Origin of the sequence: Aeromonas sp. R5-4 (assembly GCF_040908215.1) — a bacterium.
Lineage (GTDB): Bacteria > Pseudomonadota > Gammaproteobacteria > Enterobacterales > Aeromonadaceae > Aeromonas > Aeromonas veronii.
On sequence record NZ_JBFODG010000015.1, the window covers coordinates 112,980 to 162,558 of the forward strand.

47 protein-coding genes (1 of these 47 running past the window's edge) are annotated in these 49,579 nt (G+C 58.4%); 20 read left to right on the forward strand and 27 right to left on the reverse strand.

From position 1 onward, the window contains the following. Positions 1–328: the 3' portion of an outer membrane beta-barrel protein gene (locus AB5Y83_RS07380; RefSeq protein WP_368174950.1), read on the forward strand. It extends 293 nt beyond the left edge of the window; the window shows 328 of its 621 coding nt (coding positions 294–621); the start codon falls outside the window, past its left edge; the stop codon is at positions 326–328. 90 nt (positions 329–418) lie between these two features. Here AB5Y83_RS07380 and AB5Y83_RS07385 read toward each other — a convergent pair whose 3' ends face one another. Beyond that, positions 419–1,342 carry a GGDEF domain-containing protein gene (locus AB5Y83_RS07385; protein WP_368174934.1) on the reverse strand — a complete coding sequence of 308 codons (924 nt, stop codon included), beginning with the start codon at positions 1,340–1,342 and terminating at the stop codon, positions 419–421. Positions 1,343–1,847: 505 nt separating this feature from the next. On the opposite strand from AB5Y83_RS07385, the gene amt reads away from it, so the two are divergent. Beyond that, a complete protein-coding gene (gene amt, locus AB5Y83_RS07390; protein WP_368174935.1) occupies positions 1,848–3,275 on the forward strand; it encodes an ammonium transporter in 1,428 nt (475 codons plus the stop codon). Between the two features lie 83 nt (positions 3,276–3,358). On the opposite strand, the gene AB5Y83_RS07395 is transcribed toward amt, so the two are convergent. From AB5Y83_RS07395 to AB5Y83_RS07435, 9 genes are all read right to left on the reverse strand, one after another. Then, positions 3,359–3,826 carry a glycine zipper 2TM domain-containing protein gene (locus AB5Y83_RS07395; protein ID WP_005340126.1) on the reverse strand — a complete coding sequence of 156 codons (468 nt, stop codon included), beginning with the start codon at positions 3,824–3,826 and terminating at the stop codon, positions 3,359–3,361. A 97-nt stretch (positions 3,827–3,923) separates the two neighbouring features. Then, a complete protein-coding gene (locus AB5Y83_RS07400) occupies positions 3,924–4,421 on the reverse strand; it encodes a GNAT family N-acetyltransferase (protein WP_005340127.1) in 498 nt (165 codons plus the stop codon). A gap of 112 nt (positions 4,422–4,533) precedes the next feature. Further along, positions 4,534–4,938, reverse strand: a complete 405-nt coding sequence (locus AB5Y83_RS07405) for a nitrous oxide-stimulated promoter family protein (RefSeq protein WP_103252261.1) — start codon at positions 4,936–4,938, stop codon at positions 4,534–4,536. 87 nt (positions 4,939–5,025) lie between these two features. Next, on the reverse strand, positions 5,026–6,828 hold the full coding sequence (locus tag AB5Y83_RS07410; RefSeq protein WP_139428947.1) for an aminopeptidase P family protein: 1,803 nt from the start codon (positions 6,826–6,828) through the stop codon (positions 5,026–5,028). Positions 6,829–6,861: 33 nt separating this feature from the next. Continuing rightward, on the reverse strand, positions 6,862–7,527 hold the full coding sequence (locus AB5Y83_RS07415; RefSeq protein ID WP_005340138.1) for a GntR family transcriptional regulator: 666 nt from the start codon (positions 7,525–7,527) through the stop codon (positions 6,862–6,864). A 193-nt stretch (positions 7,528–7,720) separates the two neighbouring features. After that, a complete protein-coding gene (gene pckA, locus AB5Y83_RS07420) occupies positions 7,721–9,346 on the reverse strand; it encodes a phosphoenolpyruvate carboxykinase (ATP) (protein WP_005340139.1) in 1,626 nt (541 codons plus the stop codon). Positions 9,347–9,495: 149 nt separating this feature from the next. Beyond that, positions 9,496–10,380, reverse strand: coding sequence for an Hsp33 family molecular chaperone HslO (gene hslO, locus AB5Y83_RS07425; RefSeq protein ID WP_019445177.1), 885 nt, complete (start codon positions 10,378–10,380; stop codon positions 9,496–9,498). Positions 10,381–10,457: 77 nt separating this feature from the next. Further along, positions 10,458–10,856, reverse strand: coding sequence for a ribosome-associated heat shock protein Hsp15 (gene hslR, locus AB5Y83_RS07430; protein WP_005340141.1), 399 nt, complete (start codon positions 10,854–10,856; stop codon positions 10,458–10,460). A gap of 255 nt (positions 10,857–11,111) precedes the next feature. Next, positions 11,112–11,492 (reverse strand): hypothetical protein, encoded by a 381-nt coding sequence (locus AB5Y83_RS07435; protein ID WP_005340143.1) that lies wholly within the window; start codon positions 11,490–11,492, stop codon positions 11,112–11,114. A gap of 185 nt (positions 11,493–11,677) precedes the next feature. Here AB5Y83_RS07435 and AB5Y83_RS07440 point away from each other — a divergent pair, with 185 nt between their 5' ends. Beyond that, on the forward strand, positions 11,678–13,066 hold the full coding sequence (locus AB5Y83_RS07440; RefSeq protein ID WP_368174936.1) for a phosphatase PAP2 family protein: 1,389 nt from the start codon (positions 11,678–11,680) through the stop codon (positions 13,064–13,066). Further along, complete coding sequence (gene ydiK / locus AB5Y83_RS07445; protein WP_058059023.1) at positions 13,063–14,148, forward strand: AI-2E family transporter YdiK; 1,086 nt, start codon at positions 13,063–13,065, stop codon at positions 14,146–14,148. Before AB5Y83_RS07440 ends, ydiK begins: the two co-directional genes overlap by 4 nt. A 311-nt stretch (positions 14,149–14,459) precedes the next feature. Here the strand turns inward: ydiK and AB5Y83_RS07450 are convergent, their stop codons facing one another. Both AB5Y83_RS07450 and AB5Y83_RS07455 read right to left on the reverse strand, forming a co-directional pair. Further along, a complete protein-coding gene (locus AB5Y83_RS07450; protein ID WP_221885917.1) occupies positions 14,460–15,680 on the reverse strand; it encodes a DUF4365 domain-containing protein in 1,221 nt (406 codons plus the stop codon). Further along, positions 15,677–15,838, reverse strand: coding sequence for a hypothetical protein (locus tag AB5Y83_RS07455; RefSeq protein ID WP_185900098.1), 162 nt, complete (start codon positions 15,836–15,838; stop codon positions 15,677–15,679). The genes AB5Y83_RS07450 and AB5Y83_RS07455 overlap by 4 nt, the downstream gene beginning before the upstream one ends. A gap of 258 nt (positions 15,839–16,096) precedes the next feature. Between AB5Y83_RS07455 and dhaR the strand changes: the two genes are divergently transcribed. Then, positions 16,097–17,998 (forward strand): dihydroxyacetone kinase operon transcriptional regulator DhaR, encoded by a 1,902-nt coding sequence (gene dhaR / locus AB5Y83_RS07460; protein ID WP_368174937.1) that lies wholly within the window; start codon positions 16,097–16,099, stop codon positions 17,996–17,998. A 95-nt stretch (positions 17,999–18,093) separates the two neighbouring features. Here dhaR and AB5Y83_RS07465 read toward each other — a convergent pair whose 3' ends face one another. From AB5Y83_RS07465 to AB5Y83_RS07500, 8 genes are all read right to left on the reverse strand, one after another. Then, positions 18,094–19,176, reverse strand: coding sequence for a glycerol dehydrogenase (locus AB5Y83_RS07465; RefSeq protein ID WP_042032199.1), 1,083 nt, complete (start codon positions 19,174–19,176; stop codon positions 18,094–18,096). Between the two features lie 131 nt (positions 19,177–19,307). After that, positions 19,308–20,024: a dihydroxyacetone kinase phosphoryl donor subunit DhaM gene (dhaM, locus tag AB5Y83_RS07470; protein WP_368174938.1), complete on the reverse strand. Its 717-nt coding sequence runs from the start codon at positions 20,022–20,024 to the stop codon at positions 19,308–19,310. Between the two features lies 1 nt (position 20,025). Continuing rightward, positions 20,026–20,655 carry a dihydroxyacetone kinase subunit DhaL gene (gene dhaL / locus AB5Y83_RS07475; RefSeq protein ID WP_100646972.1) on the reverse strand — a complete coding sequence of 210 codons (630 nt, stop codon included), beginning with the start codon at positions 20,653–20,655 and terminating at the stop codon, positions 20,026–20,028. Between the two features lie 9 nt (positions 20,656–20,664). Continuing rightward, positions 20,665–21,735 (reverse strand): dihydroxyacetone kinase subunit DhaK, encoded by a 1,071-nt coding sequence (gene dhaK / locus AB5Y83_RS07480; protein ID WP_346201766.1) that lies wholly within the window; start codon positions 21,733–21,735, stop codon positions 20,665–20,667. A 238-nt stretch (positions 21,736–21,973) separates the two neighbouring features. Continuing rightward, positions 21,974–23,332, reverse strand: coding sequence for an NCS2 family permease (locus AB5Y83_RS07485; protein WP_042032197.1), 1,359 nt, complete (start codon positions 23,330–23,332; stop codon positions 21,974–21,976). Between the two features lie 306 nt (positions 23,333–23,638). Further along, entirely contained in the window at positions 23,639–23,851 is a 213-nt protein-coding gene (gene cspA, locus AB5Y83_RS07490) for an RNA chaperone/antiterminator CspA (RefSeq protein WP_005316548.1), read from the reverse strand. Between the two features lie 595 nt (positions 23,852–24,446). Next, a complete protein-coding gene (gene yjbD / locus AB5Y83_RS07495; protein ID WP_335836928.1) occupies positions 24,447–24,731 on the reverse strand; it encodes a DUF3811 domain-containing protein in 285 nt (94 codons plus the stop codon). Positions 24,732–24,877: 146 nt separating this feature from the next. Then, a complete protein-coding gene (locus AB5Y83_RS07500; protein WP_368174939.1) occupies positions 24,878–25,780 on the reverse strand; it encodes a cation diffusion facilitator family transporter in 903 nt (300 codons plus the stop codon). Between the two features lie 461 nt (positions 25,781–26,241). Here AB5Y83_RS07500 and AB5Y83_RS07505 point away from each other — a divergent pair, with 461 nt between their 5' ends. Next, positions 26,242–26,367 carry a hypothetical protein gene (locus AB5Y83_RS07505; RefSeq protein ID WP_019445191.1) on the forward strand — a complete coding sequence of 42 codons (126 nt, stop codon included), beginning with the start codon at positions 26,242–26,244 and terminating at the stop codon, positions 26,365–26,367. Positions 26,368–26,439: 72 nt separating this feature from the next. Here AB5Y83_RS07505 and AB5Y83_RS07510 read toward each other — a convergent pair whose 3' ends face one another. Together AB5Y83_RS07510 and AB5Y83_RS07515 are read right to left on the reverse strand one after the other, a co-directional pair. Beyond that, positions 26,440–27,183: a substrate-binding periplasmic protein gene (locus tag AB5Y83_RS07510; RefSeq protein ID WP_368174951.1), complete on the reverse strand. Its 744-nt coding sequence runs from the start codon at positions 27,181–27,183 to the stop codon at positions 26,440–26,442. A 148-nt stretch (positions 27,184–27,331) separates the two neighbouring features. After that, positions 27,332–27,919: a single-stranded DNA-binding protein gene (locus AB5Y83_RS07515; protein WP_005340181.1), complete on the reverse strand. Its 588-nt coding sequence runs from the start codon at positions 27,917–27,919 to the stop codon at positions 27,332–27,334. Positions 27,920–28,345: 426 nt separating this feature from the next. Here AB5Y83_RS07515 and AB5Y83_RS07520 point away from each other — a divergent pair, with 426 nt between their 5' ends. From AB5Y83_RS07520 to AB5Y83_RS07560, 9 genes are all read left to right on the forward strand, one after another. Next, positions 28,346–28,993, forward strand: coding sequence for a LuxR C-terminal-related transcriptional regulator (locus AB5Y83_RS07520; RefSeq protein ID WP_042080923.1), 648 nt, complete (start codon positions 28,346–28,348; stop codon positions 28,991–28,993). Further along, positions 28,993–29,436: a curli production assembly/transport protein CsgE gene (locus tag AB5Y83_RS07525; RefSeq protein WP_368174940.1), complete on the forward strand. Its 444-nt coding sequence runs from the start codon at positions 28,993–28,995 to the stop codon at positions 29,434–29,436. The genes AB5Y83_RS07520 and AB5Y83_RS07525 overlap by 1 nt, the downstream gene beginning before the upstream one ends. Positions 29,437–29,447: 11 nt before the next feature. After that, positions 29,448–29,849, forward strand: a complete 402-nt coding sequence (locus tag AB5Y83_RS07530; protein WP_042063493.1) for a curli assembly protein CsgF — start codon at positions 29,448–29,450, stop codon at positions 29,847–29,849. Between the two features lie 7 nt (positions 29,850–29,856). Next, positions 29,857–30,696, forward strand: coding sequence for a CsgG/HfaB family protein (locus tag AB5Y83_RS07535; RefSeq protein WP_005355003.1), 840 nt, complete (start codon positions 29,857–29,859; stop codon positions 30,694–30,696). A gap of 187 nt (positions 30,697–30,883) precedes the next feature. Continuing rightward, positions 30,884–31,405 (forward strand): curlin, encoded by a 522-nt coding sequence (locus tag AB5Y83_RS07540; RefSeq protein WP_201913422.1) that lies wholly within the window; start codon positions 30,884–30,886, stop codon positions 31,403–31,405. Positions 31,406–31,439: 34 nt separating this feature from the next. After that, the gene (locus AB5Y83_RS07545) at positions 31,440–32,891 is read left to right on the forward strand and encodes a curlin (protein ID WP_368174941.1); all 1,452 of its coding nucleotides are present in this window, start codon (positions 31,440–31,442) and stop codon (positions 32,889–32,891) included. Further along, on the forward strand, positions 32,891–33,316 hold the full coding sequence (gene csgH, locus AB5Y83_RS07550; RefSeq protein ID WP_201913418.1) for a curli-like amyloid fiber formation chaperone CsgH: 426 nt from the start codon (positions 32,891–32,893) through the stop codon (positions 33,314–33,316). Before AB5Y83_RS07545 ends, csgH begins: the two co-directional genes overlap by 1 nt. Positions 33,317–33,405: 89 nt before the next feature. Continuing rightward, positions 33,406–36,234: an excinuclease ABC subunit UvrA gene (gene uvrA / locus AB5Y83_RS07555; protein WP_201913417.1), complete on the forward strand. Its 2,829-nt coding sequence runs from the start codon at positions 33,406–33,408 to the stop codon at positions 36,232–36,234. A gap of 120 nt (positions 36,235–36,354) precedes the next feature. Beyond that, positions 36,355–38,028 carry a diguanylate cyclase gene (locus tag AB5Y83_RS07560; RefSeq protein ID WP_368174942.1) on the forward strand — a complete coding sequence of 558 codons (1,674 nt, stop codon included), beginning with the start codon at positions 36,355–36,357 and terminating at the stop codon, positions 38,026–38,028. Here the strand turns inward: AB5Y83_RS07560 and AB5Y83_RS07565 are convergent. Then, positions 38,025–38,156: a hypothetical protein gene (locus AB5Y83_RS07565; RefSeq protein ID WP_019445201.1), complete on the reverse strand. Its 132-nt coding sequence runs from the start codon at positions 38,154–38,156 to the stop codon at positions 38,025–38,027. The genes AB5Y83_RS07560 and AB5Y83_RS07565 overlap by 4 nt on opposite strands. Before the next feature lie 330 nt (positions 38,157–38,486). Between AB5Y83_RS07565 and AB5Y83_RS07570 the strand changes: the two genes are divergently transcribed. The 3 genes from AB5Y83_RS07570 to AB5Y83_RS07580 all read left to right on the forward strand — a co-directional run bounded on the left by AB5Y83_RS07570 (position 38,487) and on the right by AB5Y83_RS07580 (position 42,763). Then, positions 38,487–39,083, forward strand: a complete 597-nt coding sequence (locus AB5Y83_RS07570; RefSeq protein ID WP_127008721.1) for an OmpW family outer membrane protein — start codon at positions 38,487–38,489, stop codon at positions 39,081–39,083. A gap of 222 nt (positions 39,084–39,305) precedes the next feature. Then, positions 39,306–41,285 (forward strand): methyl-accepting chemotaxis protein, encoded by a 1,980-nt coding sequence (locus AB5Y83_RS07575; protein WP_213390503.1) that lies wholly within the window; start codon positions 39,306–39,308, stop codon positions 41,283–41,285. 8 nt (positions 41,286–41,293) lie between these two features. Beyond that, positions 41,294–42,763 (forward strand): ABC transporter substrate-binding protein, encoded by a 1,470-nt coding sequence (locus AB5Y83_RS07580; protein ID WP_257688022.1) that lies wholly within the window; start codon positions 41,294–41,296, stop codon positions 42,761–42,763. Between the two features lie 73 nt (positions 42,764–42,836). Here AB5Y83_RS07580 and AB5Y83_RS07585 read toward each other — a convergent pair whose 3' ends face one another. Next, complete coding sequence (locus AB5Y83_RS07585; RefSeq protein ID WP_368174943.1) at positions 42,837–43,637, reverse strand: GNAT family N-acetyltransferase; 801 nt, start codon at positions 43,635–43,637, stop codon at positions 42,837–42,839. Positions 43,638–43,966: 329 nt separating this feature from the next. Between AB5Y83_RS07585 and metF the strand changes: the two genes are divergently transcribed. Further along, complete coding sequence (metF, locus tag AB5Y83_RS07590) at positions 43,967–44,857, forward strand: methylenetetrahydrofolate reductase (RefSeq protein ID WP_005340191.1); 891 nt, start codon at positions 43,967–43,969, stop codon at positions 44,855–44,857. Between the two features lie 69 nt (positions 44,858–44,926). On the opposite strand, the gene AB5Y83_RS07595 is transcribed toward metF, so the two are convergent. Next, entirely contained in the window at positions 44,927–45,991 is a 1,065-nt protein-coding gene (locus tag AB5Y83_RS07595) for a DUF3103 family protein (RefSeq protein ID WP_021231648.1), read from the reverse strand. Between the two features lie 122 nt (positions 45,992–46,113). Then, on the reverse strand, positions 46,114–47,289 hold the full coding sequence (locus AB5Y83_RS07600) for a benzoate/H(+) symporter BenE family transporter (RefSeq protein WP_368174944.1): 1,176 nt from the start codon (positions 47,287–47,289) through the stop codon (positions 46,114–46,116). 119 nt (positions 47,290–47,408) lie between these two features. Between AB5Y83_RS07600 and AB5Y83_RS07605 the strand changes: the two genes are divergently transcribed. Further along, the gene (locus AB5Y83_RS07605; protein WP_107682186.1) at positions 47,409–47,978 is read left to right on the forward strand and encodes a helix-turn-helix domain-containing protein; all 570 of its coding nucleotides are present in this window, start codon (positions 47,409–47,411) and stop codon (positions 47,976–47,978) included. Between the two features lie 16 nt (positions 47,979–47,994). On the opposite strand, the gene AB5Y83_RS07610 is transcribed toward AB5Y83_RS07605, so the two are convergent. Continuing rightward, complete coding sequence (locus AB5Y83_RS07610) at positions 47,995–49,191, reverse strand: NnrS family protein (protein ID WP_368174945.1); 1,197 nt, start codon at positions 49,189–49,191, stop codon at positions 47,995–47,997. Between the last annotated feature and the right edge of the window lie 388 nt (positions 49,192–49,579).

Genomic DNA, 49,579 nt, shown 5'->3' on the forward strand with positions numbered 1-49,579 from the left:
GCCGGATCGCCTGACGGTGGACATCCTGCACTTTGCCGGTGCGCTGACCCTCTCTGACAACCTGATGGCGCCCTACATCGGCGCCGGGATCGGGGTGACCCGCTTTGCCGCCTACGACAGCGAGGTGACCCCTTCCATGTCGCTGGCGCTCGGGGTGCAACCGCGCCTCGCCGAGCATCTGGCCTTGCGGGCCGAGGTGCGCGGCTATGGTTCGCTGGTTAACGACAACAACCAGTTTCTCTGCAACCCGGAGCAGTGCGTGTTCAAGGTGCGCGGGGAGCTGGTAACCCAGTGGCAGGCCAATATCGGTCTTACCTTCCGCTTTTAGGCGGGGGGATTTTCCCTATGAAACAGGGGCCCTTGGGCCCCTGTTTCAGCAGCAATGTTTCGCCGTGATCGGCAATCCACCGATAGCTCTTTACGCCTTTTTATTAGTCGGCGTCGCCCATACCGCGCAGTTTCTACCCGCCTCCTTGGCGCCATAAAGCGCCTGATCCACCCGTTTGAACAGCGAGACGGCTGGCTCCTTGGGCTCGCGGATCCCCACTCCCAGGCTGACCGTCATGGTATGGGCCGGGTCGGGGGCTATGGTGCGGGTCGCCGTGAGCAGGGTGTTGGCCAGTTGCTGTAGCTCGGCTTCGTGGGCGACGGGCAGCAGCAGGGCAAACTCTTCACCCCCGACACGGGCCGCCAGCGCACCGGGCGGGCAGTGCTGTTGCAACAGCTCGCCAAACTGCTGCAGCACCCGATCCCCGATATCGTGGCCGTAGTTGTCATTGATCACCTTGAAGTGATCCAGATCCAGCAGGATGAGGGCGTGGCAAATCCCCTGCTCCAGAAACAGCTGCTGATGAAAGTAGCGCCGGTTTGGCAGCCGGGTCAGATCGTCGAACAGTGCCTGTTGTCTGAGCTGGGTATTGATGTGGAAGAGGTGGTGCATGGTGCTCAGGATACCGATGCTGCTGAGCAGGATGCCGCTGGATCGCAGCAGATCCTCGGCATAGATGGCGAGCCAGAGTGGCTGAGCCACCAGCTCATCCATGATGTCGGCGGTGGCCCCCATGATCCACAACATCAGACCGCAGGAGAGCATGCGGTAGGTATGGGTGGGCAGGTGGGCGCACTGCACCACCCAGAACAGGAACAGCATGGTGAGCCAGTTGATCACCTCGAAGCCAAAGCTGACGGCGTAAAAGCGCTCGTAGGGGAAGTGGGGCAGCAGCAACAGATGAAGGGCCATGATGGCCAGCATCACTATCCCCAGCAGCGCGATGTGGGCGCGATGCTCCCGGTCGAGATGACTGTAGTGGGAGAGGCTGATGTCGAGACGATCGAACTGCATGGTGTTCCTCGGATTGGGACTGCCATCAGGTTGCAAACAAGGGGCTGTGTAATGGCATGCCGTGGTCGGATAACAGGAAACGGCTGGTCTGTCAGTGTAAACGAGCGGGCCCGCAGCGCGCGATATCGATGACGTCAGCTTGTGGGCTGGCTCAGGGTTTGCGCACTTCTGGTGCGCGACGTATCGCCTGCCCTGCGACAGGGCGACCCTGGGCAGGTTAGCGCAGCGCATGCGCCAAATTGGTGCATTGATGATGTATGATCTTTCTAATGCAATGATTTAAAAAGATTTAAATTTATGGCCCGCTTTATGCTTTTTAGATGTCAGACGGTCTCTTGCGGTCATCGGCGGCAGACGCAGTGATGAGGAAGTGGCAAGAGACATCCCCGTGCCGGGCGCGGGTGTGATTCTGGCGGGTTGCAGCAACACCTTGCGGTTCGCCACAGATTCAATCAGGGAAACGGAGCCGGTCTTGTACCGGTACGACAGGGAAGGAGAGTGCTCTATGGTCAAAAAATGGATGATGGCGGGTCTGACGATGTTGCCTGCCTTGCTGGTTACCCCAAGTTGGGCCGAAGAGGTCGCTCAGGTACAGGCTGCGGTGGCTCCGGTTGCCGCCGTGACAATCAACAAGGGTGACAACACCTGGATGCTGCTTTCTGCGGCGCTGGTGATCCTGATGTCGATCCCCGGTCTGGCCCTCTTCTACGGTGGTCTGGTGCGGGCCAAAAACATGCTGAGCGTGCTGATGCAGGTCTTTACCCTGTTCTGCCTTATCTGCGTGCTCTGGGTGATCTACGGATATTCGCTGGCCTTTACCGAGGGGGGCAATTTCTACGGCTCCTTCAGCAAGGTGCTGCTCAAGGGTGTAACCCCTGACTCCATCGCCGCTACCTTCAGCAAGGGTGTCGGGATCAGCGAGCTGATCTATGTGGTGTTCCAGGGGGCCTTTGCCGCCATCACCTGCGGCCTTATCGTGGGGGCGTTTGCCGAGCGCATCAAGTTCGCTGCCGTGCTGCTCTTCTCGGTGATCTGGTTCACCTTCGCCTATATCCCGCTGGCTCATATGGTGTGGTATTGGGCGGGTCCGGATGCCTATACCAGCGCCGAGGCTGCGGCCACAGCGACCGCCACTGCCGGTTATCTGTTCCAGCATGGTGCGCTGGACTTTGCGGGCGGCACAGTGGTGCACATCAACGCCGCCGTGGCGGGTCTGGTGGGTGCCTATCTGGTGGGCAAGCGTCTGGGCTACGGTCGTGATCCCATGACCCCCCACAGCCTGACCATGACCATGATCGGTGCCTCCCTGCTCTGGTTCGGCTGGTTCGGTTTCAACGCGGGCTCCGCGCTGGAAGCCAACGGGGTGGCTGCGCTCGCCTTTATCAACACCTGGGTGGCACCGGCTGCGGCAGCTCTCTCATGGACCTTGGCCGAGTGGGTGATGAAGGGACGTCCCTCCCTGCTGGGTGCGGCGTCCGGTGCGGTGTCCGGTCTGGTGATGATCACTCCGGCTGCCGGGTTTGTCGGTGTCGGTGGCGCGCTGGTGATGGGCCTTATCAGTGGTGTGGCGGGTCTGTGGGGTGTCCACGGTCTCAAGCGTCTGCTGGGGGCCGATGACAGCCTGGATGTCTTCGGTCTGCACGGGGTGTGCGGCATTCTCGGCGCCCTGCTGACCGGCGTCTTTGCCAGCCCGGATCTGGGCGGCACCGGGGTGTGGGACTATGTCACCAATCAGGTGGCCGAGGGTTACTCCATCCTGACTCAGGTGAAGATCCAGGCTATCGGGGTCGGTGTCACCCTGCTCTGGTCCGGTGCAGTGGCGGCGATTGCCTTCAAGGCGGTCGACATGCTGGTGGGTCTGCGGGTGAACGGTGATGCCGAGCGGGAAGGGCTGGATGTCACCTCCCACGGCGAGAAGGCTTACAGCATGTAATTCCGAATGCCAGACAACAAAAAAACCGCCGGGATCGGCGGTTTTTTTATGACTCTAAAGCTGCAAAGCCTGAGTTCACACGCTTAGTTCACGACGGCCACGTTGATGCTGCCATTGCCCTGAGTCATGCGTACACGGGCGCCAGGGGTGAAGGTGGGGCTGGCTTTCTGCACGACCACGATGGCTTCGCCGTTCTCTTTCTTGATCTCCAGCTCGACGCCGTCGACCTGATTCATCTTGTTGCCGATGGCGTTGCCTGCCGCTGCACCGGCGATGGCGCCGCCTGCGGCTGCGATGTCGCGTCCGGTGCCGCCACCGACTGTGCTGCCCAGCAGGCCGCCGACCACGGCGCCGCCAATGGTGCCAATCAGGGAGTTCTCATCGGCCTGGATCTTCACCGGGCGGGTGGAGATGATGGTGCCGTAGCTGACTGTCTGCACCTGTTTGGCGCGGTCTTTGGTGTAAACATCGCCAGAGTAAACGTCACTGTTGGCGCATCCAGTGATGGTGGTCGCTGCCAGCAGGGCAATAAGGGTCATACGCTTCAACATGGTGGGCCTCCTGGGCTGCACGTAATTTGAACAATCCGGTTGATGAGTGAACTTTACTCCAACCCCGTCACACATGAAATCGGCAAAATGTAACCAATTATGCGTTCTGTAACCGGTTTTGTCCTTGAATCGCAGCTGTACCGGAGAGGGTTTTAACCAGCAGCAGACGGTCTTCTCCGGGGCCGAAATAGTCGGCGACCTCCGCCTGCAATGTGTAACCGAGCCGGTAGTAGAGGCGCTGGGCCGGATTGGCCGGATCGACCGTGAGCCGCAGTTCGCTGATCTGCAGCGCCTGCTGGTTGGCCTCCATCTGGCGCATCATTCGCTCCGCGAGGCCGAAACCGCGCGCCTCGGGCAGCACCGCCAGCGAGAGCACCCAGCCTTGCGACCGCTCCTGACCGAATCCCCCCAGTACATACCCCACCAGCTGCCCCTCGTATTCGGCCACCAGCAACAACTCGGGCCACAAATCCATCGCCTGACGGAAGAAGAAGGCGGGATAGACATCTTCGCCAAACACCTTGGCATCGATCTGCCAGATGGCGTGCATGTCATTGTGGGTAGCGGTGCGTAGCAGGGGCGGGTTGTGGTGCATCAGGACTCCATTGGCAGCAAACGGATCGGCAACGCCGCTGACCTTGGGGTCAACGGCAGAAAAGGAGTCATAGGGTAGTGGTCATCCCCTGCCGGATGCAAGGGATTGGCGGTTATGGCGGCAGGGGGCGGCTCTGGGGCAGTTTGGGCGCTTTGCGAAAGCCGTCGAGCAGGTGGCGGAGGGTGAGCCAGGGGTGGCGCAGCAACATGCGCGGGCCGCTCCACTTCATCACCTGCTGGATCTGTTTGCGCATCGCCGGTGCGTAGCAGTGGATATTGCAGTTGGCACAGGTGGGTTTGTGGCCGTGGCCATAACGGCAGCGACGCAGGCGCTGATGGGCGAAATCCCGCAACTGGCGACAGTGGCGGCAATGGGGATCCTGATGATGGTGCTGGCAGTAGAGGCGGATCATGGCGCTGACCGTCTGCTGCTCGCGCATGAGTCTGGGGTGGTCACTCGCCTTTTTGCTGGCTGCGGCGTGTGAGCCCCAGGCTGGGCTGGCATGATGACTTTTCATGGCCGCCATTCTCCTGACCTGCTCGTTTTGGGTGTTGATACAGGTCAAAAGGGGGAATAAAAAACAGGGCCCGCAGGCCCTGTGTCATCAGATGAGGCTGGTTGCCTGCTCCAGCCAGGCGAGATCCTCGCCCTCGAGCAGCGGGCTCAGGCGGCGGAACACCTCGACATGGTATTCGTTGATCCAGCGGAATTCGGCCGGGCTCAGCAGGCTGCGGTCGATCAGGCGGGTATCGAACGGCACGTAGGTCAGACGCTCGAAGCCCAGCATCGGCAGCTCGCCAACCTGTTCCTGCTCGGTCACGACTACCAGGTTCTCGCAGCGGATGCCGAAGCCATCTTCGCGGTAGTAGCCCGGCTCGTTGGAGAGCACCATGCCCGGTTGCAGGGCAACCATGCTCCCTTTCGGCGCGATGCGCTGGGGCCCTTCGTGGACGCTCAGGAAGTGGCCTACGCCGTGGCCGGTGCCGTGGTCGTAGTTGTAACCGGCTTGCCACAGCGGCATGCGGGCCAGCACGTCGAGCTGGATACCGGCGGTGCCGCGGGGGAAGCGGGCCTGATCCAGCGCGATATGGCCTTGCAGCACCCGGGTAAACATCGCTTTCTGCTCGTCGCTCACCTCACCCACCTTGATGGTGCGGGTGATGTCGGTGGTGCCATCCATATACTGGGCGCCGGAGTCCAGCAGATAGAGGCTGTCCTGACCAAACGCACGCGGGGTGCCATTGGTATGGTGGTAGTGGCACATGGCGGCGTTGGGGCCGAGCGCGGAGATGGTATCGAAGCTCGGCTCGACGTAGTGCTCCTGCTCGCGGCGGAACGCTTCCACCTGATCGGCCAGGGTACCTTCATCCACCCCCTCGAACTCGCCGGAGGCGACCAGCCGATCCAGCCAGGCGAGGAAGCGGGTCATGGCCACGCCATCGCGCAGGTGAGCGGCACGCATACCGGTCAGCTCGATCTCGTTCTTGCACGCTTTCGGCAGCATGGTGGGGTCCTGCCCTGCCACCAGAATGGCGCCCGCCTCTTCCATGACGAGCTGGGTCCAGGCGTTGGCGCTGTCCGGATCGGCCAGCACCTTCTGCTGATCTTCACCGATGCGTTGTAGCACGTCGCCCAGCTTGTCGATGGGGTAGACGGAGACATCCTGCCCCACGTGTTGGGTGAAGGCGAAGCAGTCAATTTTGTCGGTGTCGACGAAGAAATCCATGCTGGTGTTGGCGTAGAGCACAGCAAAGCCCAGCACCACCGGCAGCCGGTCGATATCGCGGCCGCGCAGGTTGAGCAGCCAGTTGATGGGCTCGGCCTGGGTCAACAGCACCGCATCCAGCCCGCGCTTGCGCAGGTCGGCCGCCAGCTGTTCACGTTTGGACTGACTGGACTGGCCTGCCAGCTCCTCGCTGTAGAGGATGACCGGGCTCTTGGTCGGCTCCGGGCGATCGCTCCAGTTCAGGTCGATGGGGTTCTGCTCGACGCGGATCAGCTCGATACCGCGGTCCGCCAGCACGGCCTTGGCATTCTTGTACCAGGTCAGGCTGTGCAGGCGGGCATCGAAGCCAACCCGGGAGCCTGACGGCAGCTGCTCGGCCAGCCACTGCACATGAGGATTTTCAATGAGGTGGAGGAATTCGAACAATTCGGCGGGGGTTTGCATCCGCGCCTGCACCGTATAGCGACCATCGACAAAGAGGGCTGCCCGCTGGGCCATGATGATGGCGACCCCGGCAGAGCCGTTGAAACCGGTGATCCAGTCAAGCCGCTCGGCATAGGCGGGGATGTACTCGCCGAGGTGCTCATCATCGTGGGGGACGATAAAGGCGTCCAACTCCTGCATGGCCAGCTCGGCCCTGACTTGGGCGACGCGGGTTTCAATTATCTCGAAATTATTCATGTCGTTAGTGCCAGATGGTTGCTATATGAGTGTTCAGTTTTTATGGCCGCTGGCCAGGATCCGCTTGATCGACTGACCTGCCGCTTCGATATGCTGCCTGAGCAGCACCACCGCCTCGTGCTTGCGCCGGGCGCGGCACAGTTCCAGCAATTGGGCGTGTTCACGCTCCGCCTTGTCCACCCCGTCGCTGGCAAACAGCAGCTCGAAGCGGACATAGCGGTCACAGCTCAGATTGATCTGGGCGATCAGTTCAAGTGCCTGGGGGCGACCGGCTGCCTGATAGAGGGTGGCGTGAAAGCTGTGGTTCAACTCGGCCCAATGTTCGATCTGGGTGCCTGACTCCAGGGCGTGATCAAACTGGGCGAGGATCGCCTCCGCTTGTGCGAAGGTGGCTTCCGTCATCTTGTCGACGGCGTGAAACAGGGTATCGGCTTCCAGCAGCGCTCGCAAATAAAAGAGCTCTTCAATGGCCGAGGCGTCCAGCATGGTGACCACAGCGCCGCGATGGGCTTCGAACTTCACCAGCCCCTGCGCTTCCAGCTGCATCAGGGCTTCGCGCACCGGAATGCGGCTCACGGCCAGCTCTTTGGCAATGGCATCCTGACGCAAGGGGGCGCCAGCGGGGAACTCCCCACGGAGGATCCGGCCACGGAGGTTTTCCATCACCATCTGGGTTCGGGTCTTGTAGGGTGGGGTCATGGTCGGGTCACGATTGGGCGTTACAGAATTGTATATTGTATAAAGTTTGGCTGAATCTAACCTGTCACAACAGGCAAAGGCAAGGTTTTGGTCCCTTTAACGGGAGCGATGGCGGCGTTCGGCGCTCCACAAAAACAAAAATGCCGGTCAGCGTGGCTGACCGGCATGGTGTCACTGATACGAAGCGAGCCTGTTACAGCTGCGGGCCTGCCGCAACCAGACGTTTGCCTTCATCGTTATCGGTGAAGCGCTCGAAGTTCTTGATGAAACGGCCTGCCAGATCGACGGCCTTGGCATCCCACTCGGCCTTGTCGGCGTAAGTGTCGCGCGGGTCGAGGATCGCCGGGTTCACATCGTGCAGCGCGGTCGGGATCTCCAGATTGAAGATCGGCAGCACCTTGGTCTCGGCCTTCTCGATGGAGCCATCCAGGATGGCGTCGATGATGGCGCGGGTATCCTTGATGGAAATGCGCTTGCCGGTGCCGTTCCAGCCAGTGTTGACCAGATAGGCCTCTGCACCTGCCGCTTCCATCCGTTTCACCAGCTCCTGACCGTACTTGGTCGGGTGCAGGGAGAGGAAGGCTGCGCCGAAGCAGGAGGAGAAGGTCGGAGTCGGCTCTGTGATGCCGCGCTCGGTACCGGCCAGTTTGGCGGTGAAGCCAGACAGGAAGTGGTACTTGGTCTGCTCCTTGGTCAGTTTGGAGACCGGGGGCAGCACGCCGAAAGCGTCGGCAGTCAGGAAGATCACCTTGGTGGCGTGACCTGCCTTGGAGACCGGCTTGACGATGTTGTCGATGTGATAGATGGGGTAGGAGACGCGGGTGTTCTCGGTCTTGGAGCCATCATCGAAGTCGATGGTGCCATCGGCGGCAACGGTCACGTTCTCCAGCAGCGCATCGCGACGGATAGCGTGGTAGATGTCCGGCTCAGCCTCTTCGGAGAGCTTGATGGTCTTGGCGTAGCAGCCCCCTTCGAAGTTGAACACGCCGTGGTCATCCCAGCCGTGCTCGTCATCGCCGATCAGCTGACGCTTCGGATCGGTGGAGAGGGTGGTCTTGCCGGTGCCGGAGAGGCCAAAGAAGATGGCGACGTCGCCGTCCTGACCCACGTTGGCGGAGCAGTGCATGGAGGCAATGCCGCGCAGGGGCAGGAAGTAGTTCATCATGGAGAACATGCCCTTCTTCATCTCGCCACCGTACCAGGTGCCACCGATGAGCTGCATCTTCTCGGTCATGTTGAAGGCAACAAAGTTCTCGGAGTTGAGACCCTGCTCCTTCCAGTTCGGGTTGGTGCACTTGGCACCGTTCATCACCACGAAGTCAGGCTTGAAGGTTTTCAGCTCTTCATCGCTCGGGCGGATGAACATATTTTTCACGAAGTGTGCCTGCCAGGCCACCTCGGTGATGATGCGCACGGCCAGGCGGGTATCCGGGTTGGCACCGCAGAAACCGTCGACCACAAACAGGCGCTTGCCGGAGAGCTGTTTGGTGACCAGCCCTTTCAGATGTGACCACACTTCCGGGGTAATGGCTTTGTTATCGTTTTTACCCTGGTCAGACCACCACACAGTATCCTGGGTAGTGGCATCTTTGACGATATATTTATCTTTCGGGGAGCGACCGGTGAAGATACCGGTGTTTACGTTGACGGCGCCCAGCTCGGTCACCACACCGCGCTCGAACCCTTCCAGGTCAGGGCGTGTCTCTTCGGCGAAAAGCTGCTCGTAAGAGGGGTTGCGAACGATTTCTTGGCTGTTTTTGATGCCGTACTGGTCCAGTCCTAATTGTTGGGCCAGGGTGGGTTCTGCCACGATTGTCATTGTATTCTCCTGGGTTCAGAGGTTGGTAGGGTTCTATCTGACGGTCATCCTATCACTTAGGTGGTAGAGTTTAGCGATCGCCATCAAACTTTATAAAATAGGGTATTTTTTTGTTATTAAAGTTAAAGGCGGGTTTTGCCCGCCTTTAATTAGTGTAACTGGTTTGCATCATTGCCGGGAGCCCTGCTGAACAGGGTTTCGACATCGATCCCATTAAATTGGTACTGGGCGCCGCAATAATCACAGTGCATGTCGATCTTGCCGAGCTCCTGCACCATCTCCATGACCTCTTCCTTTTCTATCTGCAACAGGGCCCCTTCGCAGCGCTCGCGGGAGCAGGTGCAGCGGAACTCGACCGCCTGCGGATCGAACACCCGCACCTTGTCCTGATGGTAGAGACGGTAGAGGATCTCTTCTGCCTGCAGGCCGAACAGCTCTTCATCCTTGATGGTGCTGGTGAGCTGGGTCAGGTGATCGAAATCGTTGCTGTGATCCTCGCTCTGGGCGGGCAGCTCCTGCAGCATGATGCCGGCAGCGCGCGGTTCGCCTTCATGGTAGCCGGTACGGATCCACAGCTTGGTGGCCAGCTGTTCGGAGCGGGCAAAGTAGTGCTCCAGGCAGCCCGCCAGGGTGTCGGCGTCCAGCGCTATGATGCCCTGATAGCGCTCGCCCTGTTCCGGGGTGATGGTGATGATCAGCTGGCCATTACCAATCAGGCTCTGCAGCTTGCCATCGCTCGGCAGCTCGCCTTCATAGCGGGCCACGCCGCGCAGCTGCTGGTTGTTGTCACCGTTGATCACGGCCAGACGCACCGGGCCATCGCCCTGCAGTTGCACTGTGATGGAGCCTTCAAACTTGAGGGTGGCGGTCAGCAGGCTGGTGGCGACCAGCAGCTCGCCCAGCAGTTTTTGCACCTGCACCGGGTAGTTCTGGGCTTCCACTACGTGGCGGTAGGTGTGATCCAGCTGGACCAGCTCGCCACGCACTTCGTACTCTTCAAACAGATAGCGATACAGCAGATCTTGGTTGCTCATCATGTATTCCTGGCTTTTCGGTGAGGTAAATCGGGCGGGCTGGGGTTGATGCCAGCCCGGTATCAAATCGGGGTCGGTCAGTACTGTTTGACCTTGAGCAACTGGCGTCGCTCCTGCTTGTCGGGGCGGCGCTCGGGGCTGGGGGCAAACTGGCTGTTAAAGCGGCGCGCCTCGCTGTTCTCGGCCCGTTTTTTCAGGCTCTCGGCGGTCTCTTCATAGAGCTGCTGGGCCAGCGGGGCCGATTTGCGCTGCTCGCTCAAGGCCAGCACCCGCACTTCGCGTTCGTCCTGCCCCTGCCAGAAGCGGATCAGTGCACCCACTTCCACCTGTTTGCCCGGTTTGCTGCGCTGACCATTGTAGTGCACCTTGCCCCCGTCTATCTGATCCCGCGCAATGGAGCGGGTCTTGTAGAAACGGGCCGCCCACAACCACTTGTCGAGACGAACCTCGAGGGCACTTTCTGCATGATTGGGCATGAACAGGCTCCATAACGGGGAAAAGAGGTGGTCGATTATACCAGAGCACGGGGTCGGGATAGAAACCGGGCCGCCGCCGCGCGGGGCGCAAACCATGTCAAGGTGATGCAACATATGGGCAGTTTGCTGATTCACAAGGGAAAGCGCTGCTTTATCGGGTATCCATGGGGGATGGGAAGGGCCTCCATACCGCGCATATAAAGATGCCGCCCCGGTTGGGGGCGGCAGCGTTCACATCCATCGACCATATCAGAGTCAGAAGTGATCGTGCTGATCCGGCTTCTTCTGGTCGTGGGGGCCTTCACTGTGGGCGATGGCGGTGCGGATGAGATCAACCCCGGCGCGGATAATCAGCACCCCCATGTTGACCAGCTTGACGCAGACCCACATGAAGGTGATGAGCAGGATCAGCTTGAGCACGGTCTGGAAGGCTTCCAGGAAGTTTTGCTCCAGCTGGGCGGTCAGGCCGTTAGCGCTGGTCATCAGCCAGGTGTAAACCTCGCGCACGAACGGGATGCGGCTTGGCATCTCCAGCACATCCAGTGCGGCAGGAAGCGCCTGGAAGATGACGATGCTGCCGAACAGGATCAAAATGACACCGATGGCGATGCCGAGGAAAAAGCCGAACTGTCTCATGGAGGGCTCCAGCGTTTGCTGCATGAAATTGAAGATAGCCGCCAATAGTAGGGAGTGCCCTGCTTCATCGCAATCTTCCGTGCACCGCCAGCGCGGCGGGAACGGCGGCAATCCGGCCGCTACCGTTGCCCAACTATCTGATTTCTGGGAGGCTTGTCGCCATTGTGCATAGGGAAAGCAAATTGATGTCGAGAACCCTCTTTTTACTCTTGCTGGCGCTGTTTGCCGCTCTGCCAGCCCTGAGTGCCGAACCGGCTGGCCCCACGGCAGCGGCCTGCGCCATCCGCCATCAGGATCAACTGCTGCTGGTGCAGGATCGCATCTCCTCCCGCTACAGCCTGAGCGGTGGCTATATAGATGGCGGCGAGAGCCCGCAGCAGGCGGCGCTGCGCGAACTCTATGAAGAGACCGGCTTGCGGGGGGAAGTGGTGCAGGAGTTGGGCCGCTGGCAGCGAGCGGTTATCTTCGCCTGCCGCACGCTGGAACCCATCGTCGCCCAGCAAGATTCCGATTTTGTCTCGCTGCTGAAGGCCCCCAATCTGGGCGGGGAGATCCTCAACGCTCGGCTGATCGCCATCGACCAGCGCCCCCGCGAGCAGCGCCGCTTCCCGGATCAGCTCGACTGGCTGCAATCCCGACTGGATAAGGTGCCCGAGAGCGAGGTGCACTGGCAGGCCGATTTCGTGGCGCAGGGCAATGCGCTGCATCAGGCCGAGATCCCGCTGATGCTGCGCCTGCAGCAGTGGCTGGGGCCCGATGTCTGGTGGCTGTCGATCAGCAATCTGTTTGGTTCAGGCGGCTTTCAGCTTGCCCTGATACCTTTGCTGCTCCCGCTGCTGGGGTGGCCGCGGCTGCGCCAGCTGCTCTTTGCCATGCTCTGGCTCGGGCTGCTGGTGCAGGCAAGCAAGGAGGGGATCGGCTGGCCGCGCCCCTTCCATCTGCAACCTGAACTGGCAACCCAGAGTGCGCAAGGCTTTGGCATGCCGAGCGGCCATACCGCTTCGGCCTTGCTGTTCTGGGGAGCGCTGCTTGGCTGGCGCTGGCCTGCCCGGCGGGGGCTGGCCTATTCGCTGGCCTTGCTGCTGGCGCTGACCACAGGTCTGGCGCGGGTCTGGCTCGGGGTGCACTTTATCTCCGACGTGGCGGTTGGCCTGCTGATTGGCGCCTTGCTGCTGGCGGTTCGCCCATACTGGCGGCTGGAGCAGTGCGCTTCTGCTTGGGGCTTGCTTATCGCTGCCGCACTGGTTTGCGCTGGCCTGACCCAGTCGGCCCATCTGGCCGGGATTGGGCTGGCGGCCCTCGGGATCTGGGTTGGCGATTTGCGCTCCCTGACTCGCGGCGGTTTTTCCCCCATTGTGACCGGCGCGGTCACGCTGGCGGGGGGCGCGGTGATCGGGGCGGGACTCTGGGCGCTACCGCTGCTGACCAGCAGTTCGCTGGCCATATTGCTTGGTCAGTTTGTGCTCTTTTTCGGGCTGGGGCTCTGGTTGAGCGCTGGCCTCTGGTGGATACTCTCTTTCTTGAAATGCGACACACGACCCAAGGGCAACGGCTCTGAAAAGGGAACTCTATGAATGTGAAAAAAGTGGATTTGGCCAAGATAACCCTGGGGGTGCTGTTTCTCAGCATCCTGATTATCTCCTGTTTCTTGGTGTTGCAGCCCTTCCTGCCTGCGCTGGTGTGGGCCACCATGATCACCATCGCCACCTGGCCGCTGATGCTGATGGTGCAGCGCCTGTTGTGGGGCAAGCGCACCCTGGCGGCCCTCTTTATGACGCTGGTGCTGCTGTTGATGTTTGTCATCCCGCTCTTTATGACGCTGGCCAATGTGGCGGAGAAGGCGCCCATGCTGATCGAGCTGGGTACCCATATCAGCCAGTCACCGCCGCCGGAGCTGCTCTGGCTGCAACAGATCCCGCTGGTGGGCGACAAGCTCTATGACTTCTGGCAGCAAATTCTGGCGAGCGGTGGTCAGGTACTGTTTGCCAAGCTGGCCCCCTACTTTGGTCAGACCGCCCGCTGGCTCGCCTCTCAGGCCGGCAATCTGGGGCTGCTGTTTGTCCACTTCCTGCTGACGGTCGGTATCTGCGGTGTGCTCTATCACTCGGGTGAAGTGGTGGCGACCGGTATTCGCCGCTTTGCCCACCGGCTGGCGGGTCAGCGTGGTGACAACGCCACTGTGCTCGCTTCACAGGCGATCCGCGCCGTGGCCATGGGGGTGGTGGTGACCGCGCTGGTGCAATCCTCAGTGGCCGGTGTCGGCCTGCTGATTGCCGGTATCCCCTACGCCATGGTGCTGGTGGTGGTGATGTTCCTGCTGATCGTCGCCCAGATCGGCCCCTTCCCGGTGCTGTTGGCCTGTATCGGCTACCTCTACTGGAGCGGTGACACCACCTGGGGCACCTTCCTGCTGGTGTGGTCACTGATTGCGGGCACCATGGACAACTTCCTGCGCCCCTTCCTGATCAAGCGGGGCGCCGACCTGCCGCTGATCCTGATCCTGGTGGGTGTTATCGGCGGCTTGCTGACCATGGGGATCATCGGTCTGTTTATCGGCCCGGTCGTGTTGGCGGTGGGCTACACCCTGCTGGATGCCTGGATCAAGGAAGATGACCAACCGGCGACCGCTGCGGTTGAAGCGCCCAAGGCCGAGTGATGACAAGACGATTCAGCCATCCATCGCTGATGCAAAGAGCCGCCCATAAGGGCGGCTCTGTTATTTGTGGTGATTCTGATTATGGCGATGGCGTCAGATTGGTTGATCCTCGCCAATCTGCATTCACCACATATGACCGCTCCATGTAGGTTCGATTAGCGAAGCGTAATCGGACGATCGAGATGCCGTTGTTCCGGTATTTCCGTGGATCAGCGGCATCTGGTAGAGGGGAAATGCGTGTGGCCGTTATCGCGGGGGAATTGATTGACGCGAACGTCCGATTACGCCTTACGGCTAATCGAACCTACGGACTAGGCGATCTTGTTCAATTCGTATTCTAGGCCTGCAAATGCCTCAGCAAAATACTGGGCTTGATTCTTTATGTTAAATATCGCGTTCTGTTCGTCAGGATGCTCTGGAAGCATAAAAATATTATCTAAGTGAGCAATCATGCTTTGAAATTTTATCGAGGCATCTTTGCATTCATAAGATGATAACCCAATAGATACTCCTTTCTCGTAAATATCATGAACTATAGGTTTGTTTCTCTCGATAAACTGACATAACTCCTGAAATAGCACATCTGTGTCTGCGTGCAACTTAAATGCTTGCTCTAATTCAGCAAACAAATGTGATGCTTTAATAAGCGTGTCATTAACGAGCTGAATAAACGTCTCTTTAGATATTTCATTTTGATGATTGTATTTGGCTGTTGCTAAGTACATAGGGTTCCAGACAACATTTACCCCACCACCAATATCTTGCCCATTTTGAGAAAAAGGTTGAAAGTGTTCTTCAAGATCACGATCTATCCACTCTGATTTACACAGATAGTTATTATTGCATTCATCTTGATGAGTCGGATAAATAAACAACCAAACAACGTCTGCTGGTTTGTTTTTCCAAGCGTATCTTGTGTGTTCACTTCGGTGATACCCGCACATTTTTATCTCTTCGTTTAAAGTGCGGATTATTGTAAGTAACTCAGCCTGACTATGTTCTTTAGACAATGTGATTCGTGCAGAATATCGCTTTGCACCACCATGACTGTTATCTGATATTTTATTGATGGTGTAATCTGGGATGATTTCAACTAGCTTTGCAAGACGACGTAAGTCGTTGTTCATTCCTGCGTTTACTTCTTGCTGAAAAGGTATAACAACTTTCCAAGCTTTGCCTGTATAGCTAATAGTATGCTTAGTTATTGCTTGCCAGTATGCAATGTTGTTATCGATGTCACACAAAACTATTAAAACAGGTAGTGAATGATTAAGCCAATATTCTAAGTGTTCCATTTCGCCACGGTAGACATAACCATCTTTTGTAGTTTCCTTAAACCAAGATGCACCTGATTTAATTTGCAATGCAATCAATCTTCCCGAGGCTAAATTTTCGTCAACTAGCTCAACTTGAGCATCTATCCCACAATCAACAATTGGTTGTTCCCGAAAAATGTATCCACATCTTTCGAAGAGTAAACCTGTGGTTTGAACCCCGATACGATCTGTTTGAGAGCTGCGACTATATTTCATTGCTTAATTTTTCCACTGATATCGAAAAACCATATAACTCCGCCTCGTCCTTCTTTCCATGAAAATTTATTTTCAATCACAACATCGCCGCCAATCTCAGGGGCTGAACGCGTTCGTGCAACATTCCCTTTTGGCTCTGGTTTTTCGCTGCTGAGCAAAAATACACTTTTGGGGCGGCAATGGAAAGCGCCATCCGGCCTCCTTTTAACAAACCAATCAGTAGTGTGGTCGGGGGCTATATATCAAAAAATCAAAGGAGTGCCGCACCTTCTGCAACTGGCTCAGGCAGCAGTTTGCTGACGGTGAACCCGACCAAGAGCAAAGCGGGGTTGCCACCCTCTGAGGCAGGTCACTGAATCGGGGGCGCTGGCGTGGTTAAATGGTCGGCTCACATCTTGCCGGATATTGCTGTGACCATGCCATCTGACCTTCAGCCGCTGCTCGCTTGGCCTGACTATCTGCAGGCATCCTGGCTGCGCTGCGCCCACCAGACCAGTGCCACCCTCTGGCATCCGCCCCACAGCGCCAAGGGGCAGACCTTGCTGAGCCTGCGCCAGCGCAAGCGCGACCTGCTCACCACCGGCGAGATGGCCCTCGAGGATCTCTACGAATTTATGGAGGGGCGCCCCTGCGCCCTGCTGCTCACCGACGAGAGCGGCTGCCTGCTGGCCCAGACCGGTCACCCCGACACCCTGCGCGAGCTGGCGGCGCTGGGGTTTGGCCCCGGCGCCTTCTTCAGCGAGGGGCGCATCGGCACCAATGCCATCAATCTGGCGGCGCTGGAGGGCGTGCCGCTCTGCGTCAGCGGCCCCCAGCACTTCAACCAGACCCTCCACCCGTGGCACAGCTGCGCCAGCCCGGTCTACAACAGCAATGGCCGTCAGGTCGCCATCATTGCGTTGATTTGCAAGGTGGAGGAGGCTAGCGCCGGCGATCTGGCGCTCACCGTCAGCGCCGGGCGCGAGCTGGCCCATCTGCTGCAGATGGAGACCCTGATGCAGGAGTCCCAGCACCACCTGAGCGAGCTTTACGCCCTGCTCGATGGCATGGATGACGGCGTGCTGGTCTGGGACCCTCAGGGGCGCTTGCGCTACCTCAATGCGCTGGCGGCCCACCGGCTGCGGCTCGATCCGGCGCTCTGTCTCGGCCAACCGCTGGAGCAGCACCTGCTGTTGCCCCAGCGGTTACAGTTGGCCATCAAGGGCCAGACGCCGCTCAGCCATGTGGAGGTGACGCTGGAGCGGCTTGGCGCGCAGGAGGGAGAGTTTATCAATGCGCTGGTGAGCCTCAAGCCGTTGCCGGGGCCGGAGGGGGTCAGCTTTATCGCCCTGCTGCACCCGGTCGATCGGCTGCGGGCCATTCATCAGCTGCGCCAGACGGTGCCCGAGCTGTCGGCGCTGGTGGGGGAGTCGAGCGCCATGCGCAAGCTGCTGCGCTACGCCCGGCAGGCGGCCCAGAGTCAGGGGCCGATCCTGCTGCGCGGCGAGGAGGAGGTGGGCAAAGCCCAGCTGGCGGAGGCAATCCACTTTGGCAGCGAGCGGGCCGCCGGGCCGCTTATTACCCTCAACTGCAAGGCGCTGCCGAGCGAGCGGATGGCGCTGGAGCTGATGGGCTCCGACGAGGCGGGGCAGGAGCGGGCGGGCAAGTTCGAGCTGGCCCACGGCGGTACGTTAGTGCTGGAGCAGGTGGAGTGCCTCTCTGCCCCCATGCAGGCGGCGCTGCTGCAACTGCTCAAGACCGGCCGCATCCAGCGCTTCGATTCGGCCCGCATTCTGCCACTCAAGGTGCGGATCATCGCCACCAGCAGCGCCCCGCTGGAGCAGCTGGTGCAGGAGGGGCTGTTTGGCCGCCAGCTGCTCTATGCCTTGCAGGCGTGCGAGTTATGGCTGCCGGGGCTGCGAGAGCGCGCGGCGGATCTGCCGGGCCTTATCAGCCAGCAGCTAGGGGCGCAGGGGCGCGAGCCGGTGCGCCAGTTCAGTCCGGCGGCCCTCGATTGTCTGCTGGCCTATCCCTGGCCCGGCAATCTGGGGGAGCTGCGCAGCGCCGTCGAGCATGCGCTGCTTCACGCCGGTCAGGGGCCGATCCCGCCGGAGGCGCTGCCCGCCGCCATTCGGCACGGCTATCAGCGGGTAGCGGATGAGGTGGTGGGGCAACCGCTGCTCACGCTGGCGGAGCTGGAGCGCCAGGCGATCTTGCGCTGCGCCCATGCCTGCAAGGGGCAGGTGAGCCAGATGGCCCAGCATCTGGGCATCAGTCGCACCACCCTCTGGCGGCGGCTCAAACTGCTCGAGATCGATCCCGCCGACTATCACGGCTGACGGCGAGTCGAGCCATCGCAAACCGGCCCGCAGAAAACGAAACGGCCCCGCAGATGCGGGGCCGTTTTTATATGGCAAGGTCAGTGGTGGCGCTGCTACAGCCCCAGCTGGTGGGCGGTGACGATGGCCGCCAGCACATCCTCGGCGGTGACCTTGAACGGCATATTGTGGATGGTTTCGCCCTCGGCGGTGGAGGCTTTGGCCACCTCCATCAGGCGCGCCATATCCAGCTCCTTGACCCCCATCATATGCAGGTTGGTCGGCAGGCCCACCGAGCGGCAGAAGCCCAACACGGTTTCGATCTCCGCCATCGGCGCATTCTCCAGCACCAGCTGCACCAGGGTACCGAACGCCACTTTCTCACCGTGGTAGAGGTGGTGACACTCGGCCAGCTGGGTCAGGCCGTTGTGGATGGCGTGAGCGGCGGCCAGCCCGCTGCTCTCGAAGCCGATACCGCTCAGGTAGGTATTGGCCTCGATGATGTTCTCCACCGCCTTGGTGCAGAGCCCCTGTTCCACCGCCAGCTTGGCCTTGTAGCCATCGGCCAACAGGGTCTTGTAGCAGAGCTCGGCGATGGCCTGCGCCGCCAGCGTAGAGGCACCACCGGCCATGGTCTGGCAACCGGAGACCTTGTTGGCGCGCGCCTCGAAGTAGGTGGAGAGCGCATCCCCCATGCCGGAGACCAGCAGCCGTACCGGGGCGCGGGAGACCACGCCGGTATCCATGATGACCATGTTGGGGTTGGTCGGGATCATCAGGTATTCGCTGAATTGCCCCTCCGGGGTGTAGATGACCGCCAGCGCGCTGGTGGGGGCATCGGTGGAGGCGATGGTCGGCACTATGACCACCGGCACCTTCTGATAGAAGGCGACCGACTTGGCGGTATCCAGCGTTTTGCCGCCGCCGATGCCGATGATGACGTCAAACGGGGTCTGCTGGCAGCGGGCCAGCAGACGGTCGATCTCGGGGCGGGAGCACTCGCCGTTGAAGCAGTCGAACTCGGGCTTGATACCGGCGCCGTGGAAGCTGGTGGCCACGGTATCGCCCACCAGCTTGGTGACGAAGGCGTCAGCCAGGATCAGCGGCTTGCTACCGAGCGCTTTGACGTAGTTGCCGATATTGGCGAGGGCCCCGTTGCCTTGTACGTATTTGCTGGGGCTGATGATAATGCGGTCCATATTCTATCCCTCTCTCTTTACTAATTAAGAATCGGGGCGAAGGGGCGGCAGTGCCGGGGACTCCTTCGTCTTGAATGAAGCTGCACAGGCTCAGCGAGCGAGTGCAGCCCTTGAAATAGTGGTGTGCGGCGTCAGTCGCCGAAGCGATCAAAGGCCAGCTGCTGGAAGCAGGCCAAAGCGGTGCTGGCATCCTCGCCGCGCGCCAGCAGGATGAGTTGGTCGCCCTGACGCACGTTGAGCATGGCGAGCCGGGTCAGGCTGCGGGGATTGGCCTCTTTATCCCCCTTTTGCAGCTTGAGTTCGGCGGCAAAGGGTTTGAGGGCGGCCACCAGTCGGGCGGCGGGGCGCACATGCAGGCCGTGGGGGTTATCCACCACCACCTCGCAGCGCAGCCAGCCGTCGTCGGCAACGGGGGCTGTCTCGGTGGCGGCCTGCGCTGGGCTGGCAGGTAGCATCGCCTGTTTCGGGCCCAGCGCGCCGAGCGCCTCGGCGGCCACCTCATCCAGCGTCAGGCCGGAACCGGCCGCCACCACGGCGGCCAGGGTGCCCTCGACCAGCGGGGCGGGGCAGAGCCGCACCCTCGCGCTTAACTCGGGGGGCAGTAGTTCGAGGGCGGTCTCGGCGCTCAAGAGGGCGCTGCCCAAGTCCATCAGCACCAGCACGCCGCTGCCGTCGTCCGCTTCTTCAATCGCATTCATCACCGCAATGGCATCGGTGCCGATGGGGTGGTCGGGGTCATCGACCCCGGCCGCCAGCAGCAATCTGGCCGGGCTGCCGAGCTGGTCGGCCAGCGCTTTCAAGCCGGCCGCCAGCAGGGCGCTGTGAGAGACAACTACGATTCCGATCATGTCACAACCTCGCTCTGTCACGCAGGGCGGTCAGTAGCAGCAGGGTCGAGGTGGCCCCGGCATCCTGATGGCCTATGCTGCGCTCGCCCAGATAGCTGGCGCGCCCCTTGCGGGCCTGCATCTGGATGGTCGCCTCGGTACCGGCCACGGCGGCTGCCACCGCCTTGTCCAGCGCTTCGTTGAGCGGTAACTCTTGCTGCTGCGCCTGTTGCAGGGCGGCCAGTGCCGGCCACCAGGCATCGCACATGGTCTTGTCGCCCGGCTCGGCGCGGCCGCGAGAAACAATGCCCTCGACCCCGTCACTCAGCATTTTGCACAGCTGACTGAGGCTCAGGCTCTGGCAGGCGTCGGTGCTGGCCGCGGCCCGGATAAAGAAGGTGCCATAGAGCGGGCCGCTGGCGCCGCCGACCGAGGAGAGCAAGGTCATGCCGGTGGTTTTCAGCACCTGACCGATATCCTTGTCCGCCACCGCCGGCAGCTTTTCGGCCACCTTGGCGAAGCCGCGCTGCATGTTGAGGCCGTGGTCGCCATCGCCGATGTCGGTATCCAGCGCGGTGAGGTAGTCGCGCTGCTCGGTGAAGATATGTTCGCAGTCGAGCAGCCAGTTGACGATGTGATGCTTGCTTAACATGGGTTCTCCTTAGCAGCCGCGACGCAGGGCGGGGGTGTGAACGGGGGCATCCCACAGGGTCATCAGCTCATCATCCACCTTGAGCAATGTGATGGAGATGCCGGTCATGTCGAGGGAGGTGCAGTAGGGGCCAATCAGGTTGCGCACCAGATGGATGCCCGCCTCTTCGCACAGGGTGGCGAGGCGACCATAGACGCCATAGAGCTCGGAGATGGGGGTGCCGCCGAGGCTGTTAACCAGCGCGATAACCCGATCGCCCTTGTTGAGCGGCTCGATAAAGGTGTGCTCTTCCTGCCAGCTGCCGCTGGTGCGATCCCAGTGGCGCAGGGTGCGGCCATAGGGGGTATTGTCAGCAAGCTCGCTGAACATATCGTCCACCAGGGTATTGAGGTCGGTGAAGGGGCGACGCTCGATGCCCGGCTCGCCGTGGATACCGACGCCGAACTCCAGCTCGTTGTCCGCCAGGGTGAAGGAGGGCTTGCCTGCGGCAGGCACGGTACAGGCATGCATGGCTACGCCTATGGTGCGGCTCTGGTTGTTGATGCGGCGGGCCAGCGCCTCGCAACGTGCCAGATCGTAGCCCGCTTCGGTGGCGGCACCGACCAGCTTCTCGCACAGCACGGTCGTGGCAACGCCACGGCGGCCGGCGGTATAGAGGCTGTCTTTGACCGCTACGTCGTCATCGATCAGGGCGAAGCCCACCTTGACCCCGTCACCGTGCAGCAGCTCGACTGCGGTCTCGAAGTTGAGTACGTCGCCGGTGTAGTTCTTCACCAGAAACAGCACGCCTGCGCCGCCATCAACGGCCTGACCGCACTCGTACATCTGATCCGGGGTCGGGGAGGTAAAAATCTCGCCGGGGCAGGCGCCATCCAGCATCCCTTTGCCCACCAGACCGCCGTGCATCGGCTCGTGGCCGCTGCCACCGCCGGAGACCAGCGCGACCTTGCCCATCACGGGGGAGTCGGCGCGGGTGATGTAGTGGGGTTCGATACGTACCTTGAGCTCGGGGTGGGCGGCTGCCATCCCCATCAGTTGTTCACGGACCACGGCATCGACGGCATTGATCAGTTTCTTCATGGCTCACTCCTTGGCTTGCCACCGCTCGGGTGGGCAAATGGTTGATGGAGCCAGTCTAACGACAGAAAAAGGGATAAAAATGACGGTCGATTTGGTTCGGATTTGAAACAGCAGAAGGGGGATGGATGTTTCAATCTGAAACGGCGCAGGGCAAGCGAGCGGGAAACTGTTAGCTGACTCACAGCCATGAAAAAGGGCCCCGCAGGGCCCTTGGCTATAACCGGAATATGCGGACGGGTTAGATGGCCCAGCCACCGGCATAGAAGACCACCAGCGCCACGGCGATGATGACGGTGCCGACGTTCAGCTTCTTCCACTCGGCAGCGAACAGACGACCGATGACCAGCGCCACGAAGCCCAGCATGATGCCGGTCACGATGTTGCAGGTGAGCACGATAAAGACGGCGCACAGCATGCCGGAGAGCGCATCGACCGAGTCGCTGAAGTCCAGCTTGGTGACGTTGCCCAGCATCAGCAGACCGACGTACATCAGGGCCGGTGCGGTGGCGTAAGCCGGTACCAGATAGCTCAGCGGGGAGAGGAAGATCATCAGCAGGAACAGCACGCCGACCAGCGCGGCGGTCAGACCGGTCTTGCCACCGGCTGCGGTGCCTGCGGCAGATTCGATGTAGACGGCAGCCGGAGCACCGCCAACGGCGCCTGCCACCATGCTGCTGACGGAGTCGGCAGTCAGGGCCTTGCCGCCGCTGATGATGTGGCCACGTTCGTTGATGAGGCCAGCCTGACCGGCCACGGCACGGATGGTGCCGGTGGCGTCAAACACGGCGGTCATCACCAGTGCCAGTACGGTCGGAATCACCACCGGGTTGAGGGCGCCCAGCAGATCCATGCTGCCCACCAGTGAGCCTTTCTCACCGGTCAGGCTCGGCATGGCGAAGAAGCCCTGCCAGGTCACTTTCGGGTCGAAGATAAGGCCGAGGATGGAGATGGCGATGATCACCATCAGGATGCCGCCCGGCACCTTGCGACGCTCCAGACCGAAGATGGCGGCCAGACCCAGCACCGTCATGATGACCGGGAAGGCGGTCACTTCACCCAGCTGAACCGGCAGACCGGCCCCTTCGTTCTTGATCACCATGCCAACACCGTTGGTGGCAATCAGCAGCAGGAACAGGCCGATACCGATGCCGGTGCCGTGAGCGATGCCGGAGGGGAGGTTATCCAGGATCCACTGGCGCACGCCGGTGACGCTGATCAGGGTAAACAGCACACCCATCAGGAAGATGGCGCCCAGCGCGACCGGAATGCTCAGCCCCTGACCCAGCACCAGACTGAAGGCGGTAAAGGCGGTGAGGGAGATGGCGCAACCGATAGCCATCGGCAGCTTGGCCCACAGGCCCATCAGCAGGGAGCCGAAGGCGGCGATCAAACAGGTGGCCACAAACACCGGGCCCTGCTCAAAGCCGGCGGCACCCAGCATGTTCGGCACCACTATGATGCTGTAGACCATCGCCAGGAAGGTGGTCAGCCCCGCGACCAGCTCCTGACGCACGCTGCTGCCGCGCGCAGAAATGGAAAAATAAGAGTCCAGAAAGCCGCCTGTCCCTGTTTGGGCGGCCATATCTTGCTTTGCCATAACTAATCCTGAAAGTGTGAAGGAAATCGTTTGCGTTGGTGGCGCGCAAAATAGCAAGAATTCGCGGCAAATACAGCGGATAACCTGACTTTTTCGTCACTATTTTACATTTTGAGTCCATTTGGAGCTCACTCTAAGACTCAAGCGGTGAGAGCGTGTAAGGGAGGGATCACGCGGTCTGTGGAGGGGAGATCAGTGAGGAAAAAAGCGGGGAACAACAAAAAACCCGCCGAAGCGGGTTTTTTTAAATTCTTGCAGAGCTGTCAGCAGTTGGCATGAGCCATCAGCAGCATGCTCCGGCTTGAATTACAGACCAACTACGTTGGCAGCAGCCGGGCCTTTCTGGCCTTGCTCGATGGTGAACTCAACGCGCTGACCTTCGTCCAGGGTTTTGAAGCTGGTGGACTGGATAGCGGAGAAGTGTACGAACACGTCTTTGCTGCCGTCAGCCGGGGAGATGAAACCAAAACCTTTCTCAGCGTTGAAAAACTTAACGGTACCAGTCATTTTGTTAGACATAATAATTTCCTTAAATAGTGTTGAATGCCACCTAAATGGCAATTTTTGATTTTTCGTCAGCAATACGTATGGGGAGCACTAAAGAAGGAGAATTATTTGATAAGAATTATCCGAGGATAACGCTTATGCTAATCACTGCTTTACTAAAATGACTGCCTAACATAATCAGGTCTGAACTGCCGAACCATCGAGAAAGATTAAAACACGCTCTCATTTTTAAAGCAAACTTTATCTCGATATTAATGTTTTGTAACAGCCAAAAATATCATTTTTTATAGTAAACATGATGCATTTCAACGGCATAGAAAAATCAGTGCAGACTCATATCACCCTGTGGAAAGTCAGATTCGGCTTTTTTGTCCTGACTATGTAGCCAGTTCTGGCAAAAAATATGAGAAAAAAATGAAAAGGTGGCGAGAGACGGGGATTGTCAGTTGGCGTTTTCTCTAACTCACAATGTAAATCACTTCTTTGCTGCTGCGATTAGCTTCTGAGTTGCAAATCAATGGCAGCGCCAAATCTGGCTCATCGAGCATCGCCCAGACATGCAAACGCCCGCAGGCACAAGTGCCAGCGGGCGTTTTGCAAGAAAAGATCAGCGCTTGCTGCGAAACTTGTTGCTGACCGAATCAATCCAGCTGAAGGTTTCCGGCAGTACCTGGTTCTTGGCACGCTCTTTGGCTTTCTCGCGAGCCAGCTTGGAGGCAGCCTTGGCTGCTTCGGCGCGGTCCGCCACAATTTTCAGGCGACCCTCTTCGCGGATCTTGTTCCGCTCTCCGTTGGTCAGCTGGTGGTCTGCATTGGCTTGTGCCTTTTGCAATAACAAGGCTATCTCGGTTTTTTCGGCCTCGGTCAGATCTTTCATTTCCAGCTTTTTCACGGCGCGCTCCTGCGGCAGGGTGGTTAGACACCCTAACACAGTTGTGCCGATCACTTCTTATGCAATCGGCTTTCCGGCCTTAAAAATGCGGGTTTGTGCCAACTTTCCGTTATTTCGCGGCCACTTTCCCGCCTGTTTGCCACATTTCAGTTTATGGCGAGCGGCGAGGGTAGCTCTTGTTCCTCCGGCTCGACGTGGATCAGTACGATGGCGTGGGGCAACTGCGCCATGATGGCGTGTTCGATGCGATCACAGATATCGTGGGCTTCGCCGATGCTCATCTCCGGGGGCAGGGTGAGATGGAAGTCGATATGGCGACGACGACCGGCACGACGGCTGCGCAGATCGTGAAAACCGCTGGCGGCAGGGCAGCATTCGGTGATGATGCGGCTGGTCATCGCCAGCTCTTCCGGGCTCATGCTCTGGTCGATCAGCGGCTGGAAGGCCTCGTTGAGCATGCTGATCGCCTCTCTGACAATAAAGATGGCGACCGCAATGGCGACCAGCGGGTCGAGGATGGCGAGGGAGTAGCCGAACAGACCGGCCAGCCAGATCCCGCCAAGACCGACGGCGACACCGGCTGAAGTGAGCACATCCGCCTTGAGATGAAGCGCATCGGCAGCCAGCGCGACCGACACCTCCTCTCGGGCCACCTTGTAGAGGTAGGCAGAGACACCGCTGTTGACCAGCGCCGAGATCACCATCACCAGCACGCCCCAGCCAATGCTTTCAATCGGGCTGGGGGTGAGCAGCTTGTCGACGGCTTCGAAGATGATCCAGCCTGCGGCCAGCAAGATAAGCAGTGCTTCGATGACGCCGGAGACATTTTCAATCTTGTCGTGACCATAGGGGTGCCGTTCATCGGGCGGGAGATCGGACTTTTTCACCGCGAACAGGGCGATCAGGGCCGCCACCAGATCCATGGCGGAGTGGATCGCTTCCGAGATGATACTGACCGAGCCGCTGGCGAAACCGGCCACCATTTTCATGATGATCAGACTGATATTGGAGCAGACCGACACCATGGCGGCTCTGGTTTTTCTGTTCATGTCACAGCTTCCTGAATAAAAACGGATATTTCGGTGCGGCGCGCATTATATCCGGCTGACCGGAAATAACCTATTCGGTGTTGTAATATGATGTTTCCGATGATATTGCGAATGCTTATTAAAATGGTGACCTCTTGCGCGGCAATAAATAATGAGAGGAATTTATATTTATCCGTGAAAATATCTAGCCTACGATGGATTAATATAAGCGTGACAACATTTAATAATGCGAATTACTCTTTTTTGGTCTTTCCTGTCGAGGTCGTTTGGCCTCCCCGCTCAAGGGGCTGCGCGCGACATCTTTTGGACGAGAATGAGGCTGGATCCGGATGCCGCGCGAGGGTATGCTGGGTCTGGTGATGGTCTTGCACCATCCCACCAAGCGTACTGAAGTTGATGATTCGGATGGCATGCTGGCTCCCATGAGGAACCAACTGTCTGGGTAACATTTTTGGAGTTTGATGATGAGTAACAAAGAACATCACAACGGCAAAGATGCCAAGAAAAAACCGCAGATGTCACTGAAAGAGAAACGCGAAGCCAAACGTCAGAAAGCAGAACTGAAAAACGGCAGCGCAATGAAGTAACGCTCCCCTACTGCTGTTCCTTCGGAGCCAGTACAAAGCCAGCCCTTACCGGCTGGCTTTTATGTTTGTGGCTCACGGCGTGGCGCCGTAAGCCACGAAAATCTGGTAATAACGACCATCCTGACGCATCGCCTCAAGGCGCTTATCAAACAGATTGCGGGCATCGGCCGTTCGGAAGGCAAAGTGATAGACGGTGGGCGGGAAGAGGTCTGCTTGCCTGACCTGATTGCGCTCGTAGTGCTCGCCAGCCTGGGCGGTGGCGATCAGCTGGTCGAGGTAGTAGTAGAACACCCGCTCCTCCAGTACGACTGCATCGACCCGGCCGCGCATTAGCTGATGTACCTGCACCTGCTGCTTGGCTACCTCCTCATAGTGGGGATTCTGGTTGGCCATGGTGGCGAACGCGCCCCCCAGAATGATCCTTGCCCGTTGAAAGGCGGTGACCCGTTTTGAATGCAGGTCGTCCAGAGTGCTGATGTGGGTGCTGCGCAGGGTGAAGATCCGGTTATGGAAGGTGATAACGGGCTGGGTCAGAACGTGAGGATCAACCATACCGGGTCTGACGTTGATGATGGCATCCAGCTTTCCTGACTCGAACAGGCGAAAGGTACGCTCCAGCGGCAGAAATTCAAAGCTGGGCTCATAGTCGCTGCCAGCGAACGCCTCTTTCAGCAGATCCAGCTCGATGCCACTCTGATTACTTTCGATCACATATGGAGGGATGGCAAAGCTGACCCCGACCTTGAGTGGCGTTGCCTGCAACTGGCAGGACAGCATGCTGGTCAGCAGTAGCAATAAAGGGGTGAGCAGTTTCATTGCACTTTTCACAAAGCGTTCCTGTGGAGAATATCCATCACTGTAGGGAAGGCAACCAAAAAGCGTTATATCCCTTTCGGGCTGAGAGGTTAGCCTGAGTGCATAAAAAAAGACCCTGAGTTATCAGGGCCTTTTCAATATTCTGTTCTTAGAACGGGATATCGTCGTCGAAATCCATCGGCGGCTCGTTATATACCGGCGGCGCAGATTGCGGCTGCTGGGCAGGACGGCCATAACCGCCTTGCGGCTGCATATTCTGCTGCGGAGCCGGTGCCGGGCGCTGCTGATTCATCGGCTGCTGGGCAGGCATGCTCTGCTGTGGCTGACCCCAGTTACCCTGGGATTGGCCACCCATGTTCTGGCCCATACCCTGACCGCCTTGCGGACGGCCACCCAGCATCTGCATCACGCCAGTGAAGCTGTCGACCAGCACTTCAGTGGTGTAGCGCTCCTGGCCGCTCTGATCCTGCCATTTGCGGGTTTGCAGTTTGCCTTCCACATAGACCTGGGAGCCCTTCTTCAGGTACTCGCCAGCCACTTCGGCCAACTTGCCCATGAAGACGACACGATGCCATTCGGTACGCTCTTTCTGCTCACCGGTCTGCTTGTCGCGCCAGGTTTCAGAGGTAGCCAGAGTAATGTTGGTCACAGCACCGCCACTCGGCATGTAGCGTACTTCCGGGTCTTGCCCGAGGTTACCGATCAGAATGACTTTATTGATGCCTCGACTGGCCATAATCTCTCTTCCACCTTATTTACCGGCCAGGTCGAAACCTGGTCCAACACGACTAGATACCTGATTAGTTGCTGTGTGCGGGGCGCAATGTCCCGCAGACGCATGTGACGGTCATAGTAACAGTTGCGAAGCGGATTGGCAGCATCCTTAACCTGCTTGATGTGCCAAAGGTAACTGTTGGCTCCTGCTGCAGTGATGGTCGGGTTGCTGCTGTTTCCGGCGCGTCCGGCATCACATTTCTGCCATATATTCCTGTTATGCTGGCCGATTGGCGAATTGGAATCGGTTTTTAAATCGACTAAAAACATATGGTTACGATATTTATGAGATCCATTCTCATACTTTTTTAATATTGTGCTCCCGTACCTCCTTGGTAGACTCAGTCGGCCAGATTAGGTGGTTTACAGGTTCAAGGAAGAGCACACAATGAAAGCCGCATGCCCGATCGCACTGGTCACTGAAAATAATGTGCAGGCCAGCACATTTGCTGCATACCTCATCTCTCATTTGAGCCGTCCCGTCCAGCTAATCCACGAGATTAATCAGCTAGATAACCAGTGTGACGGCACGCTGTTTCTCATCGATCTCGACTATATCCGCTCTGGCCAGTCACTGGGCTGGAACCGGGCGATCTCCGAACGCTTTGGCATGGCGACCACTGTGCTGCTCAATGCTCCCACTGCGACGGATCGCGACCTGCTGCTGATGTGGCCGCAGATCTGCGGTCTGTTTTTCCGTCAGGATCCGCTCGACCGACTGGTTGCCGGGTTGCAGAAAATCCTGCTGGGCGAGTACTGGATGCCGCGCCACCTGCTGTGCGAGCTGGTCGAATACTATCGCCAGGGCAACAGTTATCTGCTGCGTAACGACACTCTGCTGACAGCCAGAGAGCAGGAGATCATCCGTTATCTGATGACGGGCGCCTCCAATGTCGAGATCGCCGACAGCCTGTTTGTCAGCGAGCATACCGTCAAATCCCACCTCTATAACGTCTTTAAAAAGCTGAATGTGAAGAACCGGATCCAGGCGGTGAGCTGGGCCAAAGAGTATCTCGATGCTCCGGACTCCCACTGATGAAAGCCTTCTCTCTTGCGTGTTGCCTCGCGCTGCTCTGGGGCTGCACGAGCGTTGTGGCGGCCGAGGCCGATGCACCGCTGGAGTCGGTGCAGCCGGAGCAGGAGAGTGATCGGCTGGATGTGGATGGTCTGGTACTGGATCGCACCTTTACCCGTTTCGGTCAGGGCTTTTATAACGAATTTACCCGATTGCGCAGCGATGAAGACCCGGATGCCAGAGAAAATCTGACGATTCATGAGCGCCCGACAGCTCGCTGGGGCAGCCTGATCTGGATCACTCATAACCGGAAGGTGATTTTTAAAACCGCACTCTCTCCCGGCCGCAATCAGCAGGAGCAGAGCGCCAAACTGGCTTGGTCACAGGTCAGGCAGACCCTCGAACAGCAGAAGATCGCGACCCTGTTCATGGATACCTTCGATTTGGAACATGATGAACTATAAGGATATTTCTCATGCGTGCCCGGTTATGGCTAGTTGCAGCACTGATAGCGCCAGCGCTCCATGCGTCGGAGCTTGTCTATCGCCCCGTCAACCCCAGCTTTGGGGGTAACCCTCTCAACAGCAGTCATCTGCTTGGCACCGCCAATGCGCAGAATGATTACAAGGATCCCGCCAGTGGCAGCGGTAGCAGCGGCACCTCGGCGCTGGATCGCCTGACCTCCAACCTGCAATCCCGCCTGATCAGCCAGCTGCTGGCCGATATCGGCAAGGATGGCAGCCAGAGCGGCAGTCTGGTGACCGATGATTTTGCCATCAATGTGGTGGATGAAGATGGCACTCTGGTGGTTTCGATCACCGACCGGGTGACCAACCAGACCACCATGATCGAAGTGAATGGCCTGATTGCCGACTGAGGGCGCGATGAAACGACAACTGTTATTGATAGTGCCCCTGCTTGCGCTGGCTGGCTGTGCGACCCATATCGGCTCGCCCGTTGCCGATGAGAAGGCAACCCTGATGCCGCGATCCGTCTCTTACAAGGAGCTGATCAGTCTGCCCAAGCCAAAAGGGAAAATTGTCGCGGCCGTCTACGATTTTCGCGATCAGACCGGTCAGTACCTGCCAGCACCAGCCTCCAACTTCTCCACGGCGGTCACCCAGGGCGGGGTCGCCATGCTGAGCACGGCCTTGTGGGATTCCCAATGGTTTGTGCCGCTGGAGCGGGAAGGGCTGCAGAACCTGCTGACCGAGCGCAAGATTGTGCGGGCGGCCCAGAACAAGCCCAATGTTCCCGGCAACAATGCCAATCAACTGCCCTCGCTGGTCGCCGCCAACATCCTGATCGAGGGGGGGATCGTCGCCTATGACAGCAATGTGCGAACCGGCGGGGCGGGGGCCAAGTATTTTGGCATCGGCGCCAGCGGGGAGTACCGCGTCGATCAGGTGACGGTCAATCTGCGCGCCGTCGATATCCGTTCAGGCCGGATCCTGAACAGTGTCACCACCTCCAAGACAGTACTGTCGCAACAGGTGCAGGCCGGGGTATTCCGCTTCGTCGAGTACAAGCGCCTGCTGGAGGCCGAGGCCGGTTTCAGCACCAATGAGCCGGTACAGATGTGTGTCATGTCGGCTATCGAGTCCGGGGTGATCCGGTTGATTGCCAATGGCGTGCGGGACAATCTGTGGCAACTGGCCGACCAGCGGGATATCGACAATCCGATCCTGCAGGAGTACCTGCAAGACAATGCCCCGCTGCTTTGAGTTTTCCCGCTCTCGCAATGCCCTCCCTGGTGGAGGGCATTTTTTTTGGCCTCCATCGAATACGAATTAAGACTTTCTGCTCAGCGACAGGGCGGCGCTTTTCATCCTCGAATCAGCGGAGTGCCTGATAGGCCGCCTCTGGCCTGACAGGGATACTGTGGGCGTTTTCCAACAAGGCGATGGCGCGATGAAACACCTGTTGAGTGCTCTCTTTTTTCTGCTGATATCGGGCGCCCCGCAACTCGCCGCAGAGCCTGCCGTCTTCGACGAGCTGGCGATGGCAAGCGAGCTGGATTCCGGTGTGCAGAACGATGGGAATCAGGCGCTGTTGTGGCAACTCGGTAGCGAGCAGCAACTGCATCTCACCCAGCAAGGGGAGCTGAATCAGGCGCGTCTGCTGCAACAGGGTTGGGCCAATGAGTTGGCGCTCTCCCAGGTGGGAGATGAGAACTGGGTCAATGGTGCGCAACTGGGCGAGGGCAATAGCGCCGAGCTCTATCAGGCGGGCATCAATAACCGGATTTGGCTGCTGCAACAAGGCAGCGGCAATGAAGCCTGGATCAGTCAGCAAGGGGCAGATAATCAGGCCCGGGCGATCCAGCTGGGTGATGGCAATCAGGCCAGCATCGAGCAAAACGGGTATGGATTGGCGGCAACCGTTATTCAGACGGGAGCCAATCAGCAAGTAAATGTCGTTCAAACCAACTGAGCCTAGGCTCAACCATTAGCACGAGAGGGAAATCATGTTTAAACGTACCATCATTGCCTCGGCAGTTCTTCTGGCGACCAGCACCGCTTGGGCGGCATCTACTGGCAACCAGGCTACGGTGAACCAGGCCCAGAGCGGCAATACCGCCACCATTAACCAGGTGGTGGGAAGCGTCGATAACAAGGCTAACATCGATCAAGCTGGTAACGACAACACAGCTGTTACCACTCAAAAGAATACCGGCCAGTCAGATGCCAATACTCGGCAGGTAGGTGACCGCAACCGTGGTTACATCTTGCAACAAGGTGACACTAACCTCTCCAAAGCCTCCATCGATACAAAGGGGAACGACAACTTTGCTGATGTGATTCAGCAATTTGAGAATGGCGGTGCGGTTGCCGGGGTTGTGCAGGATGGGGAGAGCAACGACGCCAAGATCAAGCAAGATAATGGTGACGGAGCTGACTCCATGATCACTCAAATCTCGGATGGTAATCAGGCTGTCATTAATAACCAGATATCCGATTTCGCTCGGGCGAGTGTACAGCAGCTAGAAGGGGGGGCTCACAAGGCTGACGTTACCCAGACCGCGGCTGATGGAGCCAACGCCGAAGTGGTACAACGTGGAGAGAGCAATATCACCAAGGTGCTGCAGGCAACCGGTAACTATGACTATGCACCGGCGGAAGGAACATCTGCAGTGGTGACTCAGAGTGGTTCTTTGAACAATGCAGACGTCACTCAATACGATAGTGCCAACGTAGCGACTGTTGAGCAAAGTGGAACCGGCGGTAAGGTGGTGACCCTGCAACAAGGGTCTGATGCTGGGGAGGGCAACCACCTGCTGGCAAAACAGAGTGGTAGCAGCGAGTTTGCTGAGTTGAAACAAGATGGTAATCGCAACCGTATTGAGACCGACCAGCAAGGTTCTGGCAATGATGCCTTGATCAACCAGACAGGTGATGACAACAAGGCCGTGGTCAATCAGTTAGCCAGCAGTACCGATGGTGCGGTCACCATTGATCAGGTAGGCAATGACAACTATGCCAATGCAGTGCAACAAGCAGGCAGCGGAAATACCATCGATATCGACCAGAACGGAACTGGCAACCAGGTTGCATCTGCTCGTGATGGTGAAGGCAAAGGCGCATGGACCTGGGGCTCGGACAACGAGCTGGTCGTTGCTCAGAAAGGTACTGACAACTGGGCTTATGCCGATGCGTCTCACTCTGAGTCTGTGGTCAAAGTGAGCCAGGATGGTGAGCTGAACAATGCCAAGGTTGAGTCCTACTTGGGTAGCGAGAACAAACTCACCGTGACCCAGAACGGCGCTGAGCACGAGGCTAATGTCTACGTCAATGCTGGGGTTGGTGGGGGGCGCAACACCGTTGATGTGGTGCAAAACGAAAGCTTCAATACTGCCAATGTGACCGTATTGGGCAGCGATAACCGTGCCTATGTCTATCAGGGTTCTGGTAGCAACTGATGGTCATCTCCGGATTCAGGGGCCTGCGGGCCCCTCTTTTATTGGTGCTGCTCTGTGGGTTGATGCTGGTTTATCGCGTTCCTTCACCAGCAACTGCAAGGGAAACCGAGATAGAACCCGATCCGTCGATCCGCTTGTCCCTCAATATGGTGCAGAGCGAACAGGGGTTGTCACTTGCGCCGACGCTGCTCAGTAAGCGCAACTTGAAGGTGAGCTTCAGGTTGCTGGTGTATGGCGAAGGGGCCGCCGGGAGGACGACTCAGCGCCAGAGCCGTAATCTGTCGCTGCAGGCTGGAGTGGTCATGGCGGTTGGCAAAATAGGGCTGGGTTTGCGTTGCCCCTATCGGGTCGAGGTCACTGCCCGGATATGGCAAAACGAGCGGCTGCTGGTGGAGAAAAAAGAGCAGATGGCGTGCGCCGGATGATGCGCATTTCATCTCATGACTGTCTATTCATCCAGTAGTCTCTATGCCATACTGACTCGCTCAGGTTTCTGTATCGAGCGTGCAACAAGATGGAAAAGATCGTGGTCCGGGGTGCTCGCACCCACAACCTCAAGAACATCAATCTGACCCTGCCCCGCGACAAGCTGATCGTGGTCACCGGCCTCTCCGGCTCGGGCAAATCCTCTCTGGCGTTCGATACCCTCTATGCCGAGGGGCAGCGCCGCTATGTGGAGTCCCTCTCCGCCTATGCTCGCCAGTTCCTCTCCCTGATGGAGAAGCCCGACGTCGACCATATCGAGGGGCTCTCGCCCGCCATTTCCATCGAGCAGAAGTCCACTTCCCACAACCCGCGCTCGACCGTCGGTACCATCACCGAGATCTACGACTACCTGCGTTTGCTGTTTGCCCGGGTCGGTGAGCCCCGCTGTCCGACCCACGCTATTCCGCTCGCCGCCCAGACCATCAGCCAGATGGTGGATCAGGTGCTGGCTCAACCGGAGGGGAGCAAGCTGATGCTGCTGGCCCCGGTGGTGCGCGATCGCAAGGGGGAGCACACCAAGCTGCTGGAGAATCTGGCGGCGCAGGGTTATATCCGTGCCCGTATCGACGGCGAGGTGTGCGATCTCTCCGATCCTCCTACGCTGGAGCTGCACAAGAAGCACACCATCGAGGTGGTGGTGGATCGTTTCAAGGTGCGAGAGGATCTGGCGCTGCGTTTGGCCGAGTCATTCGAGACGGCGCTGACCCTCTCCGGTGGCATCGTACTGGTAGTGCCGATGGACGGCGAGGAGGGCGTTGCCCCCATGACCTTTTCCGCCAACTTCGCCTGCCCGGAGTGCGGCTACTCCATGTCGGAGCTGGAGCCGCGCATCTTCTCCTTCAACAACCCGGCCGGTGCCTGCCCGACCTGCGACGGTCTTGGGGTGCAGCAATATTTCGATCCGGCCAAGGTGATCGGCGATCCGGCCATCAGCCTGGCCAACGGCGCTATCCGTGGTTGGGACAAGCGCAGCTTCTACTACTTCCAGATGCTCAAATCCCTCTCCGAGCACTACAAGTTCGATCTGGAGACGCCGTGGGAGGAGCTGCCACTCAAGACCCAGGAGGTGATCCTGCGTGGCTCCGGTCGCACCGAGATCGAGTTCCGTTATATGAACGATCGTGGCGACGTGGTAGTGCGCAAGCACCCGTTCGAGGGGATCCTGCACAACATGGAGCGGCGCTATCGGGAAACCGAGTCCAACTCGGTGCGTGAAGAGCTCTCCAAATACATCGCCAACAAATCCTGTACTAGCTGCGGTGGCAGCCGACTGCGGGAAGAGGCGCGCCACGTCTTCGTCGACAACCGCAACCTGCCGGCCATTGCCGAGCAGTCCATCGGGGATGCACTGGCCTTCTTCGAAGGGTTGAACCTGACCGGCCAGCGCGCCCAGATTGCCGAGAAGATCTTGAAAGAGATCGTCGAACGGCTCGGCTTCCTGGTTAACGTCGGCCTCAACTACCTGAGCCTGTCCCGCAGTGCCGAGACCCTCTCCGGCGGCGAAGCGCAGCGGATCCGGCTGGCCAGCCAGATCGGTGCCGGTCTGGTGGGGGTGATGTACGTGCTGGACGAGCCCTCCATCGGCCTGCACCAGCGCGACAACGAGCGGTTGCTCAAGACCCTCACTCATCTGCGCGATCTGGGCAACACGGTGATCGTGGTGGAGCACGACGAGGATGCCATCCGCCTCGCCGACCATGTGCTGGATATCGGCCCGGGGGCTGGCGTGCACGGTGGCGAGATTGTTGCGCAGGGCACCCCCCAGCAGATCATCGACAATCCGGAATCGCTGACCGGTGACTACCTCTCCGGTCGCAAGCAGATCGCCATTCCCGCCAAGCGCACGCCGCTCACCGGCAAGTGGTTGAAACTCAAGGGGGCAAGCGGCAACAACCTGCGCAACGTCAATCTTGATCTGCCCATCGGGGTGATGACCTGCGTGACTGGCGTCTCCGGCTCCGGCAAGTCGACCCTGATCAATGACACCCTGTTCCGCATCGCCCACCGCGAGCTTAACAAGGCCACCGAGTCCACCCCGGCGCCCTATCGCAGCGTCGAGGGGCTGGAGCATCTGGACAAGGTGGTGGATATCGACCAGAGCCCCATCGGTCGTACCCCGCGCTCCAACCCGGCCACCTATACCGGTCTGTTCACTCCGATCCGCGAGCTGCTCTCCGGCACCCAGGAGGCGCGTTCGCGCGGCTACCAGCCGGGCCGCTTCTCCTTCAACGTGAAGGGGGGCCGCTGCGAGGCGTGTCAGGGGGATGGCGTCATCAAGGTAGAGATGCACTTCCTGCCGGATGTCTACGTGCCGTGCGACGTCTGCAAGGGCAAGCGCTACAACCGCGAGACCCTGGAAGTGAAGTACAAGGGTAAGAACATCCACGAAATCCTCGAGATGACAGTGGAAGATGCCCGCGAGTTCTTCGATCCGGTGCCGGCGGTGGCGCGCAAGCTGCAGACCCTGATGGACGTGGGCCTCTCCTATATCCGTCTCGGCCAGTCTGCTACTACCTTGTCGGGCGGGGAGGCGCAGCGAGTCAAGCTGGCGCGCGAGCTCTCCAAGCGGGATACCGGTCAGACCCTCTATATTCTGGACGAGCCGACCACCGGCCTGCACTTCCACGACATCCAGCAACTGCTCAAGGTGCTGCACCAGCTGCGGGATCGCGGCAATACCATCGTCATCATCGAGCACAACCTTGATGTGGTAAAAACTGCTGACTGGATCGTCGATCTGGGACCGGAGGGAGGCGCCGGTGGTGGCCGCATTCTGGTGACGGGGACGCCGGAAGAGATTTGCACCAATAAAGAGTCTCATACAGCTCGTTTTTTGCGGCCACTATTGGCGCGATAAGCCGTTATAATCGAGGGGCCTTTGGCCCCTTTTTGTTATAAAAATCGGGAGCATAGGGAGAAGCTCGTCAAGTGGTGCGGGCTTGGCATCTCAGCGTCATGGTAATGGATATATCGGGTTATGGTTCAGGCTCCGCGCACGATTGATCATCAGTTGGCTTACTCCATGTTCCCCATCTGGCTGGGGGCGATCCTGCTATTGCTGGTTCTGTTGGCATGGGCCCAGATCCCGGCTGCCAGCCGGATTGAAGAGCAGCGAATGAAGGAGCATCTGCTGCGCGTGACCAAGGCGGTGCAGGCGGATGTGGCAGCTCTGGATGCATTCAGTCGGGATTGGGGCATCTGGGATGACAGTCACCGTTTTATGGACAACAAAAGCAGGGGGTACATCGAATCCAACCTGTTCAGTGATATGCCGATGCGGGATTTTAGTCTCAACCTGATGAGTTTTATGGATCTCACCGGCTACGAAATCTGGACGCGCACCCTGCTACCCGATGCGCCGGGGGTTAATCCGGATCAGTTTCCCTACTTCCTTGATGAACTGAAAAAGCAGTTAAGGGCGCGCTCGGTGGCGCAAGGGGGCATCAATCTGCACGGGATCCGTGCTTCCCAGTGGGGGCCGCTGATGTACTCGTGGCAGCCGATCAGAACCAGTGACGAGTCGGCACCGTTCAACGGTTTCTTGCTGGTTGTACGTTGGCTTGACAAGGCCTATCTCGAGCAGGTATCGGAGCGTACCGCGCTGCCTCTGGCGATTTCCCACGCCAATCTGGATGTCACCGCTACCTTCAAACCACTGAAACCGCAAATAACGTATCGCCTGATCGACCTTGGGCTCACCCGGCTCAGGGGAGAGGTGCGACTGCTCAACAGCGATAACCAGCCGGTGCTGACTCTGGTGATTGAGGAGGAGAGAAAGATCTTGAGTGGCGTCATGGAGGGGGCGCTCTGGACCTTTATCGGTATGCTGTTTATCAGTTTTATCTGCGTCATGATCGCCATGTACCGGCTCAACAGCATTGTGCTTACCCCGTTGCAGCAGCTGGTGTCGGCGCTGCAACGCTTTGGCGATCGGCCAGATGCCACCTTGATCCCCTATATCGACAGCAGCGCCGAGATGGCGACCCTGAGCGGCAAGTTCAAGGAGATGGCCAGCAAGGTCAGTCAGCAACACGATGATTTGTTGGAAAAATCCAGCCAGATGGAGATGGCTGCATTCACCGACCCCTTGACCCGTTGTTTCAATCGTCGCTATCTCGATGGCTGGTTGCAGGCCAACCGGGCCAAACCTTGTCTGTTATTGCTGCTGGATCTGGATCATTTCAAGCGGATCAATGACCGCCTTGGCCATGACATCGGGGATCTGGTGCTGAAACAGTTGGCGGGTCTGCTGCGCAAGGTGGTGACAGGGGAGCGCGAGCCGATCATCCGGCTGGGCGGGGAGGAGTTCTTGTTGCTGCTACAAGTGGATGACGAGCAAGAGTTGGCGCTGCGGGTCGAATATCTGCGCCAGCGTGTCGCTCAGCATCGCTTTGGCAGAGAGGATGCACCACTCTGGTTGACGGTGTCGCTGGGGTTCTGCCGCTATCCGTTGCACCCGGAGTACCCGGATTCATTCTGGAGTCACAGCTTCAAACTGGCGGACATGGCGCTGTACCAGGCCAAAGTCGGCGGGCGAAATCGGTGGTTTGGCTATGCTGGTCCCCTCTCTGCGGAGGGCATGGGCCAGACTCCGGAACAGCTTGCCGAAGGGGGGAATATCACCCTGCTGCACTCTGTCAATCCGGATTAACCCTGCCGTACCAATACCAGATAGGCCAGGGCGACAATAAAACCGAGCAGGATAAAGAGAAAGGATCCGATTCCCCACACGGCCGCGAGAAAGGCCCCCACCTTTTGCCATTTCGACTCATTTTTCATAAATAAACCATTACTTCCCAGTAACTTGTGTGGCGCAAAAAATACGCTGATTTGCCCATATTAACAACAATTAATAGCCACTCTGCCGCGCAATAAGATGTGGTTTGCTTGCTTCTTTTGGCGCTGGATGCGGGTAGTTACAACCTGTCGAAACAGGCATTTCGGCTTGTTGTCTGGGGACTCAACGAGATTGGGATGGCGCGCAAAGATGTCACACCAATCGATTTATTTCTGTGCAACCTTTGCTCCAAGTCAATAACTTTGCATTTACAAGGGCATATAGTCAGCGGGCTTACAGCATCAAATGAAAACAAAAAAAGGGATTACGTGATGAAAAAATTACTTCCTCTGATGATTGCCGCTGCAGTGACCTCTCCTTTCGCCATGGCCCATCAGGCTGGTGATATTCTGGTTCGTGGTGGTTTGGCATTTGTATCGCCGCAGGAAAGCAGCACGCCTGTAGAGCTGGAAATTAATGACAACATGCAATTGGGATTGACTCTCTCTTACATGATTACTGATAACTGGGGTGTCGAATTGCTGGCCGCAACCCCTTTCTCTCATTCAGTCAAACTGGGTGGCTCTGAAGTTGCCAAGATCAAGCATCTGCCGCCGACTCTGATGGGTCAGTACTATTTTGGCGATGCCCAGAGCAAGGTTCGCCCGTATGTTGGTATTGGCGTGAACTACACCACCTTCTTTGATGAAGAGGGCCGTGGTGCATTGGCCGGGACCGATGTCAAAGTCGATGACTCCTGGGGTGTTGCCGGACAAGTTGGTATCGATATGGCGATCACTGACCGCTGGTTTGTCAACGGTTCAGCCTGGATCATGGATATCGATACCGATGTGCATACAGCGATTGGCACCATTAATACCAAGGTCGACCCGATGGCCTTTATGGTGGGTGTTGGCTACCGCTTCTAATGATTCTGACTGCGGTTCTGAACGGATCGCGGAAGATAGCAAAGTACGTCTCTTTCAGCCCGGCTTGTGCCGGGCTTTTTTCGTATGGCTGATTTTGTCTGTACTGTGATCCAACCCGATACAAATCAATTAAATACCTGCCGCTTTATTTCAGTTATTCGCCACCCCTGCCGATAGTGACTATGTTCACTTTACCTTCCCCCAATGAGTGAGGATGTCTCCATGGGTTTATCTATCGTGCAGCGGATCATCGCCGGATTCGTGTTGATGCTGCTGTTGCTGATCCTGCTTGGTGTGATCAGTACCTTTAAAATCAAGGGTATAAATGACGGCCTCTCTGCCGTATCTGACCGGGCAACCCCGCTGGTAGTTGCTGTCGCAGGTCTCAAGGGGGCACTGCAGGATAGTAACCGCTGGGTGCTGGTCTACCGCACCAGTGAAGATGCCGCCCAGTTGCCGCAGCTGGCCAATCAGTTCAAGGAGCAGCAGAACCGCTTCGCCCAGCTGAGTCAGGAGATGGGTAAATTTACCGACGTAGCGGATGCTCGTGCCCGCTTCCAGCAGGTCGAGAGTGCTACCACCCAATTTTATGGCTTGGCGGATCAGGTGTTGGCACAGCATCGACAGTGGGTCAGTGCGCTGGATCAGCGCCACAAGCTGGAGATGGAATTTATCCGCCTTGAGGATACCTACCAGTGGGCGGCGGATTTGCTGCTGCAACAGACCGCCAGCAAACGCTCCATGCGCAACAAGGCGGAGCTTATTACCTCGGGTATCGCCCGCGACCTGAAGAATATCCGTCGTGCCGATGCCAAAACCGACCTGAACGAGCTGGAAAAGGTACTCAGCAAGGATATCGAGATGGCCCGCAAGCGGTTGGAGCGGGTGCTGGTGCCCGATGATGTGAAAGCGCGCTTTGTCTCCAATCTGGATCGGATGCAGGAGCTGGCGCTCGGCGCTCAGGGCTTGCTGGCGACCATGCGACAGGCTCAGCAACTGGCGCTGTCGCTGGCCACGCAAAATCAGCAGCTGGATGCCAGTCTGGTCAACAGCCTCAATTTGCTCGATGAGATGGGCAAGTCTGCCGGAGCCATCGCCAGCGATAGCCGGATCAATGCCGATGCAGCGGTCAGTAGCGCCAGCTTCTGGATCCTGGTGGTTGCCGCGATGTCTGCCGCTGCCGCACTGGTGATCGGCTATACCACGGCGCGCAGCATTCAGCGCCCGTTGCAGATGATCAACAAGGAGCTCGATTACATGGCGGCTGGTGACATGACCCGCCGCATCAACTACCGCAGCAGTTGCGAATTTGGCAGCCTCTCTCGCTCCATCGATACGCTGGCGGGCAAGACCGGTGAACTACTATCTCAAATCAATGCGGGCTCCCGTCATCTGGTGGATGAGGCGAGCCGCGCCGCCGAGATCAGCGAACGGGCCATGTCCCGGGTACAGGAGCAGAAGAGCCAGACCGATCAGGTGGCTGCCGCCATTACCGAGCTGGAAGTGAGTGCCACCGAGGTGGCCCGCTCTACCGATGGCACCAAGCGGGAAGTGGATCTGGCCGATGAAGAGGCGCGCAATGGTCGCCAGAAAGTGGCCACCACTCGCCGAATCACCGAGCAGCTGGCTGGCGCCATGGAGGAGGCTGTCGGGATCACCTATAAGCTTGGGGAATTCAGCAACAACATCGGCAGCATTCTCGATGTGATCCGCAGCATTGCCGAGCAGACCAACCTGCTGGCGTTGAACGCCGCCATCGAAGCGGCTCGTGCTGGCGATGCCGGTCGCGGTTTTGCGGTGGTGGCCGATGAGGTGCGGGCACTGGCCAATCGCACCCAGACTTCGACCGAAGAGATCCAGGGGATGATTGAGAATCTGCAAAGCTCCAGCAAGCATGTGGTTGAAGTGATGGGGCGTAGCCAGGAGCAGACCCAGAGCTGTGTCGAGCAGACTCGCGAGATGGATGTGGCGCTGCAATCCATTGCCGATCGGATGGGTGCCATCAAGTCGATGGCGGATCAGGTGGCCCATGCCGCTCAGGAGCAGATCTCCGTCAGTCAGGGGGTCGCTCGTCATATCGCCGGTATTGCCGATGTGGCATACGAGACCGAGCGGGAGGCGCGGGAATCCGCCAGCAGCAGCGAAGTGCTGGCCGACCTGGTCGCCAAACAGCAGCAATTGATCGCACATTTCAAGGTCTAGGAGGGCTTATGTCTAAAAAGTGGATTGGAGCCCTGAGTCTCCTGTTGTGTGGCCAGCTGATGGCCAGCGAGCTGGTGATTGAAAGCTGGCGAACCGATGACAAGGCGTTGTGGGAGCAGAAGATTATCCCTGCGTTTGAAGCGGCGCATCCCGGCATCAAGGTGAGTTTTCATCCGGTGCAGAACGTCAACTACATGCCCACTTTGTGGGAGAGCCTGAAAGGGGGCAAGGCGGGGGATCTTATTACCTGTCGTCCGTTTGATGACTCGCTCGCCCTGTTCAAGGCTGGCCATCTGGCCGAGCTGACCGAAATGGCGGGGATGGAGAACTTCCCGAGTTTTGCCCAGTCACCGTGGCAGACCGATTCCGGTGCCCAGACTTTCTGCGTGCCGATGGCCTCGGTGATCCATGGCTTCTTCTATAACAAGAAGATCTTCAGTGAGTTGGGGCTCACCTTGCCGCAAACCCGCGACCAGTTCTTCGCCGTGCTGGACAAGATCAAGGCCGACGGGCGTTATGTGCCGCTGGCCATGAGCGGTTCCGAGAGCTGGGTTGCCTCCGAACTGGGGTTCCAGAACATTGGTCCGAATTACTGGAAGGGAGAGGACGGCCGTCTGGCACTGATCGGCGGGCAGGAGCGGTTGGACAACCCGCAATATGTGAAGGTATTCGACGAGCTGGCCCGCTGGCGTTCCTACCTCGGTGAAGGTGGCGAGAGCCGCGATTATGCGACCAGTAACGAGCTGTTCACTTCGGGCAAGGCCGCCTTCTACGTGGCGGGGTCCTGGGAAATTGCCCCCTTCACCGGCAAGGTCGATTTTGGCGTCATGCGTCCGCCGGTGGCCAAACAGGGTGATGGCTGTTTCTTTACCGACCACACCGATATCGGTATGGGGATGAATCCGGCCAGTAAGAATAAAGAGGGAGCAATGGCTTTCCTGCAGTGGCTGACGACGCCGCAATTTGCCGAGCTCTATACCAACTCGCTGCCGGGATTCTTCTCCCTCTCCAACCACTTCTTCGATGTCACCAATCCGGCGGCCAAAGAGATGATGGAGTGGCGCGATCAGTGTGACTCGACCATTCGGGTGGCGACCCAGATCCTCTCCCGTGGTACGCCCAAGTTGGGGGATGAGCTGGCCGAGGTGAGTCAGGCTGTGCTGCTTGGCAAGATGGAGCCCAAGGCTGCCGCGGATCGACTGGAAGGTGGCTTGAAGGGTTGGTATGCCCCTCATCAGGGCAATAAGGCCAAGAGCGCGGATTGTCAGTGTGATGCGGTTGCCCCTGCTCCTGTTTCGGCGCCGACGACTGAGGTGTCCGCAGCTCCCGCGACCAGTGAAACATCGGCCGTGGTGTCACCGGCTGTGACTCCCGCAGAACCCGCATCAGCGGCCGCTGCCCCATTACCGGCGCCGTCGGATGAGGTGGAGCAGGCGCTCTCCAACGAGCTGGAGGCGCCACAGCAGCCACAGCAATAGGTCATCGGCATCAATAAAAACGGGAGGTATCAGCCTCCCGTTTTTTTATGGCTCGTGGCCAGCATGTATCGCTTTATTGTGCTTCGTGGGGCCAGCGGCAGAGGCTGCCGATGCGGGCAACCGGGGCAAACCCCAGAGAGCGGTAAATGCGCTGGGCATGGTAGTGCTCGTCAGCCACTATGATTAGCTGCTTGGCGCGGGATAATCCTGCGCGAGCCACTTGACTCAGCAGCTGGCGGCATAACCCCTGGTTGCGCCACGCATGGTGCGTGCGTACCAACTGGAAGCGCCCAAGTGTGCCGCAGAAGAAGAGGCCACAGCTGGCGACCAGTTGTCCCTCTTTCCAGATCCCCCACCAGTCCCCGAGACCATCGGCAATCATGGCCTGATAGAGCGCCTGGCGGGATCGCAGATAGGGGAGATAGCTCTGTTCCGAGTGTCCCTCATCCCGTTCATTGAGTTCGAAGTCGAGCCACTCAGGCCAATCAGCAGTAGTGAAGGTGCGTGCCTCAACCTTGTTCATGTCGTCGTGAGGAGGTGGGCAGCTCTGTTCATCCAGCGCCAGTACCACGCACTCCATATATTGGTATCCCGTTGCGACAAAACCGGCGATCCGGCTGTTTTGCCCGGCGGCCAGTGGCCATTGGAAGGTGCGGTGGCGCACTCGAGGATCCTGGCCGATCAGCTGATCAAATGTGGCTTCCAGCCAGCCTTTGTCACGGTCGCTGGGTGGGTTGGGGAGTAGCAGGTAGTTGCCGAAGTAGTAGTCGGGAGCATCCGGCGTGCGAACCGCCCAGAACTGATCGTGCTGAACAACCTCGCCCTGATAGCGATCGAACAGCAAGTCGGTGGCAAAGCCGGGGTGGGTATCCATGATGGTGCTCCTGCAAAGACTCATTCTGTTATCGGCAGGAGTGGGAAATAGATGAAAAGGGGCCGGAGAAACCTCCGGCCAAACAATCACACGCAGATTCAGAACGTCCAGGACGATCTGCCCCCATCATAACTCGACTGGGGCAATTTTGGGATGGGCACTTTTCGGTTACGTACCGTTAATTTTGTAAATATGAAGTTCGTCAGATCGGATGTGAGGTAAATCTCTGTTGACTTTGTGTCGTTTTGCCCATAAATATAAAGACGTTTAGACGTCCAAACATCCGTTTTGACGTAGACAGATGGATTGCAGGACAGGGAGAAGAGCATATGGGATTTCACAGTGCACGTCAGGTTGAGGCGCTCAACCAGAGCTTGGCAGATTTGAATGGCGATATATCGGTCAGTTTCGAGTTTTTTCCGCCCAACAGTGAAGGGATGGAGAATACCCTCTGGCAGTCCATCGAACGGCTGAAAGTGCTGGAACCCAAGTTCGTCTCCGTCACCTATGGCGCCAACTCCGGCACCCGTGATCGCACCCACAAGGTGATCAAGGACATCAAGGAACGGACAGGCCTGATTGCCGCGCCGCACCTGACCTGTATCGATGCCAGTCGCGACGAGCTGCGCACCATCGCCCGCGACTACTGGAATAGCGGTATTCGTCACATCGTGGCTCTGCGCGGTGATTTGCCGCAGGGGTTGGAGAAGCCGGATATGTATGCCACCGATCTGGTTGCCCTGCTCAAGTCAGAGGCCGACTTCGATATCTCGGTTGCCGCCTATCCTGAAGGGCACCCGGAGGCCAAGAGTGCGCAATCCGACCTGCTCAACCTCAAGCGCAAGATCGATGCCGGCGCCAACCGTGCTATTACCCAGTTCTTCTTCGATGTGGAAACGTATTTGCGCTTTCGGGATCGCTGCGCCGCGATCGGTATTGATGCTGAAATCGTGCCGGGGATCCTGCCGGTCTCCAACTATCAGACCCTGGCCAAGTTTGCCGGTTTTACCAACGTGAAGATCCCACGCTGGATGCATCAGCGTTTCGAGGGGCTGGATAACGATCAGATGACCCGCAATCTGGTGGGGGCGAGCATCGCCATCGATCAGGTGCGCGTGCTGAGTCAGGAAGGCGTGAAGGATTTCCACTTCTATACCCTGAACCGCTCCGAGCTGACTTATGCCATCTGCCATACCTTGGGGGTTCGTCCCAAGGGTTGACCGGTGGTCACCGCGATAAAAGCAAAAAGCCAATGAGTTGCTCATTGGCTTTTTCGTTATGGCCGATTATCAAGGTCTGGTCGGGGCGATCTCTTTTGGCTCAAGATCGATAACCGCATTACCGGCAGCCCCCGGATACTGGCGATAGACCTGATCCTGCTCCAGTGTGTAGAAGGTATCCAGATAGTCGTCGTTGTTGGTCATCCAGGAGTCGGGCAGTGCCTTGACGATGCGACCGCCGAGATCGAGGAAGGGCAGGGCTTCCGGCACGCCACCCGCAGTAAAGCCGAGTTTGAGAGCTTCAATCAGCAGGGCGCTCAGCTCCTTGTAGTTGACGTTGTCATCCTGCTCCATCATCACCACATCGACGGCACCCCAGCGATAGCGATCCCAGTAAACCAGGATCTGGTTGGGGGTGTAGTCTGTGTTGTCATAGTCGAGGTAGGGCATGTCGACAATATCGACTACTGGCTCATCCCGGCTGGGATTAACCCCTGCGACCACTGCATACACTTCGGCTGCGCCGAGCAGCCAGGGCTCCTGATCATCCTTCAGTCTGATCTTTTTCAGGATACTGGTCTTGAGTGGCGCCGTGCTGGCCGCCACTCGCGGAGCGCTTTGCAGATCAGCATCTGCCAGCGCCTTGCGCATTACCTTCAAGCCTGCGTTTTTGGCTTTGACGGGATCGGCTTCGACTACCAGAACCGGCCGGGCCGGTGCCTTGTCCACATCCAGATAGACGGGATTGCCAGCGCTGTCGAACGCTTCAATGGCGCTCCAGCTCTTCTCATCCCCACTAGGAACATAGGCGACCAGCGGTTCGACGCCCTGTTGCAGTGCGGCGGCCTGATCGGTGTTGGCCAGTCGCAACTGCATCAGTTGCTTGACCTCGCCATCCAGTCCTTGCCGGCTGATGGCCGCCTGGTTGGCATCGCTCGCCTGCCGTTTAAGCCGTGGACTGGCCTTCTGCAGCAGGTTGGGAAGCGGGCTCTGGTATTGCTGATTGCTCAGCAGGGGCAGCAGGTTTTTCTGCTGAAGTGCGAGCTGGCGAGCCAGCTCTCGATCCGTATCGGCAGCCTGGACGCTCGTAGCACCCAGTATGGCCAGTAGTAACAAGACAGCCTGATTTTTCATTTTTATACTCCGTTGTATGGAACCTGACAGGGCACCATGTCCGGGAAGATTGGTGCCCTGGCACCACTAGAAGGAAATTAGTTTCACTTGTGAATCATTTTATCTGGATAGTGTGCAGAGGCTCACGATTTGAGGTTCAATTGATTCCTTTGTCGATATGATTGGAACTGATAGATAGCCAGACCAATCAGCAGACCCCAGCAGGCTGCCGCGATGCCGAGCAGGCTGATCCCGGACGCGGTAATGATAAAGGTGAGCAGCGCAGCTTCTCGCGCTTCATCCTCTTGCAAGGCAGAGTGCAGGCTGCTGCCGATGGTGCCTAACAGGGCCAAACCAGCGACGCAGGTGACAAGGGCTGCCGGAAAGGCGCTAAACAGGGCTGCGACGGTCGCACCGAAGCAGCCGGTCACGAGATAAAAGCAACCCGCCCAAACCGCAGCAGGCCAGCGGCGCTTGGTATCCGGGTCGACCTCTTTTCCCATGCAGATGGCGGCAGTGATGGCGGCCAGATTGAAGGCATAGCCGCCAAAAGGGGCGAGCAGCAGGCCAGTCAGGCCGGTCCAGCTGATCAGCGAGGAGGTGGCAGGCTGATAGCCGTGGGCTCGCAAGATGGCAATTCCCGGCATGTTTTGCGATGTCATGGTGACAATGAACAGCGGCAGCGCGATACCAAACAGAGCATCAAGGGAGAAGGCAGGCCATGTCCAGACCGGGCTGGCGAGTTGCCAGTGAAGGGTGCCCATTTGCAAATCCCCCCGCACACTGCAGATCAGCATCCCCACTCCCAGTACCAGCACCATGGTATAGCGGGGCCAGAGATGACGCCCCAGCAGGAAGGTCAGCAGCAGGGTGCCAAGCAGCAAGGGGTCTTGCGGGGCGACCTTGAATAGATCAAGTCCGAATCTGAGCAGTACGCCAGCCAGCATGGCGGCGGCCAGCGGAGCCGGGATATGTTTCATCAAACGGTTGAACCAGCCGCTGATGCCACACAGAGTGATCAGCAGGGAGGAGATCACAAAGGCGCCGATCGCTTCCGCCAGAGTGAAGTTGCCCAGCGTGGTGATCAGCAGTGCCGCGCCCGGTGTGGACCAGGCGGTTAGTATGGGTATGCGGTAATAGAGAGAGAGGCCGATGCAGCTCACCCCCATGCCGATCCCCAGCGTCCAGAGCCAGGAGGCGATTTGAGCAGTATCAGCACCTGCTGCCGTGGCGGCCTGGATGATCAGGATGACGGAACTGGTGTAGCCGACCATCACGGCGATAAAGCCTGCGACCAGATGGGGGAGTGCGAAGGGCATGACTCTTCCTCTTGGCGTTGTGACGCGCTGTGCGTTATTACGTACAATACAGCTTTGACTATATCGCTGTGCGCTATAGCGCACAAGATGCATCGTGCAAGAGTAATAAAGAGGCAGTTATGCAAGAGATGAGTCAGCACCTGGCTGCTCGACTGAAGGGGCTGCGCAGCGAGCGCGGCTGGAGCCTGGATGCCGCCGCGCGCGAAACGGGGGTCAGCAAGGCGATGCTGGGGCAGATTGAGCGGGGAGAGTCCAGCCCAACGGTGGCGACGCTGTGGAAGATAGCCACCGGGTTTCGAGTCTCCTTTTCCAGTTTCATTGAGCCCATACCCGCTGCGCAGGCAGAGGTGCTCTATCGCACCGCCGATGCCATTCGCCAGCAGCCAGCGGGAGAGGGCATGCAAGTGGCACCGCTCTTCCCTTATGAAAACCGGTTTGGTTTCGAGTTGCTTGAGCTAACCCTGTTGCCGGGTTACCAGCGTGAATCCGAGCCCCATGAGCCGGGAGTGACCGAGCATGTCATCGTCATCAGCGGCATGATGGAGGTGCTGGTGGAAGGGGAGTGGCGCTCACTGGAGCAAGGAGAGGCGGTGCGTTTTGCTGCCGATCGTCCCCACGGTTATCGCAATCTCGGCATAGCCCCGGCTATTTTCCACAATTTGATCCACTATCCGGTGGCAACACCCTGAACACGTTCCGTAGTCATCAACCCGGACGACCATCTGCTCTGGGGCGGATCAGTATCGGGATATAGACCCAGACAAACAGACCATAGGCAGCGATCCAGGCAAGAGCGCTGAGGTTCCAGCCATGCAGGGTATAAGCAGGCCAGAACAGCGGAATCGCCACCCGCATTGTAGCGGCAGCGATAACCAGGGCGAATGCGCCAGTGATCCTGCGTCCTACCTGCAAGGCCCGACCGCTATGGCCGAGGGAGACTCGCGCAATCATGCCCAGAATCATGGTCCCCATACAGCCTGCGCTGAGCAGGTGACTGGCCATTGACAACGTGATGGGCAGATCCGCGCTATGTACCGCAAGGGCGAACAGGCCAAGAGGGATAAACAGATAAGCGAGATGGAGTGACCACAGCAGGGGATGCGCAAGGGTCGATGGCAGATGCCAACGCAGTTGCCGCCACAGATGCAAACTCGCCGCCACTATATATAAAGGTACTATGTATATGCTGGTGACCCATTGGGTGGGGAGCAGCAGCCAGCAGAGCAAGATAAGCCACAGTGTCGCGAGCGCCGCCCGCTCCAGCCAGAGCTGAGGTGCAGCTTTATCCTGACCGGTTGCTCGGGCGGTGAAGAACGGAATCACCCTTCCACCCATCACGGCGATCAGGGTGGTAAACAACAGCACTGTGGTGATCAATAGGTGCTCAACGGTGGTCCAATCGGCCTGCCATAACCAGCTGGCACCATTAAGCAAGGTCAGTATCAGCAACAGGGGCACGAAGAAGAGGTTGCGCCATTGCCGGGTTATCAAGATAGGCTTGGCAAGGAACCAGGTGCAAAGCGGCAACCAGAGCAGGTCTGCCGCCATCAGGAGCGTATTATCTTCACCCAGCCAGGGTAACAAGGTCCTTGGCAACATCCACAACCCCACCACCATTGCCAATGGCCAGCTTCGAACACCGGGATGGGCCGTCCAATTCTGCACCGCGGTGAGCAGAAAACCCGCGACGATGGCGGCCCCGAAACCAAACAGCATCTCATGACCATGCCACCAGATCGGGTTGGCAATCCCGAGCAAGGTAAGCCAACCGTTGAGCTGCCCCAGCCAGAGCAACATGGCGACGGCAGCAAACAGAGCCCCGAACAAGAAGAAGGGTCGGAATCCCAAGCGGAACAGCGGGACGATTTGCTCTTCCTTATGGCTATCGAGGATTTGATGCATGAGGGCATTCCAATTAAACATTTGAGATGGCAATTATAAAATTGGCTTTTCAAATGTTCAATTTAAATCCGGCAATAGTCAGAATTGATGTCATTTCGAGCAAAAAAAGAGGTGATTGCTTGATATCTGAGCGAACGAACTTTTTTGCTGAAAAAGCCCTTGTCATCCCGGCGCGGCTCCCTATAATGCGCCCCTACCAGCACGGCGGAACACGCCAAACTGATGAGCCAGCTTCCTAGCGAAGCCGGCGCCGAAAGAAAAGCGAAAACAATCGCTTGACTTTCGAAGTGAGGAGCGTAATATGCGCCTCCTCAACGCGACAAGCGTGACGCTCTTTAACAATTTGAATCAAGCAATCTGTGTGGGCACTCACAGCATCGAACATCAA

What these genes read in the sequence shown, in the direction of transcription:
- AB5Y83_RS07585 (WP_368174943.1), bottom strand. Translation starts at nt 43,637, where the DNA reads ATGGATACCCACCCCGGCTTTGCCACCGACTTGCTGTTCGATCGCTAT.
- AB5Y83_RS07520 (WP_042080923.1), top strand. Translation starts at nt 28,346, where the DNA reads ATGAAAGCCGCATGCCCGATCGCACTGGTCACTGAAAATAATGTGCAG.
- AB5Y83_RS07515 (WP_005340181.1), bottom strand. Translation starts at nt 27,919, where the DNA reads ATGGCCAGTCGAGGCATCAATAAAGTCATTCTGATCGGTAACCTCGGG.
- AB5Y83_RS07410 (WP_139428947.1), bottom strand. Translation starts at nt 6,828, where the DNA reads ATGAATAATTTCGAGATAATTGAAACCCGCGTCGCCCAAGTCAGGGCC.
- dhaR (WP_368174937.1), top strand. Translation starts at nt 16,097, where the DNA reads ATGCCATCTGACCTTCAGCCGCTGCTCGCTTGGCCTGACTATCTGCAG.
- AB5Y83_RS07540 (WP_201913422.1), top strand. Translation starts at nt 30,884, where the DNA reads ATGAAACACCTGTTGAGTGCTCTCTTTTTTCTGCTGATATCGGGCGCC.
- AB5Y83_RS07530 (WP_042063493.1), top strand. Translation starts at nt 29,448, where the DNA reads ATGCGTGCCCGGTTATGGCTAGTTGCAGCACTGATAGCGCCAGCGCTC.
- AB5Y83_RS07560 (WP_368174942.1), top strand. Translation starts at nt 36,355, where the DNA reads ATGGTTCAGGCTCCGCGCACGATTGATCATCAGTTGGCTTACTCCATG.
- AB5Y83_RS07385 (WP_368174934.1), bottom strand. Translation starts at nt 1,342, where the DNA reads ATGCAGTTCGATCGTCTCGACATCAGCCTCTCCCACTACAGTCATCTC.
- AB5Y83_RS07395 (WP_005340126.1), bottom strand. Translation starts at nt 3,826, where the DNA reads ATGTTGAAGCGTATGACCCTTATTGCCCTGCTGGCAGCGACCACCATC.
- AB5Y83_RS07545 (WP_368174941.1), top strand. Translation starts at nt 31,440, where the DNA reads ATGTTTAAACGTACCATCATTGCCTCGGCAGTTCTTCTGGCGACCAGC.
- AB5Y83_RS07405 (WP_103252261.1), bottom strand. Translation starts at nt 4,938, where the DNA reads ATGAAAAGTCATCATGCCAGCCCAGCCTGGGGCTCACACGCCGCAGCC.
- AB5Y83_RS07605 (WP_107682186.1), top strand. Translation starts at nt 47,409, where the DNA reads ATGCAAGAGATGAGTCAGCACCTGGCTGCTCGACTGAAGGGGCTGCGC.
- AB5Y83_RS07415 (WP_005340138.1), bottom strand. Translation starts at nt 7,527, where the DNA reads ATGACCCCACCCTACAAGACCCGAACCCAGATGGTGATGGAAAACCTC.
- ydiK (WP_058059023.1), top strand. Translation starts at nt 13,063, where the DNA reads ATGAATGTGAAAAAAGTGGATTTGGCCAAGATAACCCTGGGGGTGCTG.
- AB5Y83_RS07575 (WP_213390503.1), top strand. Translation starts at nt 39,306, where the DNA reads ATGGGTTTATCTATCGTGCAGCGGATCATCGCCGGATTCGTGTTGATG.
- AB5Y83_RS07580 (WP_257688022.1), top strand. Translation starts at nt 41,294, where the DNA reads ATGTCTAAAAAGTGGATTGGAGCCCTGAGTCTCCTGTTGTGTGGCCAG.
- uvrA (WP_201913417.1), top strand. Translation starts at nt 33,406, where the DNA reads ATGGAAAAGATCGTGGTCCGGGGTGCTCGCACCCACAACCTCAAGAAC.
- AB5Y83_RS07525 (WP_368174940.1), top strand. Translation starts at nt 28,993, where the DNA reads ATGAAAGCCTTCTCTCTTGCGTGTTGCCTCGCGCTGCTCTGGGGCTGC.
- amt (WP_368174935.1), top strand. Translation starts at nt 1,848, where the DNA reads ATGGTCAAAAAATGGATGATGGCGGGTCTGACGATGTTGCCTGCCTTG.
- dhaK (WP_346201766.1), bottom strand. Translation starts at nt 21,735, where the DNA reads ATGAAGAAACTGATCAATGCCGTCGATGCCGTGGTCCGTGAACAACTG.
- dhaM (WP_368174938.1), bottom strand. Translation starts at nt 20,024, where the DNA reads ATGATCGGAATCGTAGTTGTCTCTCACAGCGCCCTGCTGGCGGCCGGC.
- AB5Y83_RS07510 (WP_368174951.1), bottom strand. Translation starts at nt 27,183, where the DNA reads ATGAAACTGCTCACCCCTTTATTGCTACTGCTGACCAGCATGCTGTCC.
- csgH (WP_201913418.1), top strand. Translation starts at nt 32,891, where the DNA reads ATGGTCATCTCCGGATTCAGGGGCCTGCGGGCCCCTCTTTTATTGGTG.
- pckA (WP_005340139.1), bottom strand. Translation starts at nt 9,346, where the DNA reads ATGACAATCGTGGCAGAACCCACCCTGGCCCAACAATTAGGACTGGAC.
- AB5Y83_RS07485 (WP_042032197.1), bottom strand. Translation starts at nt 23,332, where the DNA reads ATGGCAAAGCAAGATATGGCCGCCCAAACAGGGACAGGCGGCTTTCTG.
- hslO (WP_019445177.1), bottom strand. Translation starts at nt 10,380, where the DNA reads ATGAGCAACCAAGATCTGCTGTATCGCTATCTGTTTGAAGAGTACGAA.
- dhaL (WP_100646972.1), bottom strand. Translation starts at nt 20,655, where the DNA reads ATGTTAAGCAAGCATCACATCGTCAACTGGCTGCTCGACTGCGAACAT.
- AB5Y83_RS07505 (WP_019445191.1), top strand. Translation starts at nt 26,242, where the DNA reads ATGATGAGTAACAAAGAACATCACAACGGCAAAGATGCCAAGAAAAAA.
- AB5Y83_RS07595 (WP_021231648.1), bottom strand. Translation starts at nt 45,991, where the DNA reads ATGAAAAATCAGGCTGTCTTGTTACTACTGGCCATACTGGGTGCTACG.
- AB5Y83_RS07600 (WP_368174944.1), bottom strand. Translation starts at nt 47,289, where the DNA reads ATGCCCTTCGCACTCCCCCATCTGGTCGCAGGCTTTATCGCCGTGATG.
- AB5Y83_RS07535 (WP_005355003.1), top strand. Translation starts at nt 29,857, where the DNA reads ATGAAACGACAACTGTTATTGATAGTGCCCCTGCTTGCGCTGGCTGGC.
- AB5Y83_RS07610 (WP_368174945.1), bottom strand. Translation starts at nt 49,191, where the DNA reads ATGCATCAAATCCTCGATAGCCATAAGGAAGAGCAAATCGTCCCGCTG.
- AB5Y83_RS07570 (WP_127008721.1), top strand. Translation starts at nt 38,487, where the DNA reads ATGAAAAAATTACTTCCTCTGATGATTGCCGCTGCAGTGACCTCTCCT.
- AB5Y83_RS07400 (WP_005340127.1), bottom strand. Translation starts at nt 4,421, where the DNA reads ATGCACCACAACCCGCCCCTGCTACGCACCGCTACCCACAATGACATG.
- AB5Y83_RS07500 (WP_368174939.1), bottom strand. Translation starts at nt 25,780, where the DNA reads ATGAACAGAAAAACCAGAGCCGCCATGGTGTCGGTCTGCTCCAATATC.
- cspA (WP_005316548.1), bottom strand. Translation starts at nt 23,851, where the DNA reads ATGTCTAACAAAATGACTGGTACCGTTAAGTTTTTCAACGCTGAGAAA.
- AB5Y83_RS07465 (WP_042032199.1), bottom strand. Translation starts at nt 19,176, where the DNA reads ATGGACCGCATTATCATCAGCCCCAGCAAATACGTACAAGGCAACGGG.
- hslR (WP_005340141.1), bottom strand. Translation starts at nt 10,856, where the DNA reads ATGCCCAATCATGCAGAAAGTGCCCTCGAGGTTCGTCTCGACAAGTGG.
- AB5Y83_RS07440 (WP_368174936.1), top strand. Translation starts at nt 11,678, where the DNA reads ATGTCGAGAACCCTCTTTTTACTCTTGCTGGCGCTGTTTGCCGCTCTG.
- AB5Y83_RS07435 (WP_005340143.1), bottom strand. Translation starts at nt 11,492, where the DNA reads ATGAGACAGTTCGGCTTTTTCCTCGGCATCGCCATCGGTGTCATTTTG.
- AB5Y83_RS07450 (WP_221885917.1), bottom strand. Translation starts at nt 15,680, where the DNA reads ATGAAATATAGTCGCAGCTCTCAAACAGATCGTATCGGGGTTCAAACC.
- metF (WP_005340191.1), top strand. Translation starts at nt 43,967, where the DNA reads ATGGGATTTCACAGTGCACGTCAGGTTGAGGCGCTCAACCAGAGCTTG.
- AB5Y83_RS07565 (WP_019445201.1), bottom strand. Translation starts at nt 38,156, where the DNA reads ATGAAAAATGAGTCGAAATGGCAAAAGGTGGGGGCCTTTCTCGCGGCC.